Source organism: uncultured Roseovarius sp. (genome assembly GCF_913057115.1).
Taxonomy (GTDB): domain Bacteria; phylum Pseudomonadota; class Alphaproteobacteria; order Rhodobacterales; family Rhodobacteraceae; genus Roseovarius.
Genome location: NZ_CAJXNN010000003.1, coordinates 1 through 55,702, shown reverse-complemented (window position 1 = coordinate 55,702; position 55,702 = coordinate 1). Strand labels below are relative to the sequence as shown.

57 protein-coding genes and 1 tRNA gene (1 of these 58 cut by a window edge) are annotated in these 55,702 nt (G+C 60.9%); 30 read left to right on the top strand and 28 right to left on the bottom strand.

The genetic code is table 11. The features are described 5' to 3' along the window. The 5 genes in view from QZ498_RS02285 to QZ498_RS02265 are tightly spaced (each overlapping or abutting the next) and all read right to left on the bottom strand, a layout consistent with a single transcriptional unit that may run on beyond the window. Positions 1-492 carry the 5' portion of an SDR family oxidoreductase gene (locus QZ498_RS02285; RefSeq protein WP_294619820.1) on the bottom strand. 243 nt of this gene lie to the left of the window's left edge, so only the first 492 of its 735 coding nucleotides appear in the window; its start codon is at positions 490-492; the stop codon falls past the left edge of the window. After that, entirely contained in the window at positions 489-1,052 is a 564-nt protein-coding gene (locus QZ498_RS02280) for a DUF3833 domain-containing protein (RefSeq protein WP_294619818.1), read from the bottom strand. Before QZ498_RS02280 ends, QZ498_RS02285 begins: the two co-directional genes overlap by 4 nt. Then, on the bottom strand, positions 1,049-2,293 hold the full coding sequence (locus QZ498_RS02275; RefSeq protein WP_294619816.1) for an MFS transporter: 1,245 nt from the start codon (positions 2,291-2,293) through the stop codon (positions 1,049-1,051). Before QZ498_RS02275 ends, QZ498_RS02280 begins: the two co-directional genes overlap by 4 nt. Further along, positions 2,293-3,048, bottom strand: a complete 756-nt coding sequence (locus QZ498_RS02270; RefSeq protein ID WP_294619814.1) for a DUF1365 domain-containing protein — start codon at positions 3,046-3,048, stop codon at positions 2,293-2,295. The genes QZ498_RS02275 and QZ498_RS02270 overlap by 1 nt, the downstream gene beginning before the upstream one ends. Next, positions 3,045-4,346, bottom strand: a complete 1,302-nt coding sequence (locus QZ498_RS02265) for an NAD(P)/FAD-dependent oxidoreductase (protein ID WP_294619812.1) — start codon at positions 4,344-4,346, stop codon at positions 3,045-3,047. The genes QZ498_RS02270 and QZ498_RS02265 overlap by 4 nt, the downstream gene beginning before the upstream one ends. A 228-nt stretch (positions 4,347-4,574) precedes the next feature. Here QZ498_RS02265 and QZ498_RS02260 point away from each other — a divergent pair, with 228 nt between their 5' ends. The 12 genes from QZ498_RS02260 to QZ498_RS02205 all read left to right on the top strand — a co-directional run bounded on the left by QZ498_RS02260 (position 4,575) and on the right by QZ498_RS02205 (position 13,613). Further along, positions 4,575-5,126: a sigma-70 family RNA polymerase sigma factor gene (locus QZ498_RS02260; RefSeq protein WP_294619810.1), complete on the top strand. Its 552-nt coding sequence runs from the start codon at positions 4,575-4,577 to the stop codon at positions 5,124-5,126. 8 nt (positions 5,127-5,134) lie between these two features. Then, complete coding sequence (locus QZ498_RS02255; RefSeq protein WP_294619808.1) at positions 5,135-5,782, top strand: ChrR family anti-sigma-E factor; 648 nt, start codon at positions 5,135-5,137, stop codon at positions 5,780-5,782. Between the two features lie 394 nt (positions 5,783-6,176). Further along, the gene (locus QZ498_RS02250) at positions 6,177-6,884 is read left to right on the top strand and encodes an ABC transporter permease (protein WP_294619806.1); all 708 of its coding nucleotides are present in this window, start codon (positions 6,177-6,179) and stop codon (positions 6,882-6,884) included. Continuing rightward, positions 6,877-7,623, top strand: a complete 747-nt coding sequence (locus tag QZ498_RS02245) for an ATP-binding cassette domain-containing protein (protein ID WP_294619804.1) — start codon at positions 6,877-6,879, stop codon at positions 7,621-7,623. Before QZ498_RS02250 ends, QZ498_RS02245 begins: the two co-directional genes overlap by 8 nt. 28 nt (positions 7,624-7,651) lie before the next feature. Continuing rightward, on the top strand, positions 7,652-8,467 hold the full coding sequence (locus QZ498_RS02240) for a substrate-binding domain-containing protein (RefSeq protein ID WP_294619802.1): 816 nt from the start codon (positions 7,652-7,654) through the stop codon (positions 8,465-8,467). 96 nt (positions 8,468-8,563) lie between these two features. Further along, positions 8,564-9,460 carry a helix-turn-helix transcriptional regulator gene (locus tag QZ498_RS02235; protein ID WP_294619800.1) on the top strand — a complete coding sequence of 299 codons (897 nt, stop codon included), beginning with the start codon at positions 8,564-8,566 and terminating at the stop codon, positions 9,458-9,460. 89 nt (positions 9,461-9,549) lie between these two features. Then, positions 9,550-10,113: a NifU family protein gene (locus QZ498_RS02230; RefSeq protein WP_294619798.1), complete on the top strand. Its 564-nt coding sequence runs from the start codon at positions 9,550-9,552 to the stop codon at positions 10,111-10,113. Continuing rightward, complete coding sequence (gene tsaB / locus QZ498_RS02225; protein ID WP_294619796.1) at positions 10,103-10,693, top strand: tRNA (adenosine(37)-N6)-threonylcarbamoyltransferase complex dimerization subunit type 1 TsaB; 591 nt, start codon at positions 10,103-10,105, stop codon at positions 10,691-10,693. The genes QZ498_RS02230 and tsaB overlap by 11 nt, the downstream gene beginning before the upstream one ends. Next, positions 10,683-11,096: a GNAT family N-acetyltransferase gene (locus QZ498_RS02220; RefSeq protein WP_294619794.1), complete on the top strand. Its 414-nt coding sequence runs from the start codon at positions 10,683-10,685 to the stop codon at positions 11,094-11,096. The genes tsaB and QZ498_RS02220 overlap by 11 nt, the downstream gene beginning before the upstream one ends. 84 nt (positions 11,097-11,180) lie before the next feature. Further along, positions 11,181-11,816 (top strand): LysE family translocator, encoded by a 636-nt coding sequence (locus tag QZ498_RS02215; RefSeq protein WP_294619792.1) that lies wholly within the window; start codon positions 11,181-11,183, stop codon positions 11,814-11,816. 124 nt (positions 11,817-11,940) lie between these two features. After that, entirely contained in the window at positions 11,941-12,855 is a 915-nt protein-coding gene (locus QZ498_RS02210; RefSeq protein WP_294619790.1) for a sulfite exporter TauE/SafE family protein, read from the top strand. Between the two features lie 2 nt (positions 12,856-12,857). Further along, positions 12,858-13,613 (top strand): TIGR02186 family protein, encoded by a 756-nt coding sequence (locus QZ498_RS02205; protein ID WP_294619788.1) that lies wholly within the window; start codon positions 12,858-12,860, stop codon positions 13,611-13,613. Between the two features lie 141 nt (positions 13,614-13,754). Here the strand turns inward: QZ498_RS02205 and QZ498_RS02200 are convergent, their stop codons facing one another. The 4 genes from QZ498_RS02200 to QZ498_RS02185 form a co-directional block, all read right to left on the bottom strand. Beyond that, entirely contained in the window at positions 13,755-14,468 is a 714-nt protein-coding gene (locus QZ498_RS02200) for an SDR family oxidoreductase (RefSeq protein ID WP_294619786.1), read from the bottom strand. Beyond that, the gene (locus QZ498_RS02195) at positions 14,465-15,988 is read right to left on the bottom strand and encodes an AAA family ATPase (RefSeq protein ID WP_294619784.1); all 1,524 of its coding nucleotides are present in this window, start codon (positions 15,986-15,988) and stop codon (positions 14,465-14,467) included. The genes QZ498_RS02200 and QZ498_RS02195 overlap by 4 nt, the downstream gene beginning before the upstream one ends. A gap of 164 nt (positions 15,989-16,152) precedes the next feature. Continuing rightward, entirely contained in the window at positions 16,153-17,442 is a 1,290-nt protein-coding gene (gene ccrA, locus QZ498_RS02190; RefSeq protein WP_294619781.1) for a crotonyl-CoA carboxylase/reductase, read from the bottom strand. Positions 17,443-17,584: 142 nt separating this feature from the next. Next, a complete protein-coding gene (locus QZ498_RS02185) occupies positions 17,585-18,955 on the bottom strand; it encodes a 1-acyl-sn-glycerol-3-phosphate acyltransferase (protein ID WP_294619779.1) in 1,371 nt (456 codons plus the stop codon). A 137-nt stretch (positions 18,956-19,092) separates the two neighbouring features. Between QZ498_RS02185 and QZ498_RS02180 the strand changes: the two genes are divergently transcribed. Next, positions 19,093-21,072 (top strand): protein meaA, encoded by a 1,980-nt coding sequence (locus tag QZ498_RS02180; RefSeq protein WP_294619777.1) that lies wholly within the window; start codon positions 19,093-19,095, stop codon positions 21,070-21,072. Between the two features lie 69 nt (positions 21,073-21,141). Here QZ498_RS02180 and QZ498_RS02175 read toward each other — a convergent pair whose 3' ends face one another. After that, entirely contained in the window at positions 21,142-21,558 is a 417-nt protein-coding gene (locus tag QZ498_RS02175; protein ID WP_294619775.1) for a DUF4168 domain-containing protein, read from the bottom strand. Between the two features lie 302 nt (positions 21,559-21,860). Between QZ498_RS02175 and QZ498_RS02170 the strand changes: the two genes are divergently transcribed. Together QZ498_RS02170 and deoD are read left to right on the top strand one after the other, a co-directional pair. Then, the gene (locus QZ498_RS02170; protein WP_294619773.1) at positions 21,861-22,307 is read left to right on the top strand and encodes a GNAT family N-acetyltransferase; all 447 of its coding nucleotides are present in this window, start codon (positions 21,861-21,863) and stop codon (positions 22,305-22,307) included. Further along, positions 22,304-23,011, top strand: a complete 708-nt coding sequence (gene deoD, locus QZ498_RS02165) for a purine-nucleoside phosphorylase (RefSeq protein WP_294619771.1) — start codon at positions 22,304-22,306, stop codon at positions 23,009-23,011. The genes QZ498_RS02170 and deoD overlap by 4 nt, the downstream gene beginning before the upstream one ends. A 165-nt stretch (positions 23,012-23,176) precedes the next feature. Here the strand turns inward: deoD and QZ498_RS02160 are convergent, their stop codons facing one another. The 4 genes from QZ498_RS02160 to QZ498_RS02145 are packed head-to-tail and all read right to left on the bottom strand — an operon-like array spanning position 23,177 to position 26,769. Then, the gene (locus tag QZ498_RS02160; protein ID WP_294619770.1) at positions 23,177-24,451 is read right to left on the bottom strand and encodes an acetylornithine deacetylase/succinyl-diaminopimelate desuccinylase family protein; all 1,275 of its coding nucleotides are present in this window, start codon (positions 24,449-24,451) and stop codon (positions 23,177-23,179) included. Positions 24,452-24,454: 3 nt separating this feature from the next. Next, a complete protein-coding gene (locus QZ498_RS02155) occupies positions 24,455-25,573 on the bottom strand; it encodes a CaiB/BaiF CoA-transferase family protein (protein ID WP_294619767.1) in 1,119 nt (372 codons plus the stop codon). Continuing rightward, positions 25,570-26,244 carry a DsbA family protein gene (locus QZ498_RS02150; protein WP_294619765.1) on the bottom strand — a complete coding sequence of 225 codons (675 nt, stop codon included), beginning with the start codon at positions 26,242-26,244 and terminating at the stop codon, positions 25,570-25,572. The genes QZ498_RS02155 and QZ498_RS02150 overlap by 4 nt, the downstream gene beginning before the upstream one ends. Before the next feature lie 15 nt (positions 26,245-26,259). After that, on the bottom strand, positions 26,260-26,769 hold the full coding sequence (locus tag QZ498_RS02145; RefSeq protein ID WP_294619764.1) for a DUF721 domain-containing protein: 510 nt from the start codon (positions 26,767-26,769) through the stop codon (positions 26,260-26,262). 80 nt (positions 26,770-26,849) lie between these two features. On the opposite strand from QZ498_RS02145, the gene mutY reads away from it, so the two are divergent. Both mutY and QZ498_RS02135 read left to right on the top strand, forming a co-directional pair. After that, positions 26,850-27,929: an A/G-specific adenine glycosylase gene (mutY, locus tag QZ498_RS02140; RefSeq protein ID WP_294619763.1), complete on the top strand. Its 1,080-nt coding sequence runs from the start codon at positions 26,850-26,852 to the stop codon at positions 27,927-27,929. A gap of 36 nt (positions 27,930-27,965) precedes the next feature. Beyond that, positions 27,966-29,108 carry an alkane 1-monooxygenase gene (locus QZ498_RS02135; protein WP_294619762.1) on the top strand — a complete coding sequence of 381 codons (1,143 nt, stop codon included), beginning with the start codon at positions 27,966-27,968 and terminating at the stop codon, positions 29,106-29,108. A 124-nt stretch (positions 29,109-29,232) separates the two neighbouring features. Here QZ498_RS02135 and glpK read toward each other — a convergent pair whose 3' ends face one another. From glpK to glpD, 8 genes are all read right to left on the bottom strand, one after another. Further along, entirely contained in the window at positions 29,233-30,741 is a 1,509-nt protein-coding gene (gene glpK / locus QZ498_RS02130) for a glycerol kinase GlpK (protein WP_294619761.1), read from the bottom strand. 161 nt (positions 30,742-30,902) lie between these two features. Further along, positions 30,903-32,630 (bottom strand): ABC transporter substrate-binding protein, encoded by a 1,728-nt coding sequence (locus QZ498_RS02125; protein WP_294619760.1) that lies wholly within the window; start codon positions 32,628-32,630, stop codon positions 30,903-30,905. Positions 32,631-32,718: 88 nt separating this feature from the next. Further along, positions 32,719-32,991, bottom strand: coding sequence for a DUF2160 domain-containing protein (locus QZ498_RS02120; protein ID WP_294619758.1), 273 nt, complete (start codon positions 32,989-32,991; stop codon positions 32,719-32,721). A 15-nt stretch (positions 32,992-33,006) separates the two neighbouring features. Next, positions 33,007-33,849 carry a carbohydrate ABC transporter permease gene (locus QZ498_RS02115; RefSeq protein WP_294620002.1) on the bottom strand — a complete coding sequence of 281 codons (843 nt, stop codon included), beginning with the start codon at positions 33,847-33,849 and terminating at the stop codon, positions 33,007-33,009. A 9-nt stretch (positions 33,850-33,858) separates the two neighbouring features. Continuing rightward, the gene (locus QZ498_RS02110) at positions 33,859-34,734 is read right to left on the bottom strand and encodes a carbohydrate ABC transporter permease (protein WP_294619756.1); all 876 of its coding nucleotides are present in this window, start codon (positions 34,732-34,734) and stop codon (positions 33,859-33,861) included. After that, the gene (locus tag QZ498_RS02105) at positions 34,734-35,837 is read right to left on the bottom strand and encodes an ABC transporter ATP-binding protein (RefSeq protein ID WP_294619754.1); all 1,104 of its coding nucleotides are present in this window, start codon (positions 35,835-35,837) and stop codon (positions 34,734-34,736) included. Before QZ498_RS02105 ends, QZ498_RS02110 begins: the two co-directional genes overlap by 1 nt. A 12-nt stretch (positions 35,838-35,849) precedes the next feature. Then, on the bottom strand, positions 35,850-36,938 hold the full coding sequence (locus tag QZ498_RS02100) for an ABC transporter ATP-binding protein (RefSeq protein ID WP_294619751.1): 1,089 nt from the start codon (positions 36,936-36,938) through the stop codon (positions 35,850-35,852). 33 nt (positions 36,939-36,971) lie between these two features. Beyond that, positions 36,972-38,564 carry a glycerol-3-phosphate dehydrogenase gene (gene glpD / locus QZ498_RS02095; protein WP_294619749.1) on the bottom strand — a complete coding sequence of 531 codons (1,593 nt, stop codon included), beginning with the start codon at positions 38,562-38,564 and terminating at the stop codon, positions 36,972-36,974. 273 nt (positions 38,565-38,837) lie between these two features. Here glpD and QZ498_RS02090 point away from each other — a divergent pair, with 273 nt between their 5' ends. Then, positions 38,838-39,599 carry a DeoR/GlpR family DNA-binding transcription regulator gene (locus QZ498_RS02090; RefSeq protein ID WP_294619747.1) on the top strand — a complete coding sequence of 254 codons (762 nt, stop codon included), beginning with the start codon at positions 38,838-38,840 and terminating at the stop codon, positions 39,597-39,599. On the opposite strand, the gene QZ498_RS02085 is transcribed toward QZ498_RS02090, so the two are convergent. Beyond that, entirely contained in the window at positions 39,596-40,513 is a 918-nt protein-coding gene (locus QZ498_RS02085) for a LysR family transcriptional regulator (RefSeq protein ID WP_294619745.1), read from the bottom strand. The genes QZ498_RS02090 and QZ498_RS02085 overlap by 4 nt on opposite strands. 104 nt (positions 40,514-40,617) lie before the next feature. Between QZ498_RS02085 and metF the strand changes: the two genes are divergently transcribed. Both metF and QZ498_RS02075 read left to right on the top strand, forming a co-directional pair. Continuing rightward, the gene (metF, locus tag QZ498_RS02080) at positions 40,618-41,484 is read left to right on the top strand and encodes a methylenetetrahydrofolate reductase [NAD(P)H] (protein ID WP_294619743.1); all 867 of its coding nucleotides are present in this window, start codon (positions 40,618-40,620) and stop codon (positions 41,482-41,484) included. Positions 41,485-41,546: 62 nt separating this feature from the next. Beyond that, on the top strand, positions 41,547-42,032 hold the full coding sequence (locus tag QZ498_RS02075) for a PaaI family thioesterase (RefSeq protein ID WP_294619741.1): 486 nt from the start codon (positions 41,547-41,549) through the stop codon (positions 42,030-42,032). Between the two features lie 82 nt (positions 42,033-42,114). Here QZ498_RS02075 and QZ498_RS02070 read toward each other — a convergent pair whose 3' ends face one another. From QZ498_RS02070 to QZ498_RS02060, 3 genes are all read right to left on the bottom strand, one after another. Continuing rightward, positions 42,115-43,176, bottom strand: coding sequence for a DUF2235 domain-containing protein (locus QZ498_RS02070; RefSeq protein WP_294619738.1), 1,062 nt, complete (start codon positions 43,174-43,176; stop codon positions 42,115-42,117). After that, on the bottom strand, positions 43,154-45,451 hold the full coding sequence (locus QZ498_RS02065) for a xanthine dehydrogenase family protein molybdopterin-binding subunit (RefSeq protein ID WP_294619736.1): 2,298 nt from the start codon (positions 45,449-45,451) through the stop codon (positions 43,154-43,156). Before QZ498_RS02065 ends, QZ498_RS02070 begins: the two co-directional genes overlap by 23 nt. Positions 45,452-45,513: 62 nt before the next feature. Continuing rightward, the gene (locus QZ498_RS02060; protein WP_294619734.1) at positions 45,514-46,644 is read right to left on the bottom strand and encodes a type III PLP-dependent enzyme; all 1,131 of its coding nucleotides are present in this window, start codon (positions 46,642-46,644) and stop codon (positions 45,514-45,516) included. Between the two features lie 113 nt (positions 46,645-46,757). On the opposite strand from QZ498_RS02060, the gene QZ498_RS02055 reads away from it, so the two are divergent. Next, positions 46,758-47,192, top strand: a complete 435-nt coding sequence (locus tag QZ498_RS02055) for an AsnC family transcriptional regulator (protein WP_294619732.1) — start codon at positions 46,758-46,760, stop codon at positions 47,190-47,192. Positions 47,193-47,232: 40 nt separating this feature from the next. Here the strand turns inward: QZ498_RS02055 and QZ498_RS02050 are convergent. Then, positions 47,233-47,308, bottom strand: a tRNA-Ala gene (locus QZ498_RS02050). Positions 47,309-47,405: 97 nt separating this feature from the next. Further along, positions 47,406-47,729, bottom strand: coding sequence for a TIGR02300 family protein (locus QZ498_RS02045; protein ID WP_294619730.1), 324 nt, complete (start codon positions 47,727-47,729; stop codon positions 47,406-47,408). A gap of 90 nt (positions 47,730-47,819) precedes the next feature. Here QZ498_RS02045 and QZ498_RS02040 point away from each other — a divergent pair, with 90 nt between their 5' ends. The 9 genes from QZ498_RS02040 to rfbA all read left to right on the top strand — a co-directional run bounded on the left by QZ498_RS02040 (position 47,820) and on the right by rfbA (position 55,575). Then, complete coding sequence (locus QZ498_RS02040; protein ID WP_294619728.1) at positions 47,820-48,512, top strand: M48 family metallopeptidase; 693 nt, start codon at positions 47,820-47,822, stop codon at positions 48,510-48,512. Between the two features lie 31 nt (positions 48,513-48,543). Continuing rightward, positions 48,544-49,191: a GntR family transcriptional regulator gene (locus QZ498_RS02035; RefSeq protein WP_294619726.1), complete on the top strand. Its 648-nt coding sequence runs from the start codon at positions 48,544-48,546 to the stop codon at positions 49,189-49,191. A gap of 3 nt (positions 49,192-49,194) precedes the next feature. After that, positions 49,195-50,361, top strand: a complete 1,167-nt coding sequence (locus QZ498_RS02030; RefSeq protein ID WP_294619724.1) for a cation:proton antiporter — start codon at positions 49,195-49,197, stop codon at positions 50,359-50,361. Between the two features lie 96 nt (positions 50,362-50,457). Continuing rightward, positions 50,458-51,060 carry a LysE family translocator gene (locus QZ498_RS02025; protein WP_294619722.1) on the top strand — a complete coding sequence of 201 codons (603 nt, stop codon included), beginning with the start codon at positions 50,458-50,460 and terminating at the stop codon, positions 51,058-51,060. 34 nt (positions 51,061-51,094) lie between these two features. Further along, positions 51,095-52,090, top strand: a complete 996-nt coding sequence (locus QZ498_RS02020) for a hypothetical protein (protein WP_294619720.1) — start codon at positions 51,095-51,097, stop codon at positions 52,088-52,090. Further along, positions 52,087-52,698 carry a hypothetical protein gene (locus QZ498_RS02015; protein ID WP_294619718.1) on the top strand — a complete coding sequence of 204 codons (612 nt, stop codon included), beginning with the start codon at positions 52,087-52,089 and terminating at the stop codon, positions 52,696-52,698. The genes QZ498_RS02020 and QZ498_RS02015 overlap by 4 nt, the downstream gene beginning before the upstream one ends. An 83-nt stretch (positions 52,699-52,781) precedes the next feature. After that, positions 52,782-53,204: a hypothetical protein gene (locus QZ498_RS02010; RefSeq protein ID WP_294619716.1), complete on the top strand. Its 423-nt coding sequence runs from the start codon at positions 52,782-52,784 to the stop codon at positions 53,202-53,204. 354 nt (positions 53,205-53,558) lie between these two features. Next, positions 53,559-54,524, top strand: coding sequence for an acetyl-CoA carboxylase carboxyltransferase subunit alpha (locus tag QZ498_RS02005; protein WP_294619714.1), 966 nt, complete (start codon positions 53,559-53,561; stop codon positions 54,522-54,524). Positions 54,525-54,690: 166 nt separating this feature from the next. Continuing rightward, the gene (rfbA, locus tag QZ498_RS02000) at positions 54,691-55,575 is read left to right on the top strand and encodes a glucose-1-phosphate thymidylyltransferase RfbA (RefSeq protein WP_294619712.1); all 885 of its coding nucleotides are present in this window, start codon (positions 54,691-54,693) and stop codon (positions 55,573-55,575) included. Positions 55,576-55,702: the final 127 nt, after the last annotated feature.

Genomic DNA, 55,702 nt, shown 5'->3' with positions numbered 1-55,702 from the left:
CGCACGCATGGACTCAGCCAGCGACATCACCCCGGCTTTGGACGCGCCATAGCCAATCGCGCCCGGCAAACCCCGAAAGCCGGCAAGCGAACCTGTCAGAACAATATGTCCGCTGTCACGGGCGACCATCTGCGGCACCACATGCCCCAAGACACGCACCGCGCCCGTGAAATTGACGTCCGCCATGGCCGTTACCTGTTCTGGCGTCCAGTCCTGTGTCGCCATCGGCCAGTAGACTCCCGCCAAGAAAACCACGCCATCCAGCTCGCCCACATCCTTTGCCGCCGTGGCGACGCTCTCATCGCTGGCAACATCCATCGGCAACCCATGCGCCCGCCCCGGCATCGCGGAAACGGCTTCGGCAAGCCGGTCTTCATTGCGGGCCGAAAGGATAACCTCGGCCCCCGCTGCATTCAGCTTATGTGCCAAAGCAAGACCCAGTCCTTCGCTTGCGCCCACAAGCCAATAGCGCTTTCCATTCCAGTCTGTCACGCAACCTCCACTTTTCGCATCGTCGCCACCAATTCTGCGACCTTTATTCCAAACTTGCGAAACTGACTGCGGTTCACCACGACACCGTTCGGTGCAAGATACATCCAATCCGTGACACTCAGGACATGGCCGCCAGCCTCGTCAGGCAACCGGATACGATAGCGAAGGCACACCGAGGAACCTGACTGAACGCCCTGCCCTTCGCCGACGAGATCATCCGCTTCTGCCCGGATCGAACCATCATTGCCCAACTCCAGCCGCCATTCACGATCTTGGCTATTGCCGCTATCGTACTCGAAGTGCTCACGCATCACCCCCTTGTTGCCCTCCCACGAGGCCACGAAATCCCCGGTGAAGCGTGATGCGACCCGTCCCAACGGCCCGTAGATGACACCGTCGCATTTTATGTCACCATGCAAATGCTGGCGCAGGTCAAACCTCGGTTCGGTCAATGCATAGTCCGAGGGGCTTTGTGCCATGAACCCCGCGAAGCGTTCGCGCAATCCCATCAGGCACAGCATCAAAACACCGCCAAGGGCAAGATAGACGATCGTAGTCATCGGTTGAGGCTCCTTTCCCCGAAATCCGGTTGGTCGGAAATCTGCTCGTTGATTTGCGTCGTCACGAGCAACGCAATTGCCGCCAGTTTCAGCACGCATGGGACGCCTGCATAAAGATAGCTCAGAAGCCGCAATGCATCCTCCGGGTTTTCTTGCCCGGCTTTGAAGCCACCTGCTTCAAGCAAGGGAAGCAAAACCACGGCTGCCAAGGCCAGCGTGAATTTCGAGACGAATGACCAAAGACCAAAGCCTTCGCTGGCCCCCGGAGAGACCTGCTCCATCCGCGCCGCGAACAAGGCAGGAAGCAGGGTCATATCCGCGCCAATCGCCGCCCCCGAGGCAACACAGATCACCGCGAAGCCCCAAAGATCACCGGCCCCTAAAAAAACGGCCATCGCGAAAGCCGCAATCGCCAGAAACATCGCCCAGATCAAAACCAACTTCGCGCCCGCCCGCTCGGCCAAACGCCCCCATATCGGCGCCGCCAAGGCCGCGGACAGGAAAAACAACAGTAGAAAAGGTCCTTCCCAGCCGGGTGCCTGAAGGCGACTTTCGACGAAGAAAAGAAACAGCGTGGAACTCACGGCAACCGGTGCTGCATTGACCAAGGCCACAAGTAACAGCCGCCGCGCGACCACATCGCGTAAAACAGTTCCAAAACCAGTGCTTTCAAGCGTGGCACCCTGCCATTCGCGCGTCATGGACCAAAGCGCCAGCCCTGCCAGAATGACAAAGGCCAAGGCAAATCCCGCATAGCCCCCCAAGGCAACCGGAGCCACGGCCGCCGCGCATATCCCAAGAAGCGCTCCGGTTTCGCGCCAACGGGCCAATTGCAGGTGGCCTTGATCCGCAAGGTCAGCCGCTTTCGCCACGCCTTGTGCATAGAAGCATATCGTCAGGTAGCTGAAGGACGAAAACACGACGGTTAGCATGACAGCGAACCACCAAAGCGGATCAAAAAGCGGCTCCACTGCAAAAAGGCCAAGCATCGCCGCTGCCATCATGCAGCCCGCGATCATGACTGACGGTCCGCGCCAAGCACGAAACCTATCGGCCAAGCGCCCCAGTATCGGGTCTTGCACCACATCCAAAAGCCGCAACACGAATAGGGCACTGCCAAGGGCCGCCAGCGAAAGGCCGTACTCATCGACGTAAAACTTGGGCGCATGGATATAGAGCGGCAGGCCCGCGGAAGCGAGGAATGCAGCGAAAAGCGAATAGGCGGGCAAACGCGAGGCCATCAGCGGCTCACGTCTTCAATGGGTGGTTCCGGCCGAGCGCGAAACTTTGCGCCTTTCCACCACAGCTTCACAGCCTGCCAATGGATCAGTGCCAGAACACGTCGCGACCCGAAGGGCCGGCGCAAGCAAGCCCGCAACAAGCCATAGGTCGTCAATGGCGCCCGCGGCCCTACAAGTGTGGCGATGACACCACCGTTTCCACCGGTGAAATCAATCCAGATGCCGATCCGGTCAGCGCGCAGGTCAAACCGGAATTCATATTGCCCCTCAATCCTTTGGAAAGGCGACACATGAAACACCTTCTGAGCTTTCAATCGGTCCGAAGCCTCAATAGGTGCGAGGTCATCCCGGTGGCAAAGGTAGGAATGTCTATCCCCATAGGTATTGGTCACCTCGGCAATCACGACCTGCGTGTCACCCTTCGCATCAAGACAGATCCAGAAAGACACCGGGTTGAAAACATGTCCCAAAATGCGCGGCTGTGCCAAAAGCTCAATTCGCGCCGGATCGGGCAAGTCATGGGCGGCCAGAACGTCACGAACCCAAGACGCACCGCGTCCCTTTCCAACCGCACCTCCGTGGTCACGATCCCAAAGCGATGCAATTCCGGGGCGATTGCGTCCGAAAAACCGTGGTGCCCTGACCGGCGCTTCGGCATCCAGAAGCACATAGTCGATACCATAGCGAAACGCGTTTTCCACCGCACCCTTGCGCCCATGCCAAGTATGGCCGGCGATATGGTCGATTGTGTTCACTCTGCCGCCACCGGTACGCTGCCGCGCTCATTGATCGCATCGGCCACGTCCAATCCGCTGGCAAGCCCGTCTTCATGGAAACCATGCCGCATCCATGCGCCGCAGAACCACGTTTGACGGCGACCATTCATCTCGCGCAGGGTCGTTTGGGCCTTCAACGCGGCAAGATCGTAAACCGGGTGATGCAGGGTCACCTGATCGTAAATCAGCTCCTCCCGAATGGGTCGGCGCGAATTGAGCGTCACGAAATGTGGATCGTCTGTCGGAATAGGCTGAAGGCTGTTCATCCAGTAGGTGATATCAATTTGCCCATCCCGCTGCGCCGCGCCCTCAGCATAATTCCACGACGACCATACAGCGCGCGACTTGGGCATCACGCTCTTGTCGGCATGAAGGACAACGTCATTCGGTTGATAGGACACCGCTCCAAGCGCAGCATTTTCCTCATGGCTGGGGTCGACCAACAAAGACAGGGTCACGTCCGAATGCGTCGCAAAAACTACGTCATCAAAGCGTTCCCAATCAGCACCGGTGACCTTGATTTCAGGGCCCTGCGCACCACGCCGCACGCCATCCACCGGGCAACCCAAACGCATGGCCACACCTTGCGTGCGCATTTCGCGTTCAAGTCTTTGAACATACTGCGTCGACCCGCCTTGTACGGTGTACCACTGGTGTTGCCCTTCATATCCCAAAAGGGCGTGGTTCTCGAAGAACTGCACCATGGCATGGGCCGGGAAGTCCATGATCTGCTCTTTCGGAGTTGACCAAATAGCCCCCGAAAACGGTAGCAAGTAGTATTCCCGAAACCACTTTCCCATTTGCAAGTGATCAAGGAATTCACCAATCGTCATGCCCTGGTTTTGCTTGGCCTCTCTAATGGCCTTTGCATTAAACCGAAAAATATCGCGGAGCATGCCCAGGAACCATGGATTCAATGCGTTCCGTTTCTGCGCAAAGAATGCCTTCGCGCCATCCAGGCCATACTCGACGCGACCGCCTCGTACAGAGGCACCGAAGCTCATGCTGCTTTTGACCACCGGCACGTTTAGACGGTCGAACATCCGGGCGAGGTTGGGGTAATTCGCATAGTTGAACACGATGAACCCGGTATCGACGGGTTGGTCGCCACGTTTGCCCGCAATAATGGTCCTCGCATGGCCACCCAAGCGCGGCTCGGCTTCAAAAAGAGTTACGTCATGAGTGTCGGCAATCGCCTGTGCCGCGCCCATCCCGGAAATTCCCGCGCCGATAACGGCAACTTTCTTGCGCCCAAGGGGGCCTGCTTCGAATGGCATTTGGTGCTGTGTCCATCTTCTGTTTGGTCTTCTTAGAGACTACGCAGCGGGGCGGTAATCGGATGACTTAGAAAAAATTCACCCCGATGTGATCCGCACAATGCCGTGACGCGTAGATTGTTTATGTTGCAAGAAGTCGAGAAAGAAACCTTTGACACAGCCTCGCCCCTCATGGCGGCGCGTGTTAGGTATCGGCTTAACCAGCGACAAGGCCCGGGGCCAGAAGACGTGACGAATAAAGAGACGACGGAAAACGACGATTGGGTTGCCTGCATCTTGAGTATCCGGGAGCACCAAGACCGGCAGGCGTTTGCCCGCTTGTTCGATCACTTTGCCCCTAGGGTGAAAGGCTTTCTAATGAAGTCCGGGGCGGATGAGGCTCTTGCCGAAGAGTGCACACAGGACGTGATGGCCACCCTTTGGCAAAAGTCGCATCTTTTTGACCCGACCCGCGCAAGTGCTGCGACGTGGATTTTCACCATAGCGCGTAATCGAAAGATTGATGCGTTGCGAAAACAAAGACGGCCTGAACCCGAGGACTTGCCCTGGGGGCCAGACCAAGAACCAGATCAGGCCGATGTTTTGGCTTTGCAGCAGGAAACCATGCAATTGGGCAAAGCAATCAACGATCTGCCCGAGAAACAGAAAGTCCTGATTGAAAAGGCTTATTTCCACGATTTGAGCCATTCTGAAATCGCCAAGGAAACTGGCCTGCCCTTGGGCACGATAAAATCCCGAATCCGGCTGGCGCTGGATCGCCTGCGCCACGTAATGAAGTGAAGACGACCATGACAGACCAAATCAAACATCACCTTACCGACGCTTTGCTGATGGCCTATTCAGCCGGAAGCCTTCCCGAGGCGTTCAACCTGACTATCGCCACGCATATTTCGATGTGCGACGAATGCCGCGCGAGGTTGGGGGCCTTTGACAGTTTGGGCGGGGCCTTGGTGGAAGAGACCGAAAGCGTCGAGATGTCGGCAGGCAGCCTTGAAGCCGTGATGGACCGGTTGAAAGCGCCAGAGGAGAAAAAAGAAAAACCCCGTAAATCCAAGGGTGTACTGCCTGCGCCTTTGCAGGATTACATAGGTGGCGATTTGGACGCGGTGCGTTGGAAATCCATCGGCATGGGGGTCAAGCAGGCGATTTTGCCCACTTCGCGCGACGCGAGCGCGCGGCTTTTGTTCATTCCGGCCGGCGCGGCCGTACCGGATCATGGCCACCAAGGGACAGAGCTGACTCTTGTTTTGAAAGGGGCTTTTGCCGATGAGGTCGATCATTTCGGCCCCGGGGATATTGAAGTTGCCAATGAGGATCTGAACCATACGCCGGTGGCGGATATCGGGGAAGATTGCATTTGTCTGGCCGCCACCGATGCGCCTTTGAAGTTCAAGGGCTTGATCCCGCGGATCGCACAACCCTTCCTGCGGATCTGAGCCAAGATTTTCGTACGACTTGTACGTTCGACCCCCCGTTTTCGTACGAAAAACGGGGGGTTCTTTTTATAGGCCGTACGAGTCGTACGAAACGCCGGAAGGGCCCGGGCGAATTTTTCTTTTCCTTGGGGCGTTTTCCCCGTGGGCGCGTGGCTAAGGCGTGATGCCCAGATGTGCCTGTTAGGGTGGTCAAGAAGTGGACTTTTCGACCCAATAAGGATGCAATATTTTCGCTTTTGTAAATTATGCATTATTTTGCATATTTTAACAAAGTCAGAAATGGAGCGCACCATGTCCACAGAGTATTTTCCCCAATAAGAATTGCCCTTGATCTTTATTTTACGTCCTGCAAACCTGTTTTCGATCTGAAATTTAAACAGTAGAGTCGGAAATTTTGCAAAGCCTTGGAGATGCTCTTGGTTTGGCGCTGTCGCTGGTTCTGTCCGGCGACGCGGACCTGTTGGAGATTGTCGCCCTGTCTTTGCAAGTCAGCCTGACCGCCACCTTCATCGCATGCTTGATCGGCCTGCCCATCGGGGCGCTGGTGGCGATTGGGCGGTTTCGCGGGCGTGGCGCGGTTTTGATTGTGATGAACGCGCTGATGGGGTTGCCCCCCGTCGTTGTGGGGCTGTTGGTTTATCTGCATTTGTCGCGTTCCGGCCCGCTTGGGTTTCTGGGGCTGCTTTATACCCCCACGGCGATGATCATTGCCCAGACGATCCTGATCGCGCCCATCGTGGCGGCGCTGTCGCGGCAGGTGCTTGAAGACCTGCATGGTGAATATGCCGAGCAGTTCCGCTCGCTCTGCCTGACGCGCCTTCAAACGGTGCAGGCGCTATTGTGGGATGCGCGCTATTCGCTGTTGACCGTTGGTCTTGCCGGGTTTGGCCGGGCAGTGGCCGAAGTGGGCGCAGTGATTATCGTGGGTGGCAATATTGACCACCTGACACGGGTGATGACCACGGCGATTGCGCTGGAAACCTCAAAGGGTGATCTGGCGCTGGCCTTGGCGTTGGGGATCGTGCTTTTGGTGATTGCACTTGGCGTCAATGCGGCGGTGCAATCGGTGCGGATGACCGCGACGAGGCAGGCCTATGTTTGAGGCCCCCGTGATCCCCGAGGCGCAAGCCCTGCCCGGCAACAAACCGATGCCGCTGACGGTGCGGGGGCTTATGCTTGAGCTGGGCGGTGCGCGGGTCTTGCATGACCTTAACCTTGATCTGGGGCCTGCGGGCTGCACGATGATCATGGGAGCGAACGGCGCGGGCAAGAGCCTGCTGCTCAAGCTGTTGCACGGGTTGATGGCCCCCACCGCGGGCACGATCGAGTGGGCAGGCACCCCGGCGGCGCAGGCCACCAAACAGCAGGCGCTGGTGTTCCAGAAACCCGTTTTGCTGCGCCGCTCGGTGGCGGCCAACGTGGATTTCGTTTTGAAGGCACGCGGCAAGAACCGGAGCAAGCGGGATGCGCTTTTGGACCATGTCGGCCTTGCCCATAAGGCCAAGCAACCCGCGCGGCTTTTGTCGGGCGGGGAGGCGCAGCGGCTGGCGCTGGCGCGGGCCTTGGCAACTGACCCCGACGTTCTGTTTCTGGATGAGCCCACGGCAAGCCTTGATCCGGCCTCGGTACTGGCGATCGAGGGGATCGTGAGCGAGGCCAAGGCACGCGGGACGCGCGTTATCTTTGTGACCCATGACATGGGTCAAGCCCAGCGCATGGCCGATGACGTGGTGTTTTTGCATGGCGGGCATGTGATCGAACACAGCCCTGCCGACACCTTTTTCCCCAAGCCGCAAACACAAGCGGCGCGGGATTACCTTCAAGGGCGAATTATCGTCTGATGTCAAACCAACCCAAGGGAGAGACCCAATGCTGAAACGCACATTTGGCGCGAGCCTGATTGCCCTGACCATGGCCGGTGGCGCCATGGCCCAAGACCAGTCGATCATCGTGCAATCCACGACCTCGACGGCCAATTCGGGGCTTTATGACTACCTTCTGCCGATCTTTCAGGAAGAAAGCGGCATTCAGGTGAACGTGGTGGCCGTGGGCACCGGGCAGGCCATCAAGAACGCGGAAAACTGCGATGGGGATGTCCTGTTGGTTCATGCCAAACCATCCGAAGAAAAGTTCGTCGAGGCCGGGTTTGGCACATCGCGGACGGACCTGATGTACAACGATTTCGTGATCGTCGGCCCGGCGGGCGACCCTGCGGGCGTGGGCGGCATGGAGGACGTTCAGGGGGCCTTGTCGAAGATCGCCGGGGAAGGCGCGCTGTTTGCCTCGCGCGGGGATGACAGCGGGACGCACAAGAAAGAAATGGCCCTGTGGGGGGATGCAGGTGTTGATCCTACCGCCGCCAGCGGTGATTGGTACCGCGAGACCGGCTCTGGCATGGGGGCGACGCTCAATGCCGGGATCGGCATGGGGGCCTATGTGATGACCGACCGCGCCACATGGATCAGCTTTGACAACAAGCAGGATTACGCCATTCAGGTGCAGGGCGACGAGGACATGTTCAACCAATATGGTGTGATCCCGGTGAACCCCGAAAAATGCCCCAGCGTGAATGTGGAGGCAGCAAAAGCCTTTGCCGATTGGCTGGTCTCGGACGCAGGGCAGGATGCGATTGGGGCCTACAAGGTAGCCGATCAACAGTTGTTCTTCCCGAACGCGCCGGAATAAGCGGAGGCCCTTGCCGGGTTTCCGTTCTTCGATAAAGGTTTTAGAGTGGGGGCGGTCCGTTGTGGACCGCCCTTCTTGATGTTTTGGGATGCCCGAATGAGTGAGCCTGCCTTTCCCGACCACGAGTATCTGACGGTCAAGGAACTGGCCGAATTGCTGCGCCTCAAGGAGCGCAAGATTTACGATCTTGCGGCGAGTGGCCAAGTGCCCTGCTCGCGGGCGACCGGCAAACTGCTGTTTCCAGCCGGAGAAATCAGGGCGTGGATCGAAGGGGCAACCTCGGGTGGGGTTGAGGCGGCGGCACCCGCCACGCCGCGCCCGCCGATCCTGTTGGGCAGTCACGATCCGCTATTGGATTGGGCCGTGCGGCAATCGCAATGCGGATTGGCCAGTTTCTATGACGGGTCGCGCGATGGGGTGGAGCGGTTCGCCCGGGGCGAGGGCATGGCGGCGGGCCTGCATATCCACGATGCGGCCAGCGATAGTTGGAACATCCCGGCGGTGCGCGAGATGGCCGGGGGCCTGAACGCGGTGCTTTTGGGCTTTGCCACGCGGCGGCGCGGGTTGGTGTTTCGCGCAGGCGAGTCCACGCCCAAGGATCTGGACGATTTGCAAGGTCTGCGGCTGGTGCCACGGCAGGCGGGGTCGGGAACCGATACCTTGTTGCGTGGCCTTGCCGCGAAGGCCGGGTTGGATTTGTCCGGCGTGATGCAGGCCGAGGTGGCCCGGACCGAGGATGACGCGGTTGAGGCCGTGCGGCGCGGCGAGGGCGACGTGGCCTTTGGCCTTGAAGCCGTGGCGCGGAATTATGGGTTGGAGTTTGCGCCTGTGGTGGAGGAGCAGTTTGCCCTGCTGGTGGATCGCAAGGCGTGGTTCGAGCCGCAAATGCAGGCGCTTATGCGCTTCCTGTCCAGCCCGGAGTTCGCGGCGCGTGCGGAAAGTTATGGCGGCTATGACATTGCCGCCTGTGGCACGGTTTTGTGGAACGCCTGAGCGCATCCGGCGAACTTTAGAATCATTCCAAACCTTGACACTCCGGCGCCCCGCGCGCATATCTGGAGTAACCGAGAGAGGGCGCGATCATGTTCATTCAAACCGAATCCACACCCAACCCCGCAACGCTGAAATTCCTGCCCGGTCAAACCGTGCTGGAGGCTGGCACCGCCGATTTCCCCAGTGCCGAGGGCGCGGAAAAATCGCCGCTGGCCGAGCGTATCTTCAAGGTGCAAGGCGTGACGGGTGTGTTCTTTGGCAATGATTTCGTCACCGTCACCAAGGGCGACGACACCGAATGGGACCACATGAAACCCGCCATCCTTGGCGCGATCATGGAGCATTACCAATCGGGTCAGCCGGTGATGACCGGTGAGGCCGAGGCCCCGTCGGGCCATGCCGAGCATGACGGCGAGGATGGCGAGATTGTTGGCCAGATCAAGGAATTGCTGGACACCCGCGTGCGCCCCGCCGTGGCCCAGGATGGTGGCGATATCACCTTCCACGGGTTCGAGCGTGGCGTTGTTTACCTGCATATGCAGGGCGCTTGCGCGGGCTGCCCCTCGTCCACCATCACCCTGAAGATGGGTATCGAAAACCTGCTGCGCCACTATATCCCCGAAGTGACCGAGGTGCGCCCCGTTGGGGTCTGAGCCTCTAACACTGGCGTTTGACACATCGGCCGCGCATTGCGCGGCCGCTTTGCTGTCGGGTGATCGGGTGTTGGTGGTGCGCCACGAGGAAATGGGCCGCGGACAGGCCGAGCGCCTGATGCCGCTGCTGGAGGAGGTCTTGGCCGAGGGCGGGGCCACATGGCGCGACCTTGCCCGCATTGGCGTTGGTGTCGGGCCGGGGAATTTTACCGGTATTCGGATTGCCGTGTCGGCCGCGCGGGGGCTGGCCCTGTCGCTGGGCATTCCGGCGGTGGGCGTCAATGGCTTCGAGGCGATTGCCTTGGGCGCGCCCGAGGGGCATTTGCCCGCCCTGCCCGCGCCGCGCGATCAGCTTTATGTGCAGCCTTTGGGGGGTGCACCGCGTCTTTTGCCGCGCGCGGAAGCCGAGGCGCTTGGCCCCTTGGCCCATGCCCCCGCACCCAGCGAGTTTGCCACGGCCATCGCCCGGATTGCGCAAGCCGCGCCCAAAGGCACCCCGCCCCCCGCGCCACTGTACCTCAAGCCCGCTGATGCGGCCCCGGCGCGCGATGCGCCGCCGAAAATCCTTGATGACGCCTGAGCAAATGGCCCAATGCCACGCGCGCGCCTTCGACGGGCGTGGGCAGGTTTGGGTCGCGCGGGAGATCGCGGAGCTGCTAAACTCACCGCATGTTTTCGCCCTGGGCGATGCGCGCTGCTTCGCCATTGGCCGCGTGGTGGCCGGGGAAGCGGAATTGCTGACGCTGGCCTGTGATCCGGCACATCAGCGGCAAGGGTTGGGCCGGGCCTGTTTGGCGGATTTCGAGGCCGAGGCACGCGCAGCCGGGGCCGAAGAATTTTTCCTTGAGGTGGCCGAGGATAACAGTGCCGCCCAAGCGCTGTATCTGAGCGAAGGGTATTTCGAAGCCGCCCGGCGCAAGGCCTATTACCCACGCCAAGGGGCCGCCCCGGTGGATGCCCTGATCCTGCGCAAATCGGCCTGATGGTTCGACCTTTATCGGAATGATTGCTCTGGACAGCGCCGCGCCCTGCGCCGATCTTCTCCTGACACCACAAGGAGAGGCGCCATGCCCGAGATCATCCCTTACCTGCCCGGTTTCATCGCCGCCTATGCCATCCTGCTGGTGGGGGCCTCCTCGCCCGGCCCGGCGGTGGCCATGTTGGTTGGCATCGCCACCGAGCAAGGGCGCGGCCCGTCGATGGTGGCCTCCCTGGGAATCGCCATGGGCAGCATGACCCTGAACATCCTGACCCTGTTGGGGGTCGGCCTACTTCTTAGCCAAGCCGCTTGGGCGATGAGCGCGCTGCGGGTCGTTGGGGCGGGGTACCTGCTTTATCTGGCTTATGGCGCGCTTCGCAAAGCGCTCAACCCGCCGGTTCTTACCCCCGCCGAAATGGCCCCACGCGCGCCATGGCGGCATTTCGCCCATGGCTACCTTTTACAGGTTACGAATCCCAAAGCCGTGGCCTTCTGGCTGGCCATTGCCTCGGTCGGCGCGGTCGAGGGCGCGGGGCTTGGGGTGACATTACTGTTTGTCGCCGGGGCCTTTACCATTTCCCTTGGCTGCCACGCGGCTTGGGGGCTGGCCCTGTCGGCGCGGCCCGTGCGCGCCGCCTATGCCAAGACACGGCGCGGGATCGAAGCCACCTTGGGGGCATTCTTCCTGTTCGCGGCTTTCAAACTGGCCACATCGGGGCGTTAGGGCTGCAACTGGACCTTCGGAAATCACGAAACATAAGTCCAGTTAACAAGAATTGATCAGGCCTGCGGGGACCTGCGACCGCTCTGCACTTGCAAAATACAGGGGGCTGCGGTTACTGACAGCCATGCAAATCTACCTGCCCATAGCCGAGGTTTCGGTCAACGCCTTCCTGCTTTTGGGGCTGGGCGGGCTGGTGGGCGTGCTTTCGGGCATGTTCGGGGTTGGCGGCGGGTTCCTGATGACGCCGCTGTTGTTCTTCATCGGCATCCCTCCCGCGGTGGCCGTGGCGACCGAGGCAAACCAGATCGTCGCCTCTTCCTTCTCGGGCGTTTTGGCGCACCTGAGGCGCAAAACCGTCGATCTCAGGATGGGAACGGTGCTGCTTATAGGCGGGTTAATCGGCGCGGCGCTAGGTGTCGTGGTCTTCAACTACCTCAAGTCGCTGGGTCAGGTCGATCTTCTGGTCAAGCTTTGCTATGTCGTCTTCCTTGGCATCATCGGCGGGATGATGTTCTTCGAAAGCCTGCGCGCCATTCGCAACACCCGCACGGGCAAGGCCCCGAAACGTAAAAAGCACAATTGGGTGCATGGCCTGCCTTTCAAGATGCGCTTCCGCACTTCGGGCCTGTACATCAGCGTCATTCCCCCCATTCTGGTCGGGGTGGCCGTGGGCATCCTTGCGGCGATCATGGGCGTCGGTGGTGGCTTCATCATGGTGCCCGCGATGATCTACCTTCTGGGTATGCCGACCAAGGTGGTTGTCGGGACATCGCTTTTCCAGATCATCTTCGTCACCGCCTTCACCACCATGCTGCACGCCACCACGAACTATACCGTGGATGTCGCCTTGGCCGTTTTGCTGCTTGTGGGAGGGGTGATCGGCGCCCAGGTCGGGACGCAGATCGGCACCAAGATGAAGGCCGAGCAATTGCGCATCCTGCTGGCCCTCATGGTGCTGGCAGTCTGCTTCAAGCTGGCGCTGGACCTGCTGATCCAACCCTCCGAGCTTTATTCCATCGGCGCAGCGGGAGGGCACTGAAGATGCTGCGTCTTGCCGTCGCCCTCATCTGCCTCGCCCTGCCGCTCAAGGCGGAAGAGGTGGTGCTGGGCCTGTCAAGCGACAAGGTGCGCATCACCGCCACTTTCGAGGGCTCCGATATCCTCGTCTTCGGCGCGGTCAAGCGCGAGGTCGCGATCCCCGAAGAGCCGCTGGACGTCATCGTCGCCATCTCCGGCCCCTCCAAGCCGCTGACTGTCCGCCGCAAGGAACGCAAACTCGGCATCTGGGTCAATACCGACGCGGTTGAGATTGATCGCGCACCCAGCTTTTACGCGGTGGCCACCACCGGCCCACTCGACGAGGTGCTGACCAATGTCGAAGACCTGCGGCACAAAATCTCGATCCCCCGCGCCATCCGCTCGGTCGGCGCGCCGGGGAGCGTGGAAGATGCACAAAAGTTCACCGATGCCCTGATCCGCATCCGCAAGGCCAACAACGCCTACCAGATGCTGGAAGGCGCAGTTGCCCTGGACGAACAGACCCTTTTCCGCACCGCCATCGAACTGCCGGCCAACCTCACCGAGGGCGATTATCGCACCCGCATCCTGCTGACGCGCCAGGGCCGGTTGGTCTCGGATTTCGAAACCGTGATCGACGTGCGCAAGGTCGGGCTGGAACGCTGGCTTTTCACGCTGTCGCGCGAACAGCCCATGCTCTATGGCCTGATGTCGCTGGCCATCGCCATCGCCGCGGGCTGGGGGGCCTCCGCCGCCTTCCGCGTGCTCCGGCAAAACTAACCCTGCCTTCTTCTGGCTCTCAATATCCTCGGGGGTGAATTGGCCAAAGGCCAAGAGGGGGCAGACAGCCCCCTTCCAACGGCACGCCAAAGGCGTGCTTATCCAGCCGCGCCGCAGGCGCGCCCTTTTGGGAACAATCGCTCAGCCGCGGCCGATATAGGGCATCTTGGTGGCCATCACCGTCATGAACTGCACATTGGCCGACAGCGGCAGTTTCGCCATATGCAGAACCGAAGCTGCCGCATCCCCCACATCCATAGTATGCATCTCCGGTTGGCGTGCCTTCAGGTCCGCCACCAGCTCGCTTTCCGCATTGCCGATGTCGATCTGTCCGCAAGCGATATCAAAGGGCCTGCCATCCAAGGACAGGCTCCGCGTGAGGCCCGTCACCGCATGTTTCGAGGTGGTGTAGCAGATCGAATTCTCGCGCGGCACATGGGCCGAGATCGAGCCGTTGTTGATGATCCGCCCACCCTGCGGATCTTGCCCGCGCATCTGCGCAAAGGCCAAACGCGCGGCGATGAACACTCCACGCAGGTTCACGGCCATGACCTGATCGAAATCCTCGACACGCACCTGATCGGGGCTGGCGGCCGGGCCGAAGATGCCTGCGTTGTTGAACAGCACGTCGAGGTGCCCTGCCTCACCGATAAACTGGTCAAAGGCCGCCTGCATGGCTTCGGCATCGCTCACATCGGCGGGCAGCGGGATGGCCTTGCCCTGCCCCGCCGCGATCTCGCGCAGGCGTTCGGCACGGCGCGCGACCAACCCAACGGTCCAACCCTCGGCCAAGAACGCCTCCGCCGTGGCGCGGCCAATGCCCGAGCTTGCGCCGGTGATCAGGATGGTCTTCATGCCTCGGCCTCCAGTTCCAGTGGCGCGGGGGCCACGTGCAAATCATCGGTGCGCAGCGGCCCGGTGGGTTTCGACAGCCGCGCGCGCACCACCCAGTGCAGGCGCTCCTCGGCCCGGGTGATGGCGACATAGGCCAGCCGCTTCCACAAGGGCTGTCCTGCCTCTGTTCGCCCCATGCGGGACGCAGCGTAAAGGTCGGGCGCAAAAACCTGCACATCGCGCCACTGGCTGCCTTGTCCCTTGTGGATCGTCACCGCCGCGCCATGCAGGAAGGTCGCCCCCATGCGCGCGGCGAAGGGAATAAAGGGCTCTTCTTCATCGGGTTTTTCAATCTTCACGATCGACGCGGCCGAGACCTGCGGATCTTCGGCCCCGATGACATGCAGCCGCGAAAAACCCGGTTTGCGCCCCGGCCCCAGATAGATCACCTGCGCGCCTTTGATGAGCCCGCGCGCCTCCAAATCCAGCCGCTTTTTGCGGTGTTTGAGGGGCAGTTCGATGCCATCGCAAATCAGCGGCTCGCCTTCCAAAAGCGCATCCTCGGGCGCGCCATGCACCGCCCGGAAGGCATTGATCAGCCGGATGCGCGTGGCATTGCGCCAGACCAGCACGGGCGAGCGCGCCATCAGGTCCACCTCGACCCGCTGCGCCCATTGCACGCGGTCGTCTCGGGCAGCCTTGTCTTCAACCATGCGCTCGAAATCTTCGAACCCCACCTCGGGGTCGGAAAGCGCGTGGGCAAGGTCCAGAATGGGGTTGTCGGCGTCTTGGCGGTGGATGCGATGCAGGGTCAGAATGGCAGGCTCGGGGAGTTTTTCGAACACCATGGAGCCGGATTGATTGACCGGGGCCAACTGCGCCGGGTCGCCAAAGAGGATCAGGTTCGGAAAGATTTCCTGCAAGTCTTCGAACTGGCGGTCATCCAGCATCGAGGCTTCATCGACAAACCCCACATCCAGCGGCTCTTCGCGGCGTTTCCAGCCGGTGATGAAATCGCTGCCGCGCAGGCCAGCAGCGGCCAAGGCTCCCGGCACGGATTTATGGGTTTGGTAAAAGGCATGGGCGCGGTCCAGCGCCTCCTCGGTCAGGCCTTCGATCTCGGGGCGCTCGCCATTGCCGGCCAGCCATTCGGCGATCTTTTCATATTCCGGGTCATAGACCGGCGTGTAAAGGATGCGGTGAATGGTGGTGGCGGGCACCCCGCGCATCCGCAAGACGCTGGCGGCCTTGTTGGTGGGGGCGAGGATGGCCAGCGTGCGCCGATCCTTGCGGCGGCGGCCCTCGTAATCGCCCGAGACAATCTCGACCCCGGCCTCGGTCATGGCGCGGGTCAGTTCGGCCAACAGAAGGGTTTTGCCCGACCCGGCCTTGCCCACCACGGCCATGGTGCGCTGTCGCCCCTCTTGTGGCGGGGTCAGCGTGCCGTTTTCCAGATCAATCCCCGCCCCGCGCAAGCCTTCGGCGATGCGGTCATGGGCTTCGGCCTGATCGTGGGAGTATGTGGGCAGGGTGTTTGACATGGCGCGGACCCTACAAGGCGTTGTGGGAAGGCGCCAGAGGCAAGCGCGCTTATCAGGCCTCGCGGCCTTCTGCGCGAAGAACGCCAGTGATGAGCGCCCCCGAAAACGCAAACCGCCCACCACGGCAAAACCGGGCGGGCGGTGCTGTTATTGAGCGCTAAGCCTCAGGCTTTGCCCGCCTCGATCACGTCTTCGACGGTGCGCAGGCCGGACTTGGGCGATTGTACCAGCACGGCCATGTTGCCCGGTTTGTGCTCGTTGCGCAGCATTTTCATATGCGCTTCGGGCAGGTCGGCCCAACCAAAGACCTCGGACATGCAGGGGTCAAGCCGCCGGTCCAGCATCAGCTTGTTGGCAGCCGCTGCTTGCTTGAGGTGAGCGAAGTGCGAGCCTTGCAGCCGTTTCTGGTGGCTCCACATGTGGCGCACATCGAAGGTGCAATTATAGCCGGTCGTGCCTGCGCAGATCACCACCATACCGCCCCGCTTGACCACGAATGTCGAGACCGGAAAGGTTGCCTCGCCGGGGTGTTCGAACACCATGTCCACATTGTTGCCCTTGCCGGTGATGTCCCAGATCGCCTTGCCGAACTTGCGGACCTCACCGAACCATGTCTTGTATTCCTCGCTGCCGACCTCGGGCAGGCGGCCCCAGCAATCAAAATCCTTGCGATTGATCACGCCCTTGGCGCCCAGTTCCATCACGAACTGCCGCTTATCCTCCTCCGAGATGACGCCGATCGCGTTCGCCCCGGCGGTATTGATCAACTGTATGGCAAAGGAGCCCAGCCCCCCCGACGCGCCCCAGACAAGCACGTTCTGGCCCGGCTTGAGGTCATGCGGTTCGTGCCCGAAAAGCATCCGGTAGGCGGTGGCGAGCGTCAGCGTGTAGCAGCCCGATTCCTCCCATGTCAGGTGCTTGGGGCGCGGCATGAGTTGCTGTGCCTGTACTCGGGTGAACTGGGCAAAAGAGCCATCTGCGGTTTCATAGCCCCAAATGCGTTGCGAGGGCGACAGCATCGGGTCGCCGCCGTTGCATTCCTCGTCGTCGCCGTCATCCTGGTTGCAATGCACCACCACTTCGTCGCCGACCTTCCAGCGGGTGACCTTGTCGCCCACGGCCCAGACGATCCCGGCGGCATCCGAGCCGATGATCGCATATTCGGCCTTGTGCTGGTTGAACACCGAGGCCGGGGTGCCGAGGCAGGCCCATACGCCGTTGTAATTGACGCCCGCGGCCATCACCAGAACCAGCACGTCGTGGCTACCCACTTCAGGGGTGTCCACGACTTCGACCTTGAGCGCCTTGTTGGGCTCACCGTGGCGCTCCTGACGGAGAATCCAGCCGTACATCTGCTTGGGGACATGGCCAAGGGGCGGCATTTCACCGATCTCGTAGAGATCTTTTTCGGGCGCGTCGTAGGGCGCGATGCCCGTGTCGGTATCCAGAGCCATGGTCAGCCTCCTAAAATCATCCAGTTGCCGCGATGCAGAATCGCGACGGCAACCCCGAAATATAATCCATCACGCAACAATGCAATGCCATTGGGCGTGTTTTTGTAATTTTATAACCGCGCGAATGCAGAAATTTCCGGCGTCACGCGCTGCGATTGCGAAATAGATGGGCGATGGACTGCGCATAATAGGCCAGAAGATCGCGTTCTTCGGCGTTCACGGTGATCTGGCCGCTCTCCTCCGTGACCAATTGCCGCTTACGCAGATTGCGCAGGCCCACCTCCACCGCGTAGTGCAAATCGCCGCGCGGCAGGTGGACATGCGCCTCCGGCAAGTCCTTCACCATGTGGCCCACGCGTGCCTCCAAGTCTGACTGCGTCAGCGGCCCCTCGGCCTCAAGCAAAGCGCGCGCCACCAGGGGAACGGGCAGTACCGGCACCTCCTCGCCAATGCGTTTCATAAGAAGGCGGGCCAAATCCTTCACCGGGCTGGCGGGGTGCTGCGCCTCGAACGCCTTGAGCGAAACCGGCGCGCCGAAGCTGGCAGCCGCGTAACCGTGCCGATGATAGCGCCCGGTGACCCGAAGCCAGAATTGCTTGAGGATGAAACGCGCTACCACCGAGATACGCGCCCGAAACCGCCGCTCACCGGCCTTGCCTGCGGCGACGAGGATACGATCCTCGAACACCCGGTCATAATTCAGCGCGACCGGCACAAAGACAACATCCCGGTCGGGGTTGGCGCGTTCTTCGACAATATATTTCAAGAGCCCCAGCTTGGGCGGTGCCAACCCGCCATCAAGGCTTAACCCGCCTTCGGGGAAAACCGCCTGCGTCACGCCCCCATCGGTGGCCATGCCCACATAACGCGCCAAAATCCTGCGATAGAGGTCATTGCGGGATTTTCGGCGGATGAAATAGGCACCCATGGAGCGAATGAGCCGCGACAGCGGCCAAACCCGCGCCCATTCGCCCACGGCGTAGGACAGAGCCGAACGTTCGGCGGCCAGCCATGTCACCAGCACGTAATCCATGTTCGAGCGGTGGTTCATCACGAAGATCACCGTGGCGTCGGGATCGACCTTCGACAAGCTCGCCTCGTCGAAATGCCCCAGCCGCACGCGGTACAGGCTACGCGACAGAAACTTCGCCGCCCTGATGGCAAAGCCGAAATAGGCCGAGGCGGAAAACCCCGGCACGATTTCGCGGGCATAGCGCTTGGCCTTTTCAAAGGCCACGTTCTCGGGGATGCCCTCGGCCTTGGCGTGATCGGCCACGGCCTTGCTCACCTCGGGGTCATAGATCAGGCGCTGGATCATGTCATAACGACGGGCCAGCTTGAACGGCTCAATCGGGCGCTCCAACCTGGTGTTCAGCTTGGCCACCACCCGCTCCATCCGCCGCCGAAAGAACCAGCGCACGGAGGGAAACAGAAAATGTGATGCGAAGGTGACTGCCGCGAACGCCACCAGAAGAATCAGTGCCCAAAGCGGCATTTCCACAATTCTGCCCATGACGACAGCAATACAGGGTTTGACGGCGCGGTAAATGGCCCCATGCCGCGATGCAGCGAATTGACAGCGCCACAATCTTCCAGATACATATCCTGGAACGTAACAAAATTGCGTAACTTGAATCACGAGGCCCGCACATGTCGCAGACACAGAATGAGACCCAGAAAGATCGCCCTTGGCTGATCCGGACCTACGCGGGCCACTCCACCGCCAAAGCCTCGAACGCGCTGTATCGTTCGAACCTTGCGCGCGGGCAAACCGGCCTGTCGGTGGCTTTCGATCTGCCCACGCAGACGGGCTATGACAGTGACCATGTGCTGAGCAAAGGCGAAGTGGGCAAGGTGGGCGTGCCGGTCTGCCATCTGGGCGATATGCGGACGCTGTTTGACGAGATTCCGCTTGAACAGATGAACACCTCCATGACGATCAACGCGACCGCCCCTTGGCTCTTGTCGCTTTATATCGCCGTGGCCGAGGAACAGGGCGCGGATGTGTCGAAACTGCAAGGCACGGTGCAGAACGATCTGATCAAGGAATACCTCAGCCGCGGCACCTATATTTGCCCGCCGAAACCCTCGCTGCGGCTCATCGGGGATGTGGCCGAATATTGTTATACCAATATTCCCAAGTGGAACCCGATGAACGTTTGTTCCTATCACCTGCAAGAGGCAGGTGCGACGCCGGAGCAGGAACTGGCCTTCGCGCTGGCCACCGCCACCGCGGTGTTGGACGAGTTGAAACCGCGCGTGCCGGCCGAAGATTTCCCGCGCCTTGTGGGCCGGATTTCGTTTTTCGTGAACGCAGGCATCCGCTTTGTCACCGAGATGTGCAAGATGCGCGCCTTCGTGGACCTCTGGGATGAGATTTGCGCCGAGCGCTATGGCGTCGAAGACCCCAAGTATCGCCGCTTCCGCTATGGGGTGCAGGTGAACTCGCTTGGCCTGACCGAGCAGCAGCCGGAAAACAACGTCTACCGTATCCTGATCGAAATGCTGGCGGTGACCCTGTCGAAAAAGGCCCGCGCCCGCGCGGTGCAGCTTCCGGCGTGGAACGAGGCGCTTGGCCTGCCCCGCCCCTGGGATCAGCAATGGTCGATGCGGATGCAACAGATTCTGGCCTATGAGACCGATCTTCTGGAATTTGACGATCTGTTCGATGAAAACCCGGCGGTCGATGCCAAGGTTGAACACCTCAAGGACGGCGCGCGCCATGAGCTGGCCAATATAGACAGCATGGGCGGGGCCGTTGACGCGATCGAATACATGAAATCGCGGCTGGTGGATTCCAACGCCGAGCGCCTGAACAAGATCGAACGCAATGAAACGGTCGTGGTCGGTGTGAACAAATGGACCGAAGGGGAGCCTTCGCCCCTGATGGGCGAAGATGGCGGCATCATGGTCGTCGATGCGGCGGTGGAAGCCGAACAGATCGACCGCCTGAACGCATGGCGTTCTGAGCGTGACGACGCGGCAGTGAAAGAGGCGCTGGCCGAACTGCGCGCCGCCGCCGCCGAGGGCCGCAATGTCATGCCCGCCTCGATCAAGGCGGCCAAGGCCGGGGTCACCACCGGCGAATGGGCCGCGCAAATGCGCAGCGTGCATGGCGAATACCGTGGCCCGACCGGCGTGTCGGGCAGCCCGTCGAACAAGACAGAAGGTCTGGACGACATCCGCGATGCGGTGGATGCGGTCTCCGACAAGCTGGGCCGCCGGTTGAAGTTCCTCGTGGGCAAGCCGGGCTTGGATGGCCACTCCAACGGGGCCGAGCAAATCGCCTTCCGTGCGCGCGATTGCGGGATGGATATTTCCTATGACGGTATCCGCCTCACGCCGGAGGAAATCGTCAAGGGCGCGATTGAAGACGAGGCGCATGTTGTGGGCCTGTCGATCCTCTCGGGGTCGCACATCCCGCTGGTGGAGGACCTGATGAAGCGGATGCGCGAGGCGGGTCTGGGTGATGTGCCGGTGATCGTCGGCGGCATTATCCCCGACGAAGACGCCAAGCGCCTGCGCGATATGGGGGTCGCCCGGGTCTATACCCCGAAGGACTTTGAGCTGAACACGATCATGATGGATATTGTCACGCTCGCCGACCCCAAGGCCGTGGCCGCCGAGTAAACGGCAGCTATCAGAGGTGAAAAGGCCCGGAGTAAGCTCCGGGCCTTTTTCGTTAAACGGCTGGCAAAATCACTCGCTTTGCGCGGCCTCGATTCTCTTGGTGATTCTGTCGCTAAGCGCCTTGTCGGTTTCCGCAGCCTTGCCGATAGCGACATAGGTTTTTGCATCCATGTCCGTGACATCGTTGACGGCCGCGACCACCGCGTTGTTGGCCTCATTGACCAAGGCTTGGCGTGCTTCCTCGTCCTCTACCTCGGCGATCTTAGGCATATAGTCGGCCCTGACTTGCGACACGGCAAGGAAGGCCGCCACGAAATCTTCAACTTGATTATCCGTCACGTCTTCCGGGGCAATCTGAGGCAGGGCCTCTTGGGCGGTGTCTTGTGCCGCGCTCTCCGAGGCTTCGGTCTCCTGCGCAAGGACCGGCGTGGCAAAGCTGAGCGACAGGGCCGCAAGGGTGGCGGCGATTGGGGTTCTGAAAGTCAAAATGATCTCCGTCTGGCTTGGCATGCCGGAGCTTTATACCCCGACGTCTCTCCTCACGTGGCCCGTCGGCATGCGGGATGCAACCGGCACGGCGGAAAAATGCCCAGATGCGCCCAACGCACGCCCTGTTAACATGATCGGGCCGGGGCAAATGCACCGACGCAATACCGACGTTTTACCGACGCGATACCGAAAGCGGTTTTTTCGTGATTTCAGACAGTTACCCTCGATTCGCGCAGACCCTCTGGCAAACTGCCTCACGGCGCTTTACGCTTTGCAAAACTTCACAGGCGGGATGCCCCATGACCGAGATCACAATTCGCCCCATCGCCCCGGACGACCGCGCCGAATGGGCCGCCCTTTGGACGGCCTATCTGGAGTTTTACGAAACCAGTGTCTCCGATGCCGTATATGACACAACCTTCGAACGCCTGTGCTCGGACGATCATCCCGATCAATGCGGCTTCCTGGCGGCGCAGGATGGACGCCCCATAGGCCTTGTTCACTACATCTATCACCCACACAACTGGCGCCTTGAAAAGGTCTGCTACCTGCAAGACCTCTACGCCGATCCATCGGTACGCGGCACCGGCGTGGGGCGCAAATTGATCGAGGCGGTCTATGCCCAAGCCGATACCGATGGCTGCCCGGCAGTCTATTGGCTGACCCAGGACTTCAACGCCGAGGCCCGCAAACTCTATGACCGCGTGGGCATTCTGACACCTTTCATCAAATACGCCCGGCCATGACGGTACATATCGGGGCGAAGCAGGACCAGATCGCCGAAACCGTGCTGATGCCGGGTGATCCCAAGCGCGCCCAATGGGCCGCGCAGACATTTCTGGACCGCCCGGAGTTAGTGAATGATGTCAGGGGGATGCTGGGTTATACCGGCACATGGCGGGGCAACCGCGTGACGGTTCAAGGCAGCGGCATGGGGATGCCCAGCCTTTCGATTTACGCCAATGAATTGATCCGCGATTATGGCGTCAAAACCCTCATCCGCATTGGCAGTTGCGGCGCGATGCAGGCGCATGTGGCCCTGCGTGATGTGGTGATCGCCATGACCGCCAGCAGCATCTCGACCCCTTCAAGCACCATCCTGCGCGAGGTGAATTTCGCCCCCTGCGCCGATTGGGGCCTGCTCAACGCTGCTGTCACAGCGGCCAAGGCGCGCGGAATCGCGCCGCATGTGGGCGGCATTTATTCCTCGGACACCTTTTATGACGAACGCCCCGACCTGACCGAGCAGATGACCCGCCACGGCACGCTGGCCGTCGAGATGGAAGCCGCCGAACTTTACACCCTCGCCGCCCGTCACGGCGCGCGGGCCCTGGCCGTTCTCACGGTCAGCGACCACCTGCAAACCGGCGAGGCGCTTGACAGCCAAACGCGCGAAAGCAGCTTTGGGGATATGGTGGAAATTGCTTTGGCAGCAGCGTTTCCCGAGTGATTGATCTATTAAAGATGACACTGGCGATAGACCTCGTGGAAAATTGTATGCCTCCGGCAGGAGTATTTAGAGAAAGATGAAGGCTGCGATTCTGACACCTTCATCTTTCCCAAAATACTCTGGGGGAGGCGCCCGCAGGGCGGCGGGGGCAACGCCCCCAAAGGCTCACCCGCCCAGAAGTTCATGCAGCGCCAAGGCCATGACCTCGGCGGATTGCATCATATCCTCGATGCCAACCCATTCGTCAGGCTTGTGCGCAAGGTCCAGAACCCCCGGCCCATAGGCGATGCAGTTCTTCAGCCGTCCGATCCGGTCGATGTGTTTCTGGTCATAGGTGCCGGGGCTGACGACGTAATCGGCTTCGCGCCCCATGACGCTTTCCACCGCGCGCGCCACCGCACTCACCACTGGCGCGTCGCGTTCGGTCATGGTGGGCAACACGCGAAACAACTCTTTGATTTCATAGTCAAATCCGGGCCGCCCCTCGCGCACACGTTCCAGCACGGCGTGGATTTCAGCCTGCACCTCGTCGATGTTTTCCTCGATCAAAAACCGCCGGTCGATCACCATCCGGCAGCGGTCAGGCACGCAGGCCGAGGGCATGCCGGTGTAATCGACCTCCTGTTCAGGCTCGCCACCGTGGATGGAGTTGATGTTGAGCGTGGATTGCCGTGCGCCTTCGGGCACCACGGGCATTTCGGTGCGTTTCTGGGCCAGGGCCGGAAACAGGCTGTCTTCCATTTCCGCCACCACGGCCCCCATGTGCCGCACCGCGCAGTCCCCCAGAAACGGCATGGAGCCATGGGCAATCTCGCCCTTGGTTTCCACCTCGGCCCACCAGACGCCGCGATGGCCAAGGCATATGCGATCCTTGTTCAAAGGTTCGGGGATAATCACGTGCTGGACTCGCGCGAAGTAGCCCTTCTCGGCCAAGTAGGCGACGCCGCCAAAGCCGCCCGATTCCTCGTCCGCCGTGCCGCTGATTTCGATCGTGCCCGCATAGTCGGGACAGGTGGCTATAAAGGCCTCGGCGGCGATGATCGAGGCGGCCAATCCGCCTTTCATATCACAGGCCCCGCGCCCGTAAATCCGGCCATCCTTCACCTCGCCACCGAAGGGGTCGGTGGTCCAGCCGTGGCCCACTTCGACCACGTCGATATGGCTGTTGAAATGCACGCATTGGCCGGGGGCTTCCCCCTCGCGCCGCGCCACGATGTTCCAGCGAGGGTGTTTGTCGCTGTCGCCGATGGCCCCTTCGGCGCGGATCAACTCGGTATGAAACCCAGCGCGCAGCAAGCGGCGGTCAAGGTAGTCGCAAATCTCGCGGTAATTGGCCCCCGGCGGGTTGAGCGTGGGAATGCGGATCAGGTCTTGGGTCAGCGCGATCAGATCCTCGCGCCGCGCGGCGATTTCATCATGAAGGCGCGCGCGGGTGTCCATGACCTAGCCCTCGTTATCTTGGCCCAGTTTGGGCGATGGGCGGGAAAGGTTCAGGTCGGCACCGGAGAAGCGGAAGGGCGAGCGGACACCGGGCACCCCATCCAGATCGACGCGCATGTCACGTGCCTGCACTTGCGGGTCATCAAAGACCTCGGCCAGATCGTTGATCGGCCCGGCGGGCACACCCTTCGCTTCACAGACGGCCAGAAGGTCAGCCTTGGTGAAGGTCCGGGTCCGCTCGGTCAAAAGCGCATCCAGGGCCTCGCGGTTGGCGATACGGGCAGGATTGGTGGCATAGGCCTCTTGCCCCGACAGATCGGCACAGCCCAGCAGCTCACAAAGCCGCGCGAACTGTCCATCGTTGCCCACGGCAATGATGATGTGCCCATCGGCGCAATCGAACACCTGATAGGGCGAAAGATTTGGATGGTAGTTGCCCAACCGCCCCGGGGCCGTGCCGGTAGACAGGTAATTCATCGCCTGATTGGCGGTGACGGACACCGCCACGTCCAGCAGCGCCATGTCAATGTGCTGCCCCTCGCCTGTGGCGTGGCGTTGGTGCAGGGCGGCCAGAATAGCGGTGGAGGCATAGACGCCGGTGAAGACATCGGTCACCGCCACGCCCACCTTGGTGGGCTGGCCTTGCGGGTCGCCGGTGATCGACATCAGGCCCGACATGCCTTGGATGATGTAATCGTATCCGGCGCGGTGGGCATAGGGGCCATCCTGCCCAAACCCGGTGATCGAGCAATAGATCAGGCCGGGGTTCACGGCCTTCAGACTGTCGTAGTCCAGCCCGTATTTCGCAAGGCCGCCAACCTTGAAGTTTTCGATCACCACATCGGCCTCGCGCACCATGGCGCGCACCTGTTCTTGGCCTTCGGGCGTGCGGAAATCCACCGTGACGCTGGATTTGCCGCGATTGCAGGAATGGAAATAGGCCGCTGTGCGGTCGCCTTCCCGGTCGATAAAGGGCGGGCCCCAGTTGCGGGTGTCGTCGCCTGCCGGGCTTTCGACCTTGATCACCTCGGCGCCCAGATCGGATAGTGTCTGACCGGCCCAAGGGCCGGCCAGAATACGCGCCAATTCAATGACTTTCAGACCGGCAAGCGGGGTTGTCATTCCTTGGCAAGCTCCGCCTCGACGATGTCCTTGAGGTCAGCGTAGGACATGTTGGAATGCTGCGTCCCGTTGATCATCAAAGTCGGGGTCGAGTTGATGTCATCGGCCTCTGCATTTTTCTGGAACCATGCCAGAAGAGCGGTCGCCTTGTCCTTGTCCTGCAGGCATTGTTCGACCTGATCCTCGCTCAGACCGGCGGTTTTGCCGATCTTGCGCAGGTTGTTTCCAATCTCAACCGGATCGCCATTGCCGATCCAGTCCTTTTGCTGCTGATAGAGCATATCGGTGATCCCGAAGAACCGCTCTTCTCCGCCACAGCGGGCAACCATCGACGCCCAAAGGCCAAAACGGTCGAAGTAAACGTCGCGATAGATGATCTGCACATCGCCGCTTTCGACATACTCGGCCTTCAGCTTCTTGAAAGGACCGGTATGGAAGGTTGCGCAATGCGGGCAAGTGAAGGACGCGTATTCGATCACGGTGACCGGTGCATCTTCGGCTCCGAGAGTCATTTCGACGATGCCCGAGGTGTCGACCTCGCTGCTGTTTTCCTGAGCGGTCGCCGCCCCCAGAGACACGCCCGGCGAAGTGGCCGGGGTGCTGGCCAGCCAGTAGGCCGCGCCTGCGACGATGGCGAGGGCCGCGGCCCCGATAACGAGTTTGCGTTGCATGTGCTTCCCTTTGTGTCAGCTTTTCGTCTTGGATAGTACGTTCCGCCCCAAGGCTTCAAGCGCATCGCGCAGGCCGCTGTCGCCCACGGGGGCGGCCAGTTCGCTGGCGGTACGGCTCACGCCCGGGTCGAGAGCCTTGGGGGATTGTTGTTTGGGGCGGTGGTCAAAGCTGACCTGCCCCTCGGCAAAGCCGGTGGCGGCGGTTTGGGTGATGCGGATACGCGCGATAGCGTTATAGCCGTAGACCCCATTTACCTTCTCACGCAGCTTTTCCTTTTGCATTTCCAGCATCGGGGCCTGTGCGCCCGTGGTCAAAATGGTCAGCGTCGCGCCAAACCCCTGACGGCCGTATTTCACGTCCACGGGCCGGGCGATAGCGGCCAGGTCCTCGCCCACGATCTCGGGCCAATGGGTCAGGAGCCGCGATTGCGCGAAGCCACGGGTTTCCGAGGCCCGGCGGATGCGGTCCTGCAACAGCTTCGCGGTGCGTTTGAAACCACGGGTGGTGGAATCGCGGGCGGGCATGGTGGACTCCTGTACTTCGGCCCTATCTTAGGGCATGTGACGGGCCATGCCAGCCCATAACAGGCCATCGGGGATAACACATGCGTGACGCCGCCTTGGATATGCCGAAAGCCGCCGATTTGTTGGCGTGGTACGACACGCACGCACGTGATTTGCCTTGGCGGGTTGCGCCCGGGGATCGGGCGGCGGGGGTTGTACCGGACCCTTACCGCGTGTGGTTGTCAGAGGTGATGTTGCAGCAAACCACCGTGGCCGCCGTCAAAAGCTATTTTGAACGCTTCACCACGCTTTGGCCCACGGTGGGCGATTTGGCCGACGCCCCCGATTCGCAGGTCATGGGCGAATGGGCGGGGCTTGGATACTACGCCCGGGCGCGCAATTTGCTGAAATGTGCGCGGGTGGTGGCCGATGAGCATGGCGGCACCTTCCCCACGACGCGCGAGGGGCTTTTGGCCCTGCCGGGTATCGGACCATATACCGCCGCCGCGATCTCGGCCATTGCCTATGACGCGCCGGAGGTTGTCGTTGATGGCAATGTGGAGCGCGTGATGGCGCGGGTGCATGACATCCGCACACCCCTGCCCGCCGCCAAGCCCGAGCTGACCGAGGCTGCCGCCAACCTGACGCCAAAAGCCCGTGCGGGGGATTATGCCCAAGCGGTGATGGATCTGGGGGCAACGGTCTGCACTCCGAAAAACCCCGCCTGCGGGATTTGCCCTTGGATGGGGGCCTGCGCCGCCCGCGCCGCCGGGGTGCAGGGGGAGTTGCCCTATAAGACCCCGAAGAAGCCCAAACCCACCCGGCTTGGCATCGCTTATGTGGCACAGCGCGCCGATGGGGCCTTCCTTTTGGAAACCCGGCCCGACAAAGGGCTGTTGGGCGGCATGCTGGGCTGGCCCGGAAGTGATTGGAACGAGGCCCCCGCCCCCGCCCCGCCGCTTGAGGCCGATTGGCAGGACTTGGGCGAGGAGGCGCGCCATACCTTCACGCATTTTCACCTGCGCCTGAGCATTCAGGTGGCTCGCGTCCCGGAAGAGGCCAGACCACAGCGTGGGGATTTCCTGCCCAAATCCGCCTTTCGCCCCTCGGATTTACCCACCGTCATGCGCAAGGTATTTGACCTTGCGCAAGGCGGGCTGGCAAAAGGTGACGCAGGTTAAGCCAAGTTTTCAGTATTGTCCCTCGGAGAAAGCCCCATGATCCCCCCCGCCCAGGTCGCCAAGTTCCGCAATGCTGTTCCCTTCTGGATGTCGCTTCTGCTGGTCCCTGTAGCCATTCTTGGTGCGCTTCAGGGTGGCTGGACAGTGGTGCTTTTGCCGGTGATGACCTGGTACCTGTTTTCGATCCTTGATGCCTTTCTGGGCCTTAACCTCGAAAACGCCGATCTGGAAACCGGCGAAGATCAACTGAAATGGTACAGGGCGATTACCCTGCTTTGGGCCCCGATCCAGTTTTGCCTGCTGTTCTGGATGGTCTGGTATGTGCCGGGGGCAGAGCATCTGTCGGGTCTCGAAAAGATCGTGCTGTTCTTCGGGGTGGGCGTAATCACCGGCACCGTGGGCATCGTCTATTCGCACGAGTTGATGCACCAAAAGGACAAGGGGGAGCGATGGTTGGCCGATGGGTTGCTCTCCATGGTGCTCTATTCACATTTCCATACCGAGCATTTGCAGGTGCATCACCGCTATGTCGGCACGCCGCGCGATGCGGTGACCGCGCGCTATAACGAGGGGTTTCCCCGCTATTTCGCGCGAGTTCTGGGGGAAACTTATGCCTCGGCCTTTCGCGCCGAAAAGGCCATGCTGGCGCGCAAAGGGCTGCCGTGGTGGCACCACACCAACCCGTTTTGGAAATACTGGGCGCTTGATCTTTATATGATCATTCTGGCGGTGCTTTTGGGCGGTTGGGTTGGCCTGTTGCTGTTCATCTGGCAGGCCTTCGTGTCGATCTGGCAATTGGAGCTGACCAATTACGTCGAACACTATGGCCTGACCCGCAAACATCTGGGCGATGGCAAGTATGAGCATGTCAAACCGCGCCATAGCTGGAACGCGGCGCATAAGGCCTCGAACTGGCTTTTGATCAACCTGCAACGGCACTCGGACCACCATTACAAGCCCGAGCGGCGGTTCCCGCTTTTGCAGAACTATACCGAGGCCGAGGCACCGCAGCTTCCCTATGGTTACCCGGTGATGACCATGGCGGCGATGGTGCCACCCATCTGGCGGCGAGTGATGAACCCGCGCGTGCGCAAATGGCGCAAGATGTATTACCCCGAGGTGAACGACTGGAAGCCCTATAACAAGGGGCAAACACCGATGCCGCGCGGGGCGTCTTAGGGAATTAGGCCTCTGGAGCTCGCTCATCAGTCCTGACGGACTTCTTCGCGAAAAGCGCAGCGATGAGCGACCCCGGCGTGAGACCTGGGTTCCGCGACCCTAGGACGTAAAGCACCTTAGAGGTTCAAAAACTCAAAGTCGCATTCACCGCGCGTTTCCATGCGTCGTATTTGCGGGCGCGGGTGACGTCGTTCATGTCGGGCGTGAACTTTCGGTCCAGCGCCCATGTCTGGGCAAACTCCTCAAGCCCCGGGTATAGCCCCACCTGCATCCCGGCCAGCCAAGCCGCCCCAAGCGCCGTGGTTTCCAGAACCTCGGGACGGTCCACCGGCGCGTCGATGATGTCCGACAGGAATTGCATCGCCCAATCGCTGGCGCTCATCCCGCCATCGACGCGCAGGGTTTCGGCCCCACCATCGCGCAGGGCAGCGCCGCCTTCGGCGGCCCAATCGCTACGCATCGCTTCCAGCAGATCGCGGGTTTGATAGCCCACGCTTTCGAGCGCCGCGCGGGCAAATTCCTGTGGCCGCGAATTGCGCGTCAGGCCAAAGACAGCACCGCGACATTCGGCATTCCAATAGGGCGCGCCAAGCCCGGTGAAGGCGGGCACCAGCACGACGTTTTGCGCAGGGTCCGCACCTTCTGCCAAGGGTTGGGTTTCCGAGGCTTCGCGGATGATTTTCAGCCCATCGCGCAGCCATTGCACAACCGCCCCCGCGATAAAGATCGAGCCTTCCAGCGCATAGGTGGGTTTGCCATCCAGTTGATAGGCAATCGTGGTGAGCAAGCGATTTTGCGACACCACCGGTGTATCGCCGGTGTTGAGCAGGGCAAAACAGCCTGTGCCATAGGTGGATTTCAGCATCCCCGGCGCGAAACAGGCCTGCCCGACGGTGGCGGCCTGTTGGTCGCCCGCCACGCCACGAATGGGGATTTCGCGGCCGAACAGGTCATCGCGCACCATGCCATAATCATCGGCACTGTCGCGCACCTCGGGCAGCATGTTGTGCGGGATGTCCAGCAAATCGCAGATCGTGGAACTCCACCGCCCCTTGCGAATGTCATATAGCAGGGTGCGCGCGGCATTGGTGGCGTCGGTGGCATGCACCGCCCCGCCCGTCAGTTTCCAGATCAGGAAGGTATCGACGGTACCGAACAGCAACTCCCCCGCCTCGGCGCGGGCGCGGGCGCCTTCGACGTTATCGAGGATCCATTTCAGTTTGGTGCCCGAGAAATAGGGATCCAGCAAAAGGCCGGTGCGGTCGGTGACCATCGCCTCGTGCCCCGCATCGCGCAGGGTGCGGCATAACTCAGATGTGCGGCGATCCTGCCAGACGATGGCGTTGTAAATCGGCTCGCCTGTCTGCTTGTCCCAAACAACCGTCGTTTCGCGTTGGTTGGTGATGCCGATGGCGGTGACATCCGCGACGCTTAGCCCTGCACGTTCGATCACCGCGCGGCAGGTGCCAGCGGTGGTTGACCACAGGTCCGCCGGGTCATGTTCGACCCAGCCGGAATCGGGATAATGCTGTGGGAATTCTTCCTGCGCGGTGGCGACCAGCTTCATCTCTTGATTGAACAGGATGGCCCGGCTTGAGGTGGTGCCTTGGTCAATGGCCAGAATATGGGTCATGGTGGTATCCCCCGCGCGTCGTGTTGGTCATGAAAAAGCGGCCGCCAGAGGCCCAGCGGCCGCAGAGTAATCGGACAGCGGCATCATGCAAGCGATACCCAAAGGTCCGTCAGGGAGAAGAGGGCCGGGGCCACGCAATCGTCGCGCCCCCGGCGGGAGGTTTACTTCCAGCTGGCCAGAAGCTCGTCATAGTCGACGGTTTCCGGCGCGGGCTTTTCGTTGTCCAACTTGGCCTTCGGCGCACCCGGTTGGCTCAGCCAATAATCGGGGTCGCGTTCCTCGTTGAGTTTGGGGCCAAGATCGCCCTGCACACCGGCGCGTTCCAGACGCTCAAGCACGCGTTCTTGTTGCGCGCAAAGGCTATCCAGTGCTTCTTGGGCCGATTTCGCACCCGAGGAAGCATCGCCGATGTTCTGCCACCACAGCTGTGCCAGCTTGGGGTAGTCAGGCACGTTGGTGCCGGTGGGCGACCACTGGGTCCGGGCCGGGCTGCGGTAGAATTCCACAAGACCGCCCAGTTTCGGTGCCCGCTCGGTGAAGCTTTCGTGGTTGATCGTGGATTCGCGGATGAAGGTCAGGCCGGTATGTGCCTTCTTCAGGTCCACGGTTTTCGAGGTCACGAACTGTGCATAGAGCCACGCGGCCTTGGCACGATCCACCGGGGTCGACTTCATCAAGGTCCAGCTACCGGCGTCTTGGTAGCCGACTTTCATGCCGTCTTCCCAATAGGCACCGTGCGGGCTGGGGGCCATGCGCCACTTGGGCGTGCCATCGTCGTTGAGAACGGCCTCCGCGCCATCACCCACCATGTCGGCGGTAAAGGCGGTGTACCAGAACATTTGTTGCGCGACGTTGCCTTGGGCCGGAACCGGGCCAGCCTCACCAAAGGTCATACCGGCCGCGGCGGGCGGCGAGTATTCATTGAGCCACTTGGTGTATTTCTCAATCGCGTAGACCGCCGCCGGGCTGTTGGTGGCCCCGCCGCGTGCGACGCAAGACCCCGTGGGCTGGCTGTTTTCGTTCACGCGGATGCCCCATTCATCGACCGGCAGGCCGTTGGGTTCACCCACGTCGCCCATCCCTGCCATGGACATCCAGGCATCGGTGAAGCGCCAGCCGAGGCTGGGGTCTTTCTTGCCGTAGTCCATGTTGCCGTAGACTTCTGACGACGGACCACCGGCATAGGACATATCGCGCCCGGTGAAGAACTCGGCAATATCCTCATAGGCCGACCAGTTCACGGGAACGCCAAGGTCGTAGCCATAGGCGGCTTTGAAGTCCTCTTTCGATTTGGGATGCGTGAACCAGTCATAGCGGAACCAGTAAAGGTTCGCGAACTGCTGGTCGGGCAGTTGGTAAAGCTTGCCATCGGGGCCGGTGGTGAACTGCGTGCCGATGAAATCATCGACATCTAGCCCTGGATTGGTCACATCCGCGCCTTCACCTGCCATCCAATCGGTCAGGTTGCGCACCTGCTGATAGCGCCAGTGGGTGCCGATCAGGTCCGAGTCGTTGATATAGGCGTCATAGATGTTTTCGCCCGACTGCATCTGCGTTTGCAGTTTCTCGACAACGTCACCTTCACCGATCAGGTCGTGGGTGATGTTGATGCCGGTGATGGCCGAAAACGCCGGGGCCAGAACCTTGGCCTCGTATTCGTGGGTGGTGATGGTTTCTGACACAACGCGAATATCCATGCCCGCAAAGGGCTGTGCCGCGTCGATGAACCACTGCATTTCGGCCTCTTGCTCGGCACGATCCAGCACCGACAGCTCACCGATTTCCGCATCAAGGAATTCCCGCGCTTCCTCCATCCCGGCGAAACCCGGTCCGGTCAGAAGCGACAGGGCAAGGCCCAGCGCGGTTGTGGATTTGAGGTTAAGGTTCATGGCTTTCCTCCCAGTTAGAACCAATCTTGTCATTGAGGATCTTGAAGGTTGGCGCCCGGTCTCCTCCGGTCCCGGGCGCAGGTCCGCCCTACACCCAGCGAAAGACCGCTGCGGCGTAGATCAGGCAAAGGATCAGCGCATAGGGTTGGTTTGCGCCGACAAGGCCCAGCCAAGCCAGATTGATAAAGGCCGAGCCGAGAAGCGTGATGAACAAACGATCACCCCGCGTGGTTTCGATCCGCAAAATCCCGGTGCGCGGGGTTTCGGGGAATTTGATCGCCAGCACCGTGAAGGTGATCAGCAGCAGGGCGATGACGCCAAAGAATGCGGCGGTCGGTAGGGTCCATGCCATCCAGTCCATAGTCTGTTTCCTCCCTTACACGCGGCCCAGGGCAAAGCCCTTGGCGATGTAGTTGCGCACGAAGTAGATCACCAAAGCGCCCGGCACGATGGTCAGCACCCCGGCCGCTGCCAGCACGCCCCAGTCCAGCCCCGATGCCGAAACCGTCCGGGTCATGGTGGCGGCGATGGGCTTGGCGTCGACACTGGTCAGGGTGCGGCTCAGCAGCAGTTCCACCCATGAGAACATGAAGCAGAAGAAGGCCGCCACACCGATGCCCGAGGCAATCAGCGGCATAAAGATTTTCACGAAGAAACGGCCAAAGCTGTAACCGTCGATATAGGCGGTCTCGTCGATTTCCTTGGGCACACCGCGCATGAAGCCCTCCAAAATCCACACCGCCAGCGGCACGTTGAACAAGCAATGTGCCAGTGCCACCGCGATATGCGTGTCAAACAGGCCGACCGAGCTATAAAGCTGAAAGAACGGAAGGGCGAACACGGCGGGCGGGGCCATCCGGTTGGTCAGCAGCCAGAAGAACAGGTGCTTGTCGCCCATGAAGTGATAACGGCTAAAGGCATAGGCCGCCGGAAGCGCCACCGCGACCGAGATCACGGTATTCATCACCACGTAGATCAGCGAATTGACGTAGCCCATATACCAGCTTGGGTCGGTCAGGATCGTGACATAGTTCTGCAACGTCAGGTCACGCGGCCAGAGCGAGAAAGACCCCAAGATCTCGGCATTGGTTTTCAGGCTCATGTTCACCAGCCAATAGATCGGCAGCATCAGGAACACGAGATAAAGCGTCATCACCACCGCGCGACTGTTGATACGCGGCAGGGCCATGCCACGGCGGGCGCTTTGGTTCACGGTCATATCGGCCATTTACTTGCCCTCCGCTTTGTCGAGGTTGGTCATGACGGTGTAGAACACCCATGAGATCAGCAGGATCACGAGGAAATACATGATCGAGAAGGCCGCCGCCGGTCCAAGGTCGAACTGCCCCAGCGCCATCTTCACAAGGTCGATCGAGAGGAAGGTGGTCGCATTGCCCGGGCCGCCGCCGGTGACGACGAAAGGCTCGGTATAGATCATGAAGCTGTCCATGAAGCGCAGCAAAATCGCGATCATCAGAACCCCGGCCATCTTCGGCAGTTCGATATAGCGAAACACCTTCCAACGGCTGGCTTGGTCGATCTTGGCGGCTTGGTAGTAGGCATCGGGAATGGATTGCAGCCCGGCATAGGCCAAGAGCGCCACAAGCGAGGTCCAGTGCCAGACATCCATCACGATGACCGTGGCCCAAGCGGCAAAGAAATCCTGCGTGTAGTTGTAGGAAATACCCAGCTTATCGAGCGTGTAGCCCAGCAGGCCGATATCGACCCGGCCAAAGATTTGCCAGATGGTGCCAACCACGTTCCAAGGGATCAAAAGCGGCAGCGACATGACCACCAAGCAAAAGCTGGCCCAAAAGCCGCTTTTGGGCATATTGAGCGCCACGAAAATGCCAAGCGGCACCTCGATGGCCAGAATGATCGCCGAAAAGGCCAACTGACGGCCCAGCGCATCCCACATCCGTTCCGAATGCAGCAATTCATCGAACCACTCCAACCCGGCCCAGAAGAATTGGTTGCCGCCGAAGGTGTCTTGCACCGAGTAGTTGACCACCGTCATCAGCGGGATGATCGCCGAAAAGGCCACTAGCACCAGAACCGGCAAGACAAGGAACCATGCCTTTTGGTTGACTGTTTTCTCCTGCATTACGCGGCCTCCCCCACAGGTCCTTTACGCGCGCCTTCTGGCGCGACCCGCCAGTCATTGGCGTAAACGTTGACATGCGCAGGGTCGAAGGTGACGCGCGTCTTGTCCGCGCCAATCTCTTCGCCCTCACCTGCGATGATGTTGATATCGTTGCCGAAAAACTCGGCGCGCACGATCTTGTGGCGGCCTACGTCCTCGACCCGGCGCACTTTGACGGGCAAGCCGTCGCTGTCGGAAAGGCGGGCAAATTCAGGCCGCACACCGATTTCCACCTTGCCTTCAAGCGCGCCATAGGCGGCACCCAGATCAAGGGCCGAGCCGTTGATATAGGCCTGTTTGCCTTCCACCTTGGCGGGGATCACGTTCATCCCCGGTGAGCCGATGAAATAGCCCACGAAGGTATGCTCGGGACGCTCAAACAGCTCTTCCGGCGTGCCGATCTGCACGACGCGGCCATCGTACATCACCACCACCTTATCGGCGAAGGTCAGGGCCTCGGTCTGGTCGTGGGTGACGTAGATCATCGTGTGGCCGAAATCGTGGTGCAGTTTCTTCAACTGCGTGCGCAATTCCCATTTCATATGCGGGTCGATCACCGTCAGCGGCTCATCGAACAACAGGGCATTCACGTCCTTGCGCACCATGCCCCGGCCAAGGCTGATCTTTTGCTTGGCATCGGCGGTGAGGCCCCGCGCCTTGCGCGACAGTTCCTCTTCCATGCCGATCATGCGGGCCACTTCCTGCACCCGTTCGGCGACATAGGCCTCGTCCCGGCCCCGGTTGCGCAGCGGAAAGGCAAGGTTATCGCGCACGGTCATGGTGTCGTAGACAACCGGAAACTGGAACACCTGCGCGATGTTGCGCGCGGCGGTGGGCGCGTTGGTCACGTCTTGCCCATCAAACAGAATACGGCCCTGCGAGGGGTGCAAAAGCCCCGAAATAATATTGAGAAGCGTGGACTTACCACAGCCCGACGACCCCAGAAGGGCATAGGCCGCGCCATCGTCCCAATCGTGGTTGAGTTCTTTCAGCGCGAAGTCATCTTCACTGGCCGGGTTGGGCAGGTAGGAATGGGCGAGGTTATCCAAGGTGATCTTTGCCATTCTGCGCCCCCCTCAAGCCGCAATCGCATAGGCGGCGGGCGCGACAAGCGCGCCATCTTCGCCAAAGACGTAAACGTGGCTGGGGTCCAGATAGACATCCAGATCAGCCCCCAGTTCCAGATCATGCACCCCGTGGATCAGGCCGACCCAACGCTCCCCATGATGATCAAGGTGCACAAAGGTTTCCGAGCCGGTCAGTTCCGTCACGCTCAGTTGCGTGGTGAACTGCATCGCATCGGCGGTGTGCTTGCCGATCTCAAGGTGGTTGGGGCGGAACCCGGCGGTGTAGCGGCCATCAGCCAACTCACCCAGTTTGCCCGTGGCGGGGGCGGTCTGCCCATCGCCGAACATCAGCTTGCTGCCGGTTTTCGACACCTGAAGGAAGTTCATCGGCGGGTCGCTAAAGACCCTCGCGGTGGTGGCATCGACGGGGCGGCGGTAAACATCGGGCGTGCGGCCAAACTGCGTCACACGGCCTTCCCAAAGCGTCGCGGTATTGCCGCCCAGCAAAAGCGCCTCTTCCGGCTCGGTCGTGGCGTAAACGAAGATCGCGCCGGATTCCTCGAAAATCTTGGGGATCTCGATCCGCAATTCTTCGCGCAGCTTGTAGTCAAGGTTCGCCAGCGGCTCATCCAAGAGAACCAGCCCCGCGCCCTTCACAAGCGCCCGCGCCAAGGCACAGCGTTGCTGCTGCCCGCCCGATAGTTCCAGCGGCTTGCGGTCCAACATCGGGGTCAGCTTCATCAGATCGGCGGTTTTCTTCACCGCTGCGTCGATTTCGGCCGGTTTCTTGCCCATCAGGCGCAGGGGCGAGGCGATGTTGTCATAAACGCTCATCGACGGGTAGTTGATGAACTGCTGATAGACCATCGCCACCTGACGATCCTGCACCCGCATGCCGGTGACATCCGAACCATTCCACATGATGCGCCCTTCATTCGGCACGTCCAGCCCGGCCATCAACCGCATGAGCGAGGTCTTCCCCGACAATGTCGGCCCCAAAAGCACATTCATCGTGCCCTTTTCCAACGTCAGGTCGGTGGGGTGGATATGCACCTGCCCGTTCACCACCTTGGTCACACTATCCAGTGTCAGCGTCATCCGCGTCGTTCCTCCTTCACGGCCCGGCCAGCCTTATTCGGCGGCCATGGCCTCCCCTGACGTTATCCATTTATCCAGCGCCTTGATCTGCGCCTCGCTCATCCGCAGGCCCAGACGGGTGCGCCGCCAGACGATATCCTCGGCCCGCTGGGCGTATTCGTGGCGCATCATCCATGCCACCTCGCGCCCGGTCAGCGTCGCGCCGAAATGCGGGCCAAGGTCCTCCATGCCCGTGGCATCGCCCAGAACATCCACCGCCTCCGTGCCATAGGCACGCACCAAACGCCCAGCCCAATAGTCATCCAAAAACGGGTAGACGGACTTTAGATCATCAACCAGACGCTGCACGCCGTCTACCGCGAAATCACCCCCCGGCAGGGCAACGCCCGCCGTCCATTCACCCTTGGCGTGATCGAAGAACGGCATGATCTTGGCCAGTGCGGCCTCGGCCAGCTTGCGGTAGGTGGTGATCTTGCCACCAAAGACATTCAGCACCGGCGCGCCGCCTTCGGCCTCCAGCTTGAGCACGTAATCGCGCGTCGCCGCCGTGGCCGATTTGGCCCCGTCGTCATAAAGCGGGCGCACACCGGAATAGGTCCAGACGATATCGTCGCGCGTCACCGGCTGTTCGAAATACTCTGAAGCGAAATCGCACAAATACTGCGCCTCATCCTCGGTGCATTCGGGCTTGGCCGACGGGTCTTCATGCTCCACATCCGTTGTCCCGATCAGGGTGAAATCCCCCTCGTAGGGAATGGCGAAAATGATCCGCCCGTCGGTGCCTTGGAAGAAATAGCATTTGTCGTGATCAAAGAGGCGGCGGGTAACGATATGGCTGCCGCGCACAAGGCGCACACCGGCGCTGGCGTTCTGGCGCAGCGTGCCGGTGATCACATCTTTCACCCAAGGGCCACCGGCATTGACAAGGGCGCGTGCATGAATGGTTTCGCGCCGCCCGGTCTCGGTGTTTTCCACCTCCACCACCCACAGATCGCCCTCGCGTGTGGCCGTCATCACCTTGGTCCGCGTCATGATCCGCGCACCGCGCGCTTCGGCGTCGCGAGCATTGAGTACCACAAGGCGGCTATCCTCGATCCAGCAGTCGGAATATTCAAAGGCCCGCTGGAATTTATCCTTGAGCGGCGCACCCTCGGGCGCTTGGCCAAGGTCCAGCGTTTTGGTCGCCGGCAGAATCTTGCGCCCGCCCAGATGGTCATACATGAACAGGCCAAGCCGGATCAGCCAGGCAGGCCGCCGCCCCTTCATCCAAGGCATCAAAAAGTTCAGCAGCTTCGAAGTGGGCGTTTCCCCCTCGAACCGCATATCCTTGTGATAGGGCAGGACAAAGCGCATCGGCCAACTGATGTGCGGCATCGCGCGCAGCAGGGTTTCGCGTTCGATCAAGGCCTCGCGCACCAAACGCACCTCGAAATATTCCAGATAGCGCAACCCGCCATGAAACAGCTTGGTCGAAGCCGAAGATGTGGCCGAGGCCAGATCGTTCATTTCCGCCAAGGCAACGGAAAGGCCCCGCCCCGCGGCATCCCGCGCGATACCACAGCCGTTGATGCCGCCGCCGATAACGAACAGATCAACCGTATCACTGGATGTGCCCTTGCCGCCCACGCGCGCTCTCCTCCCACACTTAGGGTCTGCGACAAAACGAACCACAAACGCGCGGCAATCGTCAATCATAAATGTTCGTTTGTGTTCGCTTTTAGGGTTTTGCTTTGTTTTTGTTGGGAATTTCTTTCGTGAACCATCTTTTTCGTCACGTCAGTTTTACAAACCCGCAATGCGCCGCCAAGAGAATCAGTCCTCTGGCATCAAATTTCATCGCGTTTCTTGATTTGCCGGAAAAAACGAACATAATCGAAAAAACACGGTGATGAGGGGCCCATGTCGCAGACATTCCGCCAACCCGACATTCTGGAAATCGCCCGGACCGAGGGCAAGGTCATGGTCGAAGACCTGGCCGAACGTTTCAACGTCACGGTCCAGACCATCCGCCGCGACCTCACCGAACTGGCCAATGCCGGTAAGCTGGAACGCGTGCATGGCGGTGCGATCCTGCCCTCGGGCGTTACCAACATCGTCTACGAGGAACGCCGCCGCCTGCATGAGGACGCCAAGCAATCCATCGCCCGCGCCTGCGCCGCCGAAATTCCTGACAGTGCCTCGGTGTTCCTCGATATCGGTACCACGACCGAAGCCGTGGCCCATGCCCTTTTGGATCACAGCAACCTGATGGTCGTGACCAACAACATGAACGTGGCCAATATCCTGCTGGCCAACCCCGATTGCGAAATCGTCGTGGCGGGCGGCACCCTGCGCCGGGCCGATAACGGGCTGGTCGGCAATATCACCGCCCGCACCATCGAAAATTTCAAGTTCGACTACGCGATCCTGGGCTGTTCGGCCATGGACGAAGACGGCGACCTTCTGGATTTCGACATTCAGGAGGTTTTGGTGGGTCAAGCCCTTCTTAAACGCTCACGTGAGGTCTTTCTGGTGGCCGACCACTCGAAATTCCAGCGCAATGCGCCTGTGCGCATCGGCTCACTTCAGGATATCGACCGCTTTTTTACCGATCGGCCGCTGCCGACCGCCCTCGTGGACCGTTGCGCAGGATGGGGCACCGAAGTGACGATCACCGCTTAGGCCGGCTCCAATCCCCGCTGCAAGCGCACGGGAATTTCCCGCGCCAGCCGGATCAGATGCGCCATGTAAGGTTTATCGGCGTCATCCTCTCGAATGGCCGCATATAGCCGCTTGGTCAGGCCCGTTTCCGTGATCGGTCGGGTGACGTAATCGCGGCTTCCTCGTTGCGCCCGCACCACCCAATCGGGCAACACCGCAACGCCGCGGTTCGAGGCCACCAAAAGCAGGATCACTGCCGTCAGCTCCACCTGCCGGATGGCGCGCGGCTCCACCTTGGCAGGGGTCAAAAGCTCCGAAAACACATCCAGACGCGAGCGATCCACCGGGTAAGTGATCAAGGTCTCGCCGCGAAAATCCGCCGCCTCCACATAGGGTTTCTGCGCTAGGGGATGCTGACTTGAAGCCACAAAGACCGGCTCATAATCGAACAAGGGCTTGAAGGTGATCCCCGGCAAATCCTCCGGGTCCGAGGACACCACCAGATCCACCTCTTCCTTTTGCAAGGCGGGCAGCGCATCGAAGGCCAGACCCGGGCGGATATCCACATCCACTTCGCCCCAGTTTTTGCGAAACCGCTCCAACACCGGGAACAGCCATTCGAAACAGGCATGACATTCGATGGCGATATGCATCCGCCCCGCGCTGCCCTCGCGCAGCCCGCCAAACTCCGCCTCAAGCGCTTCAATCTCCGGCAGCACCTTCTCGGCCACCCGCAACAACCTTTGCCCCGCCGCCGAGAGGCGCAAAGGCTTGGACCGGCGCACGAACAATTCCACCCCGGCCTGATCCTCCAACCCCTTGATCTGATGGCTCAACGCCGATTGCGTGATGTGCAAAAGATCGGCCGCACGCGCCAATCCGCCCGCCTGATGGATGGCGCGGATCGTGCGCAGATGGCGAAATTCGATGTGCATTTTGTGAATGAACCTCATTCAAACCATGAATTTTATGAAGTTGTCTCACAATGCTGCACCTGCAACAAGAGGGGTAACATGAGATTCTTGCAGGATTGACCCAGATGACCACGCCCCGCATTTCCTTCGAATTCTTCCCGCCCAAATCCCTTGAGGCCTCCTTTCGCCTCTGGGACACGGTGCAAACACTGGCCCCGCTTGACCCGCGCTTTGTCTCGGTGACCTATGGCGCGGGCGGCACCACGCGCGAATTGACGCGCGAAGCGGTGGGCACCTTGCACAACACCTCGGGCCTGAACGTGGCGGCGCACCTCACCTGTGTCGAGGCCACCCGCACCGAGACATTGCAGATCGCCGACAGCTTCGCCGCCGCTGGCGTCAGCGAAATCGTCGCCCTGCGCGGTGACCCGCCCAAGGGCGCGGGCCGCTTTGCCCCGCATCCCGACGGGTTCGCCAATTCCTGCGAATTGATCGAGGCGCTGGCCGAGACCGGAAAATTCACCATCCGCGTTGGCGCCTACCCCGAAAAACACCCCGAGGCCGCCGATCAAAAGGCCGATGTCGACTGGCTCAAGCGCAAGATCGACGCCGGGGCAAGTGAGGCGATCACGCAGTTCTTCTTTGAGCCGGAAACCTTCTTCCGCTTCCGCGATGCCTGCGAAAAGGCGAGCATCGACGCGCCGATCATTCCCGGCATCCTGCCGATCGAAAACTGGACCGGTGTTCGCAAATTCGCCGCCGCCTGCGGCACACAAATCCCCGCATGGCTGGACGATGCCTTTGCCAAGGCCAAACGCGACGGGCGCGAAGACCTGCTGGCCACGGCGCTTGCCACGGAACTGTGCAGTGACCTGATCGAGGGTGGCGTCGAAGACCTGCATTTCTATACGCTGAACCGGCCGGAACTGACCCGCGATGTCTGCCACGCGCTTGGCGTGGCCCCCAAGGTAGAGCTGCGCGACGTCGCCTGAGGCTTTTCCTTTTCACCAAGCTGCCATAGCTTGCCCCCGGATGACATCTCCGGGGGCCGCATATGAATATCGCCGAAACACTCGACCAATTGCCTGACCTGGATGACCTTCTGGCCCGTTCTGGCCTGGAATTCATGCAAGACATGGTGGCCGGTCGCCTGCCCGGCCCACCCATTGGCGCCACCATGGGCTTCTGGCCCATATCCGCCGAGGACGGCTGCGTGGTCTTTGAAGGTACACCCGACTTTCCCGTGACCAACCCCATGCGTGGCCTGCACGGCGGGTGGTACGGTGCCATTCTTGACAGTTGCATGGCCTGCGCGGTGATGACCAAACTACCGCGTGGATCGGCCTACACCACGCTTGAGTACAAGGTGAACATCACGCGCGCGATTCCCTTGGGAATGAAAGTGCGTGCCACTGGCACCGTCACCCACGCAGGCAGATCCACCGGCGTCGCCACTGGCGAAATACGGGGCGTCGAGGATCAGAAACTATATGCCAGCGGCTCCACCACCTGCCTCATCATGCAGGTCACGCGCAGGTAGCCAAGAGGGCGCGCCCTTCTTCTGTTCTAAAATATCCTGGGGGAGTCGCCGAAAGGCGACGGGGGCAAAGCCCCCCATTTCATCAGACCGTCTGCCCCTCGGCCACCTCGGGGCCCTCCTTGCCAGAAACAGTCTCGTGAAGCCGCTCTGACGGGTCTCGCCCCACCACGCGCGCGCCCCTCAGCAAGAAAATCTTTCCCCATCCCCGCCAAGTGCCAACCGACGGGGCCTCGGCATCGGTTCCAAAGCGCGCGCGCCATCCTACAGGAAGCGCAAGACCACAGTTTTCAGCGCATTGCAGCATCCAAACCAACGAAATATTGGCAAGCGGACGCGCAGGTTGAAAGCCGCCCAGTTGCCCACCCACGTCGCCATGCGTCCCACGAAACCAAACCTGTTCGACATGCCCCGCCCAATCGGCCGGGCAATCCCAAAGGACCGGTTCATAGGCATGCCGTGTTTCATCCAGTGCCAGCGCATGGAACCCATGCCGAATCGTTGCGCCCAGTTCATGGCTATGAAAGGCATGGGTTGCCTCGCTCCAACGCCAGAGGATCGGCAGCCGCAGGCCCAAGGCTTTTACCGTATCCCAGACACCGACCATCTCGATCGGCGTTTCCGCATGGCAATAGGCCTCGGCGAATACTTTGGCGGCATCGCTTCCGAATGTGGATTGGTAATGGCGATACGCGGTGACGATGTTGCGCTCCGTGGCATGTTCTGCCCGTAAAAGTCCCACGCAATCAATCACGCCAGCCAGTGATCTGGCGGCATAGGCCCCACGCGAATACCCCATCAAAAAGATGCGATCTCCTGCGCGGTAACGGCTCGCCAGATGGCCATAGGCGCGCCGGATTTGCCGGTTTATCCCTCGCCCCATCATGACGTCAGCAGTCGATCGCCAGTCCTGCCATTGCAGGCCGGCCTCGTAATAGACGGACAGCGCTGACCCGCTCACCTCGGACAAGAGTTTGTACGTCAGGCCTGCGTTGCTTTCACATCCCGGATCGAGCGACGACATGGTGCCGTCGAGGATAATAACATGGGTTACTTGCCCCCGACTGCGGACAAACTGGCTTTGCCCCCGGCGCAGGCCGGGGCGCAATAGGGCGTAGAGCCGTTTACTCCAATTGCGCCATGGCATCGTTCAACATCGTCCAAACTCGGTGCGGGGTGAATGGCATATCCGCATGCCGCACCCCATGATCCCACAAAGCATCGCTGACTGCATTGCCCATGGCCGCCATGGCCCCGACGGTGCCTGCCTCACCACAGCCCTTCATACCCATGGCATTGGCGGTTGACGGCACGGGCTCGGTTTCAAAGTGGAACATGGGAACATCATCGGCCCTTGGCATCGCATAGTCCATGAAACTTGCCGTGAGGAGCTGACCATCCTCATCGTAAACCACATGTTCGCAAAGCGCCTGCCCGATACCCTGCACCGCACCGCCATGCACCTGCCCCTCGACAAGCAAGGGATTGATCAGGTTGCCGAAATCATCAACGACCGTGTAGCGATCCAGCGTGACCTTCCCGGTTTCCGGGTCCACCTCTACCTCCGCGACATGCGCCCCGTTGGGATAAGAGCGCGCCGGAAGAGTCGCGGTTTCCTCGTGGGTCAACAGGTCGTTGCGTCCATCTTCCCGGGCCATCTCGGCAGCCTCCAGAAAGGTCGGCGTCATGTTCGAACCGGGCGCCCGGAAAGTTTCATCGTCGAAGCTGACGTCCCCTGAATTGACGCCCATCTTCTCAGCCAGATAGGCGCCGTAAGTCTCGACCATCCTGCCGACAGTCGCCAGCGTCGCGTTGTTTTGCGTGGTCACCGACCGCGAGCCGCCAGTTCCACCGCCACTGGCGATGCGGTCGCTATCACCTTGGACCACCGTGATCTTCTCGATGGGAATGCCCGTCTGGTCCGACAGGAACCGGGCATAGACGGTTTCATGCCCCTGACCGTTTGACTGCGTGCCCACATAGATCGACACACCTCCGTCCTCCTCGAAAACCACTTTGGCGGTCTCGGAAGGATTACCCAGAATACTTTCAATATAGTAACACAACCCCATTCCACGCAGTTTTCCACGGGCGGCGCTTTCGGCGATGCGGGCCGAAAACCCGGCCCGATCTGCCGCTTCCTCGGCGCGGGTGAGCACGCGGTGAAAGTCTCCGACATCATAAGTCTCGCCCGTGGCCGAGGTATAAGGAAAGGCCTCTGCAGGGATGAAGTTCCGCCGCCTGAGTTCCCAAGGGTCGAGCCCCAATTCACGCGCGGCTTGGTCCATGACCCGTTCCAGCGCGAATATCGCCTCGGGCCGCCCGGCCCCGCGATAGGCATCGACCTGCGTGGTATTGGTAAAATAGCCCTCAACATGCAAATAAGCATCCTGCACGTCATAAACGCCCATCAAGACCTTGGAGAACAGGTCGGTCTGAATACCCTGCCCCATCGTGCTGCAATAGGCCCCAAGGTCGACGCGGCTATCCACGCGGTAAGCGATGATCCTGTGATCGGCATCGAAGGCCAGCGTCAGGTCGTGGTCCAACCCGCGACCGGCATTATCGCTCAACATCCCTTCGCCGCGGTCAGCCATCCACCGGACCGGGCGGTTCAAGGCCCGCGCAGCATGGGCCACCAGATAGGTCTCGGGATAATCCATCGCCTTGGTCCCGAAACCGCCGCCGACATCTGGAGTGGTCACACGAATACCCTCCGCCGCCATGTTCAGTACCCGGGCCAAGTTGCGCTTGGTCCCCCAAACACCCTGTCCATTGACACTGACGTGCAGGCGCCCATCCAAAACCTCTGCGAAACAGCCGCGCGGTTCCATCGGATTGGCGATGATACGATTGTCGTGCAGGGGCAGTCGCACCACATGCGCGGCCGCCGCGATCGCCGCCTCTACAGCCGCTTCATCCCCCAAGCCCCAATCGAAGGCTCGGTTGTCGGGGGCCTCCTCGTGCAGGGATTCACCGCCTGGGCCAACCTCCATGTGCACTGGAAGGTCGTCGATATCCAGCATGATCGCCTCAGCCGCGTCGCGCGCAGCATCGAGACTGTCGGCCACGACCATGGCCACAGGCTCCCCCACAAAGCGCACGCGACCTTCGGCAAGGATCGGGCGGCGGGGGGCGGCGGCCTTGCTGCCGTCGCGGTTCTTCACCGTGTTGAAGGCCATGCCCTCGGTCACACCTGCCTGAGTCAGATCCTGCGCCGTCAGCACAAGGTGAACGCCCTCGACCTCGCGCGCATCTGAAACGTCCAAATCGGAAATCGTTCCGTGCGCCACCGGGCTGCGCAGGACATAGGCATATAACGCGCCCTCTGGCGCGATATCATCAACATACCGCCCCTGCCCTGTCAGGAAACGCTTATCTTCCAGTCGCGTCACCGGCTGACTTTTGCCGAACTTCTCCATGACATCCCCTTTCGCGCCCGTTTGAACCGGAGCCTAGCGCCGAGATGCCCGGACGCAAGGGGCTATGAAAGGCGCGCCACGGTTACAACGTCGCTAAGTCCGTATCCATTGAAGCGGGTGGTCAGGCTTCGGGTATAGGCGCCCATGCCAGCAAAAAGCACATAGTCACCTTCTGCCACATTGCCCGGAAGAGGAAGAGCGTCGGGCAACCGATCGATACTGTCACAGGTTGGGCCGAAAACCACACGGTTTGCCAATGCACCGCCGCGTGCGACGCCATCAGGCCCAAGAACGCTGATACGGTCAGGCGCACCAATATCGCGTACTTCGGTCAACCCGCCATAAACCCCGTCATTGAGAAAGAGCGCGCCGCCATCCCGTACGGCTTTCACTTTTGTGGCCAAGGTAAAGGCATCCGCCACCATGGCGCGCCCCGGCTCACAAACCAGGTCGGGCGCGTCAGCCCCGAAACAGCGGTCCACCTCTGCCCGGATATGGACGAATATCGCCTCAAGGTCGGGTGCATCCCCGTTCCGATGGGCGGCGAATCCACCGCCGACGTTCAGCCGCGCCAGGCCAACACCGGCCATTTGGGCCACTTCCGCCGCCTCGGCGATATACGCCCCCCAAGCCGCCGGATCATCGCATTGCGTGCCAGGGTGGAACGTCAACGCAGGCGTGAAACCGCCCTCATATACCTTGCGCAAGAGTTCCGCCGCTGCCTTGGGGCCGACACCGAATTTCTCACCGAAATCATATGCCGCCCCCGCGACCGGAAGGGCCAGCCGCACCGAGACTTCGGTGCCGGCCGGGACCGCGGACAGTTTTTCCAATTCGCTTGCGCAGTCCACCGAATATGACGTCACCCCGAGCCGGATGGCGACGGCCACCTCCTCTGGGGACCGGACGGGATTGTTGTAATGCAGAACAGCATCAGGGCAGACGGCACGCACAGCATACATCTCCCGCGGGCTGGCCACGTCAAAGGCGCGCACTCCCGCCGCCACCAGATTGCCCAGCACTTCCTCCCCGGGGTTGGCCTTCACGGCATAGGTGATCAAACCATCAAACCCAGCCTGAAATCGCCGCGCCGTCGCCTGAAGAATAGCTGGACAAAAGTACAGCGTTGGCTCGTCAGGGGCATGGCGCATCAGGTGCGCTTTCGGATCGGGCCAATTCGGGATATCTCGCATGGTTTTCTGCTGCCTCACCTGATGTTTTCTTGAGTCTGCAGGCAATACACGTCGATTCCGCGCGTCTTATCGGCTAATATGTATGAAATCGTCGGCGAATTAACGGAAACATAATGCAAATCGACGAAACTGATCACGCGCTTTTGTCGCTTCTGGCCGACAATGCCCGAACGCCCGTTGCGACGCTGGCCCGAAAGCTGGGCCTGGCGCGGACCACCGTGCAGGCGCGGTTGGACCGTTTGGAGCATTCAGGCGTCATCGCTGGCTATACCCTGCGATTGTCCGAGTCGCTGCGCGCACCGCTCCGCGCGACAGCGCTTGTCAGCATAGAACCGCGCAGCGCCCCAGCGGTTCTTTCGCGCCTCAAGTCGCTTCCCAGCGTTCGCACCGTCCACACGACATCCGGGCGCTTTGATTTGATCGTGGGGCTGGAGGCGGACACGACCGAGGCACTTGATGACACCTTGGACCGCATCGGCGAGACGCGCGGCGTCAAAAGCTCCGAAAGCCTGATCCATCTCTCGACGAAACTGGACAGGCGAAACTGACCCTTGAGGGGCAGCGCATGGTCGTATGTTCGGGGATTTTTGGTGGAGCCTAGGGGGATCGAACCCCTGACCTCTTGCATGCCATGCAAGCGCTCTCCCAGCTGAGCTAAGGCCCCAAACCGTTGACCCTTCCGGGTCGATGTTCGCCGCTATCTAGGCAAAGCCGCGGGCGGGATCAAGTGGAAAATCCCGCCGCGCAGCAGAGAATCGAAATCAGCTTTCGTTATCCTCAGTCGACACGTCTGCGATGTCGTCCAGAGACACGTTATCATCGTCATCATCTTCCAGAACATCATCGCCCAGATCGACATCGACGTCATCATCATCCAGCACTTCCGTGTCGTTGCCGGCGTCCGACTCTTTCATCTTCTTGGTCTCGGCATCCTCGGCGTCAGCCGTGATGGACCGGCTCTTGCCGGTCTCCAGTTCAACGATCTCACCCGTATAAGGGCTGACGATCGGATCCTTGTTCAGGTCATAAAACCGTTTTCCGGTGGTCGGGCAAACGCGCTTTACGCCCCATTCTTCCTTGGGCATGGGTGATCCCTTTCAACTCTTTCGATCTTGTCGACGGTCTGCGCCACCTGCCATAACGGAACCCGTGTGTCAAAGGCTTTAGGGGGCCATATGGGGCAACATGTCATTCCGGGCGACCCGCCCATTGATCTGACCCTGCGTCGGTCGGGCCGCGCGCGGCGGATTTCCCTGCGTGTTTCGGGGCTTGACGGCAAGGTCACACTGACCTTGCCGAATGGCGTTCCCGAACGCGAGGCGCTGGATTTCGCCCGCGAAAAGCAAGGCTGGCTCAGGCAGCAATTGGACAAACGGCCCGAACAGCAAGCCATCGGCATGGGGGAGGATCTGCCCTTTCAGGGTATACCCCACCGAATCGCCCCCGGTCCGGGGCGACGGATCGTGGCCCAAGACGGCGTGCTGCATGTCCCCGGCCCCGAATCCACCCTCGCGCCTCGGCTTCAGGCATGGCTCAAGGCGCAGGCGCGCGACAGGCTGGCCGCCGCCTCAAATCACTATGCCGCCAAGCTGGGCCGCCCTTATGCGCGGCTGACCCTGCGCGATACCCGCTCGCGCTGGGGGTCGTGTTCCTCGAATGGCGGGCTGATGTATTCTTGGCGGCTGATCATGGCCCCGGCCCCGGTGCTGGATTACGTCGCCGCCCATGAGGTCGCGCATCTGGCCGAGATGAACCACTCGCCCGCTTTCTGGGCTACGGTGGACCGGCTTTGCCCGGGATATGAGCCGCACCGCCGCTGGCTGCGCGAACATGGGGCCAGCCTGCACAGCTATCGCTTTGGCAATTGACCAACGCGAATTTTGTGATCACAATTAATCCATGCTGCTCAATCCCCGCCCCGATCCGGCCCCATCGGCCCATGACCGCGTCTATCGCGGGCTGCGCAGCCGCATCATGCACGGCCAAATCGCCCCCGGTCAGGCCCTGACCCTGCGTGGCATCGGCGCGGAATTCGAGGTGTCGATGACCCCGGCGCGCGAGGCGGTGCGCCGCCTTTCCGCCGAAGGCGCGCTGACCGTCTCAAGCTCGGGCCGCGTGACCACACCAGAACTCAGCAATGACCGGATTGAAGAGCTAGCCGCCCTGCGTGCGCTGATCGAGGTAGAACTGGCCAGCCGCGCCCTGCCGCGCGCGCACATCGCCCTCATTGACCGGCTGCAAACCATCAATACCCGCATCGCCGAGGATATCGCGCGGCAAGACGCCGTGGCCTACATCAAGCGCAATCTGGAATTTCACCGTACGCTTTACCTGCGTGCGCAGGCCCCTGCGATGCTGGCCATGGCCGAAACCGTCTGGTTGCAACTCGGGCCCACCATGCGCGCCCTCTATGGCCGCCTGCGCCGCAAAGAACCGCCGCAATATCACCGCCTGATCATCGCCGCGTTGAAGGCGGGGGATGAACCGGGGCTGCGCCTTGCCGTGCGTTCGGACGTGACCCAAGGCCTGCGTATGCTGGCGGGGTAAGGGATGGACCTTCCCGTTCTTCTCATCGCGCTTGGTGCACTTTTCCTGACTGGGCTTCTGGCCGACGAACTGGGCCGACGCACGCGCCTGCCGCGGGTCACGATCCTGCTGGCCTGTGGCATTGCCGTGGGGCCATCGGGCCTTGACGTAATCCCGCACGAGGCACAGGCGTTATATGATTTCCTGTCGGTCACCGCGCTGACCATGGTGGCCTTTCTTCTGGGCAGCTCCCTGACACTGGAAGAACTCAACATCCATGGCCGGGCCATCCTGACCATCTCAGCACTGATCGTTGTGGTCACCATGGCGCTGGTAATGGGCGGTTTGTGGCTTCTGGGCCTGCCCTTGCCCTTGGCGATCCTGCTGGGGGCCATTGCCACGGCGACCGATCCGGCGGCGACGCATGACGCGATCCGTCAGTCTGGCAAATCCGGCCCCTTCCCCGATATCCTCAAGGGCATCGTGGCGATTGACGATGCTTGGGGCCTGATTGCCTTTTCCATGGCCGTGGTTCTGGCGGTGTCCATGGGCGGAGAATTGCAGCTTGGCCATTTCGGCACCGCCGCATGGGAAGTGGGCGGGGCCTTAGGGCTTGGGGCCATAATCGGCCTGCCCGCTGCCTTTCTCACCGGGCGCTTGCGCGATGGGGAACCGATGCAGACCGAGGCGCTTGGCATTGTCTTTCTGACTGCAGGTCTTGCCATCTGGGCCGAGGTCTCCTTTTTGTTGGCGGGCATGACGGCGGGGGCGCTTGTGGCCAACCTCGCCCGGCACCACGAGGTCGCCTTTCACGAGATCGAACATATCCAATGGCCCTTCATGATCCTGTTTTTCCTGCTGGCCGGGGCCTCACTTGACCTTTCGCACCTCAATGGCGTCGGTCTGGCCCTTGGCGGCTATGTCGTCCTGCGCATCCTTGGTCGCGCCATTGGCGGCTGGCTTGGCGGGGCCGCTGCCGGCACCCCCGCCAAATATCGGCCTTGGTACGGTATGGCCCTCTTGCCGCAGGCGGGCGTCGCCGTGGGCATGGCGCTTGTTGCAGCGCAAGAGTTTCCCGAATACGCCGACCTTCTGCTTGGCCTGACCATCGCCACCACGGTGATTTTCGAACTGATCGGCCCAATCACCACCCTTTGGGCCATCAACCGGGTGCAACGCTCAGGGGACTGACCCGATCAACACCCCGAATACCCAACATGCCAAATTGTCATCATCCCATCGCAAAAAGCGATTCCCCCCAAGGCTTAGGCCCATAATATAGCCGCCATGACATTTGACCTTCTCGCCGCCATCTTCGGCTTTGCCCTCGTCACCGCCGGAACGCCCGGACCGAACAACCTGATGCTCATGGCCTCGGGCGCGAATTTCGGTTTTCGCCGGACCGTGCCGCATATGCTGGGCATTGGGCTTGGCTTTCCCACCATGGTCTTTCTGGTGGGCGTGGGGGTGATGCAGGTCTTTGACCTTTGGCCGCTGAGCTACACGATCCTCAAGGTGCTCAGCGTGGGCTACCTGCTGTACCTCGCTTGGAAAATCGCCAACGCCGCCCCGCCCGAAGCGACCGAGGCGACGGGCCGCCCGCTCACCTTCCTACAGGCCGCCGCCTTCCAATGGGTCAACCCCAAGGCATGGTCCATGGCGCTTTCGGCGGTGACACTTTACGCTGCAAGCCGCGACATTCCGGCAGTGCTTTGGGTGGCGGGCACCTATGTAGCGGCCTCGATGGTGTCCACCACAAGCTGGACCGTTCTGGGCCAACAACTCCGCCGCCTGCTCAAACGCCCCGGCACCCTGCAAAAATTCAACCTTGCGATGGCCGCGCTTCTGGTCGCCACCCTGATCCCCGTGTTATGGCCCGCAAACGGGTGACGGACACCCGTGGGTTACCTGAAGGAACACCACGATGCGCGCTTTTCTTGCCAGCCTTTTGGCGGTCCTTGCGCTTGGAACCACGGGCCAAGCGCAACCCAAAGACGCCCTCACTTGCGACGGTACAAATATCGGCCTGTGCGAGGCGATTGCCGCCCATTACACCTATGCCATCCCGCCCTTCCCAAAAGACCCTGAGCGCGCCCAAAGCATCCTTGCCACCGCCGTGGCCGAAGGCAAATCAAACTGCCGCGAGGGCGACTTCGCCCAGTGCTTCAAATGGGTCAATCTGGTACAACGCGAGGCGCAAAACGACAGCAGCATCCGGCCTGAAGAGTCGATGATCCTGCTTTTGCAAACCACCGGGCAAGCCTGCGCCGAAGGCAACTCCGATGGCTGTTACTGGCAGGCGCAAGGCTTGCAGAAAATGGGCAGCGCGCGCCCCGAGAAACCCACGCATGGCGCGTTGATGACGCAGGCCAAAACCCATGCCCAAGCCGAGGCCGAAACCCTGCGCCCCACCTGCGAGGCAGGCGACGCGCGGGCCTGCGGGCGGCTGGGCCTCTTGATCGAAGACTATAACCTGCCCAAGGTCACACCATTTGAGCATCTGGATTTCCTGACCCAAGGCTGCATGGCGGGCTCTGACAATGCCTGTTTCTTCCTTGCCTCAGCGGTTACTGGCCTTGCACAAACCAAGCCCTCCAAACCCGTCGAGGCCCCGATCAAGACCGAAACCATCGCCAACCTGAAACGCCTATGTGACGACGGCCACGGCCAGATTTGCACGCTGCTGGCCACGCGCATCCTTAGCCCCAAGGATGTTCAGGCCTTCCTTTCCATCGCCGAAAAAGCCTGCAACGCGGGCGATGCTATTGGCTGTTCCGCTTACGGGATGACGCAATTGGGCGAATACCGGGAAAGACCCGACCCTGCGACCCTGACCAAGGCCACCGAGGCCCTGACCAAAGCCTGCGATCGGGATTTCATGTTGTCGTGCCACGCCCTCCAACACGTCAGCCAAAAATGACCCTAACCCTGATCCACACCGCCAAGGTGCACGAGGCGACCTTCAACACCCTGCGCGACCGCCTCGCGCCGGGGGCCGAGTTGACCCATGTCACCCGGCCCGAATGGTTGGACCGCGCCCGCGCGGGCGATCAGACCGTGACCGAGGATTTGGCCCACACCATCGCCAAGGCCCCCAGTGCCACGCTTTGCACCTGCACCACGCTGGGCGAGGCCGCCGAATCCCTTGGCGCGCTGCGTATTGACTGGCCGATGATGCAGGCCGCCGCGCAAACGGGTGGCGCGATCATGCTGGCCTATGCGCTGGACAGCACCTATGAGCCAAGCCTTGCCCTGCTGGACCGTGCCTTGCAGGCCACCGGCACCCGGCAGAGCGTTCACCCTCTGCCCCTCACGCAATATTGGCCGCTGTTCGAGGCGGGCGAAAGCGATGCCTTCACCTCCGTCGTTGCGGGGGAAATCCGGCAGGCCGCCATGACCCTGCCAAAGCTGTCTTGCGTGGTTCTGGCGCAGGCCTCCATGGCCCCCGCCGCCGAGCGTCTGACCGATATGCGCGTGCCGGTTCTGGCCTCTCCGGAACTGGCGCTGCGGGCGGCCTTGGAAATATGAGCCGCTGACTCTTGATTTAGATCAAGGAAAACATTCCGAATCTCGCATGTAATGCCTGCAACACGAACAACGCAGGCCACATCATGCGCAATTCCATCAAAACCCTCGCCCTGATCCTTGCCATCGCAACCGGGCTTGGCGCACATCAGGTACATGCCAGTGACACGGGCGAATTATCCACACCCATCATCCGCCTGACCAAAGTGATCGCCCAAAACGCGGATGCACTTGAACTTTCGGCAGACCAACGGTCAGACCTCAAGGCATGGATCGACACCATGCCCGCAAAACGCCAGGCGCTTGAAGCCGATGCCCGTGGCAAACGTGCCCAGTTGCGCGCCGCGATCCTCGACAATGCCCCGCGCGCCGACCGGCAAGCCTTGGCGCAAGAGATCGGCGTGCTCGAAACCCGTTTGGTGATGATGCGCTCAGATTGTGTTGACCACTGGCGCGACACCCTGACGAAAGATCAATTTGCACAGGCCCTCGAACTGGCCGGTCACTAAACCACAATAAAGTTAAAATTGCGTTTCCTTCCCACTCACAGCCCCGCGCCTTGCGCCGGGGCTGTCTTTTTATCTAGAGCGTTTCCAGTTTACCTTGATACAAACTGCATCACCAATGTCGCGAGAAGGCCGTAGGCCTGGCAGGGTATTGGTGATGCAATAATAACTGGAAACGCTTTAAAGCGTTCCACCTTTACCCTGAGACATCAGCAAAAGGTGGAACGCGCGCAACGATTGAACGGAGTGCTGCGTTTCGCGAAAATCTGTGATCCAGGTTTTCCTCGAAACGCTTTAGCCGATTGCAAATCACGCCCCACAAGGTCATATATCGCAACGTTGACCCGGGAGTGTACGATGACCAATTACCTCGACTTCGAAAAACCTCTGGCCGAAATCGAAGGCAAGGCCGAGGAGCTGCGCGCTCTGGCCCGCTCCAGTGAGGACAAGATGGATGTCGAGGAAGAGGCCGGCGCGCTGGATCGCAAGGCAGAGGCGATGCTGCAAGACCTCTACAAGTCCTTGACGCCATGGCGCAAATGCCAAGTGGCCCGTCACCCCGAACGCCCGCATTGCCGCGATTACATCGAGGCGTTGTTTAACGAATACACACCGCTGGCCGGTGACCGGAACTTCGCCGACGATCACGCCGTCATGGGCGGGTTGGCGCGCTTCAACGACACACCCGTCATGGTCATCGGCCATGAAAAGGGGAACGACACCAAATCCCGGATTGAGCGGAATTTTGGCATGGCCCGGCCCGAAGGCTATCGCAAGGCGATCCGCCTGATGGAAATTGCCGATAACTTCGGCCTTCCGGTGATCACCCTTGTCGACACTCCCGGCGCCTATCCCGGCAAAGGGGCCGAGGAACGCGGCCAATCCGAGGCCATCGCGCGCTCGACCGAGAAATGCCTGCAAATCGGCGTGCCGCTGATTTCCGTGGTGATCGGCGAAGGTGGATCGGGCGGGGCCGTGGCCTTTGCCACCGCCAACCGCGTCGCGATGTTGGAACATTCGGTCTATTCGGTCATCTCGCCCGAGGGCTGTGCCTCGATCCTTTGGAAAGACGCGGAAAAAATGCGCGAAGCCGCCGAGGCTCTGCGCCTCACGGCGCAAGACCTTTTGAAACTGGGCGTGGCCGACAAGGTGATTGATGAGCCACTTGGCGGCGCGCACCGCAACGCCGAGGCGGCGATTGCATCCGTCGGCGAAGCGATCAAATCGCTGCTGGCCGAACTGGACGGCAAAAGCCCTGAGAAACTCATCAAGGACCGCCGCCAGAAATTCCTTGATCTGGGCAGCAAGGGCCTTGCGGCCTAATTCACGTGAAAATGCCCCAATGGTGCCATCGGCTTGGCAAAAAGGCTCGTCAGCTTGTTTCCTGTCGTGCCATGCTATGCCATGAGCGGACGATCATTTGTCAGGGGTAAAACACCGTGGTCATGTTCAAAATCAGTCCCGCGTCACGCACCGAACGAGGCACCGCATGAGCCAGCGCAAGGGAATTATACTCGCGGGCGGGTCGGGGACACGGCTTTACCCGATCACCATGGGTGTGTCGAAACAACTCTTGCCGATCTACGACAAGCCGATGATCTATTATCCGCTTTCGGTCATGATGCTGGCAGGCATCCGCGAGATCGCGATGATCACCACGCCGCAGGACCAAGACCAATTCAAACGCACGCTTGGCGACGGCAGCCAATGGGGCCTGTCCCTGACCTATATCGTGCAGCCCTCACCCGATGGATTGGCGCAGGCTTATATTCTGGCGGAAGATTTCCTTGCTGGCGCGCCCAGCGCCATGGTCTTGGGAGATAACATTTTTTTCGGCGACGGGTTGAGCGAATTGCTGGCCAGTGCCGACGCGAAAACCACCGGCGGAACGGTCTTTGGCTACCACGTTGCCGACCCCGAACGCTATGGCGTGGTCGAATTCGATGCCGATGGACAGGCCAAACAGATCATCGAAAAACCCGCTGAGCCGCCCTCTAATTACGCGGTGACGGGGCTTTATTTTCTTGATGAAAAGGCCCCCGAACGCGCCCGCAAGGTCACGCCGTCGGCGCGGGGCGAGTTGGAAATCGCCTGCCTTTTGGAGATGTACCTTGAAGAGGGGACGCTGGACGTCAAACGCATGGGGCGCGGCTATGCCTGGCTGGATACCGGAACCCATGCCAGCCTTCTGGATGCGGGCAACTTCGTGCGGACGCTGGAACAGCGGCAAGGTTTGCAGACGGGCTGCCTCGACGAGATCGCGCACCAGATGGGCTGGATCAGCGACAAGGACCTTGAGGAACGGGCCGAGATGTTCGCCAAGAACGGTTATGGCCGGTACCTGCAAGGGCGGTTGAAGCCTGCCCGCTTCTAAACGGCGCGAATCACCTCTAAGCCTTTGGTTAACAACGAAAGTGCCTGTCAGCATCGCGTCGGCAAAACGTCGGTATCGCGTCGGTATTTTTTCCCGCACCCGCCGGAATTAACAAGGCGCGCGGTGA

What these genes read in the sequence shown, in the direction of transcription:
- QZ498_RS02150 (WP_294619765.1), bottom strand. Translation starts at nt 26,244, where the DNA reads ATGCAACGCAAACTCGTTATCGGGGCCGCGGCCCTCGCCATCGTCGCA.
- QZ498_RS02070 (WP_294619738.1), bottom strand. Translation starts at nt 43,176, where the DNA reads ATGCCATGGCGCAATTGGAGTAAACGGCTCTACGCCCTATTGCGCCCC.
- QZ498_RS02240 (WP_294619802.1), top strand. Translation starts at nt 7,652, where the DNA reads ATGCTGAAACGCACATTTGGCGCGAGCCTGATTGCCCTGACCATGGCC.
- QZ498_RS02025 (WP_294619722.1), top strand. Translation starts at nt 50,458, where the DNA reads ATGACATTTGACCTTCTCGCCGCCATCTTCGGCTTTGCCCTCGTCACC.
- QZ498_RS02075 (WP_294619741.1), top strand. Translation starts at nt 41,547, where the DNA reads ATGAATATCGCCGAAACACTCGACCAATTGCCTGACCTGGATGACCTT.
- QZ498_RS02235 (WP_294619800.1), top strand. Translation starts at nt 8,564, where the DNA reads ATGAGTGAGCCTGCCTTTCCCGACCACGAGTATCTGACGGTCAAGGAA.
- QZ498_RS02180 (WP_294619777.1), top strand. Translation starts at nt 19,093, where the DNA reads ATGTCGCAGACACAGAATGAGACCCAGAAAGATCGCCCTTGGCTGATC.
- QZ498_RS02085 (WP_294619745.1), bottom strand. Translation starts at nt 40,513, where the DNA reads ATGCACATCGAATTTCGCCATCTGCGCACGATCCGCGCCATCCATCAG.
- QZ498_RS02135 (WP_294619762.1), top strand. Translation starts at nt 27,966, where the DNA reads ATGATCCCCCCCGCCCAGGTCGCCAAGTTCCGCAATGCTGTTCCCTTC.
- ccrA (WP_294619781.1), bottom strand. Translation starts at nt 17,442, where the DNA reads ATGGCTCTGGATACCGACACGGGCATCGCGCCCTACGACGCGCCCGAA.
- QZ498_RS02265 (WP_294619812.1), bottom strand. Translation starts at nt 4,346, where the DNA reads ATGCCATTCGAAGCAGGCCCCCTTGGGCGCAAGAAAGTTGCCGTTATC.
- QZ498_RS02200 (WP_294619786.1), bottom strand. Translation starts at nt 14,468, where the DNA reads ATGAAGACCATCCTGATCACCGGCGCAAGCTCGGGCATTGGCCGCGCC.
- QZ498_RS02040 (WP_294619728.1), top strand. Translation starts at nt 47,820, where the DNA reads ATGGGGCAACATGTCATTCCGGGCGACCCGCCCATTGATCTGACCCTG.
- QZ498_RS02155 (WP_294619767.1), bottom strand. Translation starts at nt 25,573, where the DNA reads ATGACAACCCCGCTTGCCGGTCTGAAAGTCATTGAATTGGCGCGTATT.
- deoD (WP_294619771.1), top strand. Translation starts at nt 22,304, where the DNA reads ATGACGGTACATATCGGGGCGAAGCAGGACCAGATCGCCGAAACCGTG.
- QZ498_RS02035 (WP_294619726.1), top strand. Translation starts at nt 48,544, where the DNA reads ATGCTGCTCAATCCCCGCCCCGATCCGGCCCCATCGGCCCATGACCGC.
- glpK (WP_294619761.1), bottom strand. Translation starts at nt 30,741, where the DNA reads ATGACCCATATTCTGGCCATTGACCAAGGCACCACCTCAAGCCGGGCC.
- rfbA (WP_294619712.1), top strand. Translation starts at nt 54,691, where the DNA reads ATGAGCCAGCGCAAGGGAATTATACTCGCGGGCGGGTCGGGGACACGG.
- QZ498_RS02045 (WP_294619730.1), bottom strand. Translation starts at nt 47,729, where the DNA reads ATGCCCAAGGAAGAATGGGGCGTAAAGCGCGTTTGCCCGACCACCGGA.
- QZ498_RS02185 (WP_294619779.1), bottom strand. Translation starts at nt 18,955, where the DNA reads ATGGGCAGAATTGTGGAAATGCCGCTTTGGGCACTGATTCTTCTGGTG.
- QZ498_RS02160 (WP_294619770.1), bottom strand. Translation starts at nt 24,451, where the DNA reads ATGGACACCCGCGCGCGCCTTCATGATGAAATCGCCGCGCGGCGCGAG.
- QZ498_RS02020 (WP_294619720.1), top strand. Translation starts at nt 51,095, where the DNA reads ATGCGCGCTTTTCTTGCCAGCCTTTTGGCGGTCCTTGCGCTTGGAACC.
- QZ498_RS02120 (WP_294619758.1), bottom strand. Translation starts at nt 32,991, where the DNA reads ATGGACTGGATGGCATGGACCCTACCGACCGCCGCATTCTTTGGCGTC.
- QZ498_RS02100 (WP_294619751.1), bottom strand. Translation starts at nt 36,938, where the DNA reads ATGACGCTGACACTGGATAGTGTGACCAAGGTGGTGAACGGGCAGGTG.
- QZ498_RS02030 (WP_294619724.1), top strand. Translation starts at nt 49,195, where the DNA reads ATGGACCTTCCCGTTCTTCTCATCGCGCTTGGTGCACTTTTCCTGACT.
- QZ498_RS02255 (WP_294619808.1), top strand. Translation starts at nt 5,135, where the DNA reads ATGACAGACCAAATCAAACATCACCTTACCGACGCTTTGCTGATGGCC.
- QZ498_RS02110 (WP_294619756.1), bottom strand. Translation starts at nt 34,734, where the DNA reads ATGCAGGAGAAAACAGTCAACCAAAAGGCATGGTTCCTTGTCTTGCCG.
- QZ498_RS02060 (WP_294619734.1), bottom strand. Translation starts at nt 46,644, where the DNA reads ATGCGAGATATCCCGAATTGGCCCGATCCGAAAGCGCACCTGATGCGC.
- QZ498_RS02195 (WP_294619784.1), bottom strand. Translation starts at nt 15,988, where the DNA reads ATGTCAAACACCCTGCCCACATACTCCCACGATCAGGCCGAAGCCCAT.
- QZ498_RS02105 (WP_294619754.1), bottom strand. Translation starts at nt 35,837, where the DNA reads ATGGCAAAGATCACCTTGGATAACCTCGCCCATTCCTACCTGCCCAAC.
- QZ498_RS02220 (WP_294619794.1), top strand. Translation starts at nt 10,683, where the DNA reads ATGACGCCTGAGCAAATGGCCCAATGCCACGCGCGCGCCTTCGACGGG.
- QZ498_RS02275 (WP_294619816.1), bottom strand. Translation starts at nt 2,293, where the DNA reads ATGGCCTCGCGTTTGCCCGCCTATTCGCTTTTCGCTGCATTCCTCGCT.
- QZ498_RS02145 (WP_294619764.1), bottom strand. Translation starts at nt 26,769, where the DNA reads ATGCCCGCCCGCGATTCCACCACCCGTGGTTTCAAACGCACCGCGAAG.
- QZ498_RS02005 (WP_294619714.1), top strand. Translation starts at nt 53,559, where the DNA reads ATGACCAATTACCTCGACTTCGAAAAACCTCTGGCCGAAATCGAAGGC.
- QZ498_RS02245 (WP_294619804.1), top strand. Translation starts at nt 6,877, where the DNA reads ATGTTTGAGGCCCCCGTGATCCCCGAGGCGCAAGCCCTGCCCGGCAAC.
- QZ498_RS02205 (WP_294619788.1), top strand. Translation starts at nt 12,858, where the DNA reads ATGCTGCGTCTTGCCGTCGCCCTCATCTGCCTCGCCCTGCCGCTCAAG.
- metF (WP_294619743.1), top strand. Translation starts at nt 40,618, where the DNA reads ATGACCACGCCCCGCATTTCCTTCGAATTCTTCCCGCCCAAATCCCTT.
- QZ498_RS02280 (WP_294619818.1), bottom strand. Translation starts at nt 1,052, where the DNA reads ATGACTACGATCGTCTATCTTGCCCTTGGCGGTGTTTTGATGCTGTGC.
- QZ498_RS02210 (WP_294619790.1), top strand. Translation starts at nt 11,941, where the DNA reads ATGCAAATCTACCTGCCCATAGCCGAGGTTTCGGTCAACGCCTTCCTG.
- QZ498_RS02125 (WP_294619760.1), bottom strand. Translation starts at nt 32,630, where the DNA reads ATGAACCTTAACCTCAAATCCACAACCGCGCTGGGCCTTGCCCTGTCG.
- mutY (WP_294619763.1), top strand. Translation starts at nt 26,850, where the DNA reads ATGCGTGACGCCGCCTTGGATATGCCGAAAGCCGCCGATTTGTTGGCG.
- QZ498_RS02170 (WP_294619773.1), top strand. Translation starts at nt 21,861, where the DNA reads ATGACCGAGATCACAATTCGCCCCATCGCCCCGGACGACCGCGCCGAA.
- QZ498_RS02055 (WP_294619732.1), top strand. Translation starts at nt 46,758, where the DNA reads ATGCAAATCGACGAAACTGATCACGCGCTTTTGTCGCTTCTGGCCGAC.
- QZ498_RS02230 (WP_294619798.1), top strand. Translation starts at nt 9,550, where the DNA reads ATGTTCATTCAAACCGAATCCACACCCAACCCCGCAACGCTGAAATTC.
- QZ498_RS02065 (WP_294619736.1), bottom strand. Translation starts at nt 45,451, where the DNA reads ATGGAGAAGTTCGGCAAAAGTCAGCCGGTGACGCGACTGGAAGATAAG.
- QZ498_RS02015 (WP_294619718.1), top strand. Translation starts at nt 52,087, where the DNA reads ATGACCCTAACCCTGATCCACACCGCCAAGGTGCACGAGGCGACCTTC.
- QZ498_RS02090 (WP_294619747.1), top strand. Translation starts at nt 38,838, where the DNA reads ATGTCGCAGACATTCCGCCAACCCGACATTCTGGAAATCGCCCGGACC.
- QZ498_RS02215 (WP_294619792.1), top strand. Translation starts at nt 11,181, where the DNA reads ATGCCCGAGATCATCCCTTACCTGCCCGGTTTCATCGCCGCCTATGCC.
- QZ498_RS02115 (WP_294620002.1), bottom strand. Translation starts at nt 33,849, where the DNA reads ATGACCGTGAACCAAAGCGCCCGCCGTGGCATGGCCCTGCCGCGTATC.
- QZ498_RS02010 (WP_294619716.1), top strand. Translation starts at nt 52,782, where the DNA reads ATGCGCAATTCCATCAAAACCCTCGCCCTGATCCTTGCCATCGCAACC.